The organism is Mesorhizobium sp. P2_F7 (assembly GCF_056403695.1).
On the sequence record NZ_JBFUFA010000007.1, the window covers coordinates 167,056 to 221,059 of the forward strand.

57 protein-coding genes and 1 pseudogene (2 of these 58 running past the window's edge) are annotated in these 54,004 nt (G+C 63.3%); 22 read left to right on the forward strand and 36 right to left on the reverse strand.

What is annotated here, in order from left to right; genetic code table 11:
* Nucleotides 1-668 carry the 5' end (the start) of a serine hydrolase domain-containing protein gene (locus AC1DZ8_RS22690; protein WP_477301171.1) on the reverse strand. It extends 712 nt beyond the left edge of the window, so 668 of the gene's 1,380 nt are visible here — the first part of the coding sequence; its start codon is at nt 666-668; the stop codon falls past the left edge of the window.
* Nucleotides 669-961: 293 nt separating this feature from the next.
* Between AC1DZ8_RS22690 and AC1DZ8_RS22695 the strand changes: the two genes are divergently transcribed.
* Nucleotides 962-1,759: a glycoside hydrolase family 25 protein gene (locus AC1DZ8_RS22695; protein ID WP_477301167.1), complete on the forward strand. Its 798-nt coding sequence runs from the start codon at nt 962-964 to the stop codon at nt 1,757-1,759.
* Nucleotides 1,760-1,893: 134 nt separating this feature from the next.
* Nucleotides 1,894-3,021, forward strand: coding sequence for a lytic murein transglycosylase (locus AC1DZ8_RS22700; protein ID WP_477301490.1), 1,128 nt, complete (start codon nt 1,894-1,896; stop codon nt 3,019-3,021).
* A 162-nt stretch (nt 3,022-3,183) separates the two neighbouring features.
* Here AC1DZ8_RS22700 and AC1DZ8_RS22705 read toward each other — a convergent pair whose 3' ends face one another.
* The gene (locus AC1DZ8_RS22705; protein ID WP_477301165.1) at nt 3,184-4,404 is read right to left on the reverse strand and encodes an alanine racemase; all 1,221 of its coding nucleotides are present in this window, start codon (nt 4,402-4,404) and stop codon (nt 3,184-3,186) included.
* Between the two features lie 210 nt (nt 4,405-4,614).
* Here AC1DZ8_RS22705 and AC1DZ8_RS22710 point away from each other — a divergent pair, with 210 nt between their 5' ends.
* Complete coding sequence (locus tag AC1DZ8_RS22710; protein ID WP_477301163.1) at nt 4,615-5,532, forward strand: DMT family transporter; 918 nt, start codon at nt 4,615-4,617, stop codon at nt 5,530-5,532.
* Nucleotides 5,533-6,024: 492 nt separating this feature from the next.
* On the opposite strand, the gene metF is transcribed toward AC1DZ8_RS22710, so the two are convergent.
* Together metF and AC1DZ8_RS22720 are read right to left on the reverse strand one after the other, a co-directional pair.
* Complete coding sequence (metF, locus tag AC1DZ8_RS22715) at nt 6,025-6,942, reverse strand: methylenetetrahydrofolate reductase [NAD(P)H] (RefSeq protein ID WP_477280447.1); 918 nt, start codon at nt 6,940-6,942, stop codon at nt 6,025-6,027.
* Nucleotides 6,942-7,964, reverse strand: coding sequence for an ArsR/SmtB family transcription factor (locus AC1DZ8_RS22720; RefSeq protein WP_477301161.1), 1,023 nt, complete (start codon nt 7,962-7,964; stop codon nt 6,942-6,944). Before AC1DZ8_RS22720 ends, metF begins: the two co-directional genes overlap by 1 nt.
* Nucleotides 7,965-8,131: 167 nt before the next feature.
* On the opposite strand from AC1DZ8_RS22720, the gene tsaA reads away from it, so the two are divergent.
* Together tsaA and AC1DZ8_RS22730 are read left to right on the forward strand one after the other, a co-directional pair.
* Nucleotides 8,132-8,638 (forward strand): tRNA (N6-threonylcarbamoyladenosine(37)-N6)-methyltransferase TrmO, encoded by a 507-nt coding sequence (tsaA, locus tag AC1DZ8_RS22725; protein ID WP_477301488.1) that lies wholly within the window; start codon nt 8,132-8,134, stop codon nt 8,636-8,638.
* Nucleotides 8,635-8,949 (forward strand): DUF2293 domain-containing protein, encoded by a 315-nt coding sequence (locus tag AC1DZ8_RS22730; RefSeq protein WP_477301159.1) that lies wholly within the window; start codon nt 8,635-8,637, stop codon nt 8,947-8,949. The genes tsaA and AC1DZ8_RS22730 overlap by 4 nt, the downstream gene beginning before the upstream one ends.
* A 53-nt stretch (nt 8,950-9,002) precedes the next feature.
* Here the strand turns inward: AC1DZ8_RS22730 and AC1DZ8_RS22735 are convergent, their stop codons facing one another.
* On the reverse strand, nt 9,003-9,509 hold the full coding sequence (locus AC1DZ8_RS22735) for a hypothetical protein (protein WP_477301157.1): 507 nt from the start codon (nt 9,507-9,509) through the stop codon (nt 9,003-9,005).
* A 155-nt stretch (nt 9,510-9,664) separates the two neighbouring features.
* Between AC1DZ8_RS22735 and AC1DZ8_RS22740 the strand changes: the two genes are divergently transcribed.
* Together AC1DZ8_RS22740 and AC1DZ8_RS22745 are read left to right on the forward strand one after the other, a co-directional pair.
* Nucleotides 9,665-10,627 (forward strand): D-amino acid aminotransferase, encoded by a 963-nt coding sequence (locus AC1DZ8_RS22740; RefSeq protein ID WP_477301155.1) that lies wholly within the window; start codon nt 9,665-9,667, stop codon nt 10,625-10,627.
* Nucleotides 10,628-10,776: 149 nt separating this feature from the next.
* Nucleotides 10,777-11,619, forward strand: coding sequence for an SDR family oxidoreductase (locus tag AC1DZ8_RS22745; RefSeq protein ID WP_477301153.1), 843 nt, complete (start codon nt 10,777-10,779; stop codon nt 11,617-11,619).
* A 48-nt stretch (nt 11,620-11,667) separates the two neighbouring features.
* Here the strand turns inward: AC1DZ8_RS22745 and AC1DZ8_RS22750 are convergent, their stop codons facing one another.
* Both AC1DZ8_RS22750 and AC1DZ8_RS22755 read right to left on the reverse strand, forming a co-directional pair.
* Nucleotides 11,668-12,306: an MOSC domain-containing protein gene (locus AC1DZ8_RS22750; RefSeq protein ID WP_477301151.1), complete on the reverse strand. Its 639-nt coding sequence runs from the start codon at nt 12,304-12,306 to the stop codon at nt 11,668-11,670.
* The gene (locus tag AC1DZ8_RS22755; RefSeq protein WP_477301149.1) at nt 12,303-12,932 is read right to left on the reverse strand and encodes a TetR/AcrR family transcriptional regulator; all 630 of its coding nucleotides are present in this window, start codon (nt 12,930-12,932) and stop codon (nt 12,303-12,305) included. The genes AC1DZ8_RS22750 and AC1DZ8_RS22755 overlap by 4 nt, the downstream gene beginning before the upstream one ends.
* Before the next feature lie 113 nt (nt 12,933-13,045).
* On the opposite strand from AC1DZ8_RS22755, the gene AC1DZ8_RS22760 reads away from it, so the two are divergent.
* The 3 genes from AC1DZ8_RS22760 (at nt 13,046) to AC1DZ8_RS22770 (ending at nt 14,568) form a co-directional block, all read left to right on the forward strand.
* Nucleotides 13,046-13,468 (forward strand): tautomerase family protein, encoded by a 423-nt coding sequence (locus AC1DZ8_RS22760; RefSeq protein WP_477301147.1) that lies wholly within the window; start codon nt 13,046-13,048, stop codon nt 13,466-13,468.
* Between the two features lie 32 nt (nt 13,469-13,500).
* A complete protein-coding gene (locus tag AC1DZ8_RS22765) occupies nt 13,501-13,893 on the forward strand; it encodes a VOC family protein (RefSeq protein WP_477301145.1) in 393 nt (130 codons plus the stop codon).
* A 108-nt stretch (nt 13,894-14,001) separates the two neighbouring features.
* Entirely contained in the window at nt 14,002-14,568 is a 567-nt protein-coding gene (locus AC1DZ8_RS22770; protein WP_477301143.1) for a methyltransferase family protein, read from the forward strand.
* Here AC1DZ8_RS22770 and AC1DZ8_RS22775 read toward each other — a convergent pair whose 3' ends face one another.
* From AC1DZ8_RS22775 to ettA, 3 genes are all read right to left on the reverse strand, one after another.
* Complete coding sequence (locus AC1DZ8_RS22775) at nt 14,569-15,690, reverse strand: beta-ketoacyl-ACP synthase III (protein ID WP_477301486.1); 1,122 nt, start codon at nt 15,688-15,690, stop codon at nt 14,569-14,571.
* Nucleotides 15,691-15,818: 128 nt separating this feature from the next.
* Complete coding sequence (gene tam, locus AC1DZ8_RS22780; RefSeq protein WP_477301141.1) at nt 15,819-16,589, reverse strand: trans-aconitate 2-methyltransferase; 771 nt, start codon at nt 16,587-16,589, stop codon at nt 15,819-15,821.
* A 47-nt stretch (nt 16,590-16,636) separates the two neighbouring features.
* Nucleotides 16,637-18,286: an energy-dependent translational throttle protein EttA gene (gene ettA, locus AC1DZ8_RS22785; protein WP_477301139.1), complete on the reverse strand. Its 1,650-nt coding sequence runs from the start codon at nt 18,284-18,286 to the stop codon at nt 16,637-16,639.
* Nucleotides 18,287-18,532: 246 nt separating this feature from the next.
* Here ettA and AC1DZ8_RS22790 point away from each other — a divergent pair.
* Nucleotides 18,533-19,815: pseudogene (locus AC1DZ8_RS22790) on the forward strand (GGDEF domain-containing protein).
* A gap of 10 nt (nt 19,816-19,825) precedes the next feature.
* Here AC1DZ8_RS22790 and AC1DZ8_RS22795 read toward each other — a convergent pair.
* From AC1DZ8_RS22795 to AC1DZ8_RS22810, 4 genes are all read right to left on the reverse strand, one after another.
* Nucleotides 19,826-20,443 (reverse strand): hypothetical protein, encoded by a 618-nt coding sequence (locus tag AC1DZ8_RS22795; RefSeq protein ID WP_477301137.1) that lies wholly within the window; start codon nt 20,441-20,443, stop codon nt 19,826-19,828.
* 70 nt (nt 20,444-20,513) lie between these two features.
* Nucleotides 20,514-21,521 carry a ribonuclease T2 family protein gene (locus AC1DZ8_RS22800; RefSeq protein WP_477301135.1) on the reverse strand — a complete coding sequence of 336 codons (1,008 nt, stop codon included), beginning with the start codon at nt 21,519-21,521 and terminating at the stop codon, nt 20,514-20,516.
* A gap of 98 nt (nt 21,522-21,619) precedes the next feature.
* A complete protein-coding gene (locus tag AC1DZ8_RS22805; protein ID WP_477301133.1) occupies nt 21,620-22,069 on the reverse strand; it encodes a MarR family winged helix-turn-helix transcriptional regulator in 450 nt (149 codons plus the stop codon).
* Nucleotides 22,066-22,956, reverse strand: a complete 891-nt coding sequence (locus AC1DZ8_RS22810) for an alpha/beta fold hydrolase (protein ID WP_477301131.1) — start codon at nt 22,954-22,956, stop codon at nt 22,066-22,068. Before AC1DZ8_RS22810 ends, AC1DZ8_RS22805 begins: the two co-directional genes overlap by 4 nt.
* Before the next feature lie 140 nt (nt 22,957-23,096).
* Between AC1DZ8_RS22810 and AC1DZ8_RS22815 the strand changes: the two genes are divergently transcribed.
* The 3 genes from AC1DZ8_RS22815 (at nt 23,097) to AC1DZ8_RS22825 (ending at nt 26,932) form a co-directional block, all read left to right on the forward strand.
* Nucleotides 23,097-24,029, forward strand: coding sequence for an alpha/beta fold hydrolase (locus tag AC1DZ8_RS22815; protein ID WP_477301129.1), 933 nt, complete (start codon nt 23,097-23,099; stop codon nt 24,027-24,029).
* Nucleotides 24,030-24,110: 81 nt separating this feature from the next.
* Nucleotides 24,111-25,286, forward strand: coding sequence for a CaiB/BaiF CoA transferase family protein (locus AC1DZ8_RS22820; RefSeq protein ID WP_477301127.1), 1,176 nt, complete (start codon nt 24,111-24,113; stop codon nt 25,284-25,286).
* Nucleotides 25,283-26,932, forward strand: a complete 1,650-nt coding sequence (locus AC1DZ8_RS22825) for a thiamine pyrophosphate-binding protein (protein WP_477301125.1) — start codon at nt 25,283-25,285, stop codon at nt 26,930-26,932. The genes AC1DZ8_RS22820 and AC1DZ8_RS22825 overlap by 4 nt, the downstream gene beginning before the upstream one ends.
* A 101-nt stretch (nt 26,933-27,033) precedes the next feature.
* Here AC1DZ8_RS22825 and AC1DZ8_RS22830 read toward each other — a convergent pair whose 3' ends face one another.
* Together AC1DZ8_RS22830 and AC1DZ8_RS22835 are read right to left on the reverse strand one after the other, a co-directional pair.
* A complete protein-coding gene (locus AC1DZ8_RS22830) occupies nt 27,034-27,477 on the reverse strand; it encodes a CHRD domain-containing protein (RefSeq protein WP_477301123.1) in 444 nt (147 codons plus the stop codon).
* 165 nt (nt 27,478-27,642) lie between these two features.
* Entirely contained in the window at nt 27,643-28,926 is a 1,284-nt protein-coding gene (locus tag AC1DZ8_RS22835) for a cystathionine gamma-synthase family protein (protein WP_477301121.1), read from the reverse strand.
* Between the two features lie 122 nt (nt 28,927-29,048).
* Here AC1DZ8_RS22835 and AC1DZ8_RS22840 point away from each other — a divergent pair, with 122 nt between their 5' ends.
* Nucleotides 29,049-29,507 (forward strand): Lrp/AsnC family transcriptional regulator, encoded by a 459-nt coding sequence (locus tag AC1DZ8_RS22840; RefSeq protein ID WP_477301119.1) that lies wholly within the window; start codon nt 29,049-29,051, stop codon nt 29,505-29,507.
* Nucleotides 29,508-29,640: 133 nt separating this feature from the next.
* Here AC1DZ8_RS22840 and AC1DZ8_RS22845 read toward each other — a convergent pair whose 3' ends face one another.
* The 4 genes from AC1DZ8_RS22845 to AC1DZ8_RS22860 are packed head-to-tail and all read right to left on the reverse strand — an operon-like array spanning nt 29,641 to nt 33,486.
* Nucleotides 29,641-30,612, reverse strand: coding sequence for an ABC transporter substrate-binding protein (locus tag AC1DZ8_RS22845; protein ID WP_477401674.1), 972 nt, complete (start codon nt 30,610-30,612; stop codon nt 29,641-29,643).
* Between the two features lie 39 nt (nt 30,613-30,651).
* On the reverse strand, nt 30,652-31,806 hold the full coding sequence (locus AC1DZ8_RS22850; protein WP_477301117.1) for an ABC transporter permease: 1,155 nt from the start codon (nt 31,804-31,806) through the stop codon (nt 30,652-30,654).
* Nucleotides 31,803-32,681, reverse strand: a complete 879-nt coding sequence (locus AC1DZ8_RS22855) for an ABC transporter permease (RefSeq protein ID WP_477301115.1) — start codon at nt 32,679-32,681, stop codon at nt 31,803-31,805. The genes AC1DZ8_RS22850 and AC1DZ8_RS22855 overlap by 4 nt, the downstream gene beginning before the upstream one ends.
* Before the next feature lie 13 nt (nt 32,682-32,694).
* Nucleotides 32,695-33,486, reverse strand: coding sequence for an ABC transporter ATP-binding protein (locus AC1DZ8_RS22860; RefSeq protein ID WP_352583828.1), 792 nt, complete (start codon nt 33,484-33,486; stop codon nt 32,695-32,697).
* 116 nt (nt 33,487-33,602) lie between these two features.
* On the opposite strand from AC1DZ8_RS22860, the gene AC1DZ8_RS22865 reads away from it, so the two are divergent.
* On the forward strand, nt 33,603-34,007 hold the full coding sequence (locus AC1DZ8_RS22865; RefSeq protein ID WP_477301113.1) for a cupin domain-containing protein: 405 nt from the start codon (nt 33,603-33,605) through the stop codon (nt 34,005-34,007).
* Nucleotides 34,008-34,024: 17 nt separating this feature from the next.
* On the opposite strand, the gene AC1DZ8_RS22870 is transcribed toward AC1DZ8_RS22865, so the two are convergent.
* The 5 genes from AC1DZ8_RS22870 to aptA all read right to left on the reverse strand — a co-directional run bounded on the left by AC1DZ8_RS22870 (nt 34,025) and on the right by aptA (nt 38,962).
* Nucleotides 34,025-34,408 (reverse strand): hypothetical protein, encoded by a 384-nt coding sequence (locus AC1DZ8_RS22870; RefSeq protein WP_477301111.1) that lies wholly within the window; start codon nt 34,406-34,408, stop codon nt 34,025-34,027.
* Between the two features lie 16 nt (nt 34,409-34,424).
* Nucleotides 34,425-34,802 carry a hypothetical protein gene (locus tag AC1DZ8_RS22875; protein ID WP_477301109.1) on the reverse strand — a complete coding sequence of 126 codons (378 nt, stop codon included), beginning with the start codon at nt 34,800-34,802 and terminating at the stop codon, nt 34,425-34,427.
* Nucleotides 34,799-36,250 (reverse strand): dihydropyrimidinase, encoded by a 1,452-nt coding sequence (gene hydA, locus AC1DZ8_RS22880; protein ID WP_477301107.1) that lies wholly within the window; start codon nt 36,248-36,250, stop codon nt 34,799-34,801. The genes AC1DZ8_RS22875 and hydA overlap by 4 nt, the downstream gene beginning before the upstream one ends.
* Before the next feature lie 63 nt (nt 36,251-36,313).
* On the reverse strand, nt 36,314-37,564 hold the full coding sequence (locus AC1DZ8_RS22885) for a Zn-dependent hydrolase (RefSeq protein ID WP_477301106.1): 1,251 nt from the start codon (nt 37,562-37,564) through the stop codon (nt 36,314-36,316).
* Nucleotides 37,565-37,633: 69 nt separating this feature from the next.
* Nucleotides 37,634-38,962, reverse strand: coding sequence for an omega-aminotransferase AptA (aptA, locus tag AC1DZ8_RS22890; protein WP_477280414.1), 1,329 nt, complete (start codon nt 38,960-38,962; stop codon nt 37,634-37,636).
* 242 nt (nt 38,963-39,204) lie between these two features.
* On the opposite strand from aptA, the gene AC1DZ8_RS22895 reads away from it, so the two are divergent.
* Nucleotides 39,205-39,846: a TetR family transcriptional regulator C-terminal domain-containing protein gene (locus tag AC1DZ8_RS22895; RefSeq protein WP_477301104.1), complete on the forward strand. Its 642-nt coding sequence runs from the start codon at nt 39,205-39,207 to the stop codon at nt 39,844-39,846.
* A gap of 313 nt (nt 39,847-40,159) precedes the next feature.
* On the opposite strand, the gene AC1DZ8_RS22900 is transcribed toward AC1DZ8_RS22895, so the two are convergent.
* Nucleotides 40,160-41,032, reverse strand: a complete 873-nt coding sequence (locus tag AC1DZ8_RS22900; RefSeq protein WP_477301484.1) for a helix-turn-helix transcriptional regulator — start codon at nt 41,030-41,032, stop codon at nt 40,160-40,162.
* 103 nt (nt 41,033-41,135) lie between these two features.
* On the opposite strand from AC1DZ8_RS22900, the gene AC1DZ8_RS22905 reads away from it, so the two are divergent.
* Both AC1DZ8_RS22905 and AC1DZ8_RS22910 read left to right on the forward strand, forming a co-directional pair.
* A complete protein-coding gene (locus AC1DZ8_RS22905) occupies nt 41,136-41,975 on the forward strand; it encodes an SDR family oxidoreductase (RefSeq protein ID WP_477301102.1) in 840 nt (279 codons plus the stop codon).
* Entirely contained in the window at nt 41,972-42,694 is a 723-nt protein-coding gene (locus tag AC1DZ8_RS22910) for an SDR family oxidoreductase (protein ID WP_477301100.1), read from the forward strand. Before AC1DZ8_RS22905 ends, AC1DZ8_RS22910 begins: the two co-directional genes overlap by 4 nt.
* 25 nt (nt 42,695-42,719) lie before the next feature.
* Here AC1DZ8_RS22910 and AC1DZ8_RS22915 read toward each other — a convergent pair whose 3' ends face one another.
* The 7 genes from AC1DZ8_RS22915 to AC1DZ8_RS22945 all read right to left on the reverse strand — a co-directional run bounded on the left by AC1DZ8_RS22915 (nt 42,720) and on the right by AC1DZ8_RS22945 (nt 48,327).
* Complete coding sequence (locus AC1DZ8_RS22915; RefSeq protein ID WP_477301098.1) at nt 42,720-43,097, reverse strand: DoxX family protein; 378 nt, start codon at nt 43,095-43,097, stop codon at nt 42,720-42,722.
* Nucleotides 43,098-43,181: 84 nt separating this feature from the next.
* Nucleotides 43,182-43,640, reverse strand: a complete 459-nt coding sequence (locus tag AC1DZ8_RS22920; RefSeq protein WP_477301096.1) for a carboxymuconolactone decarboxylase family protein — start codon at nt 43,638-43,640, stop codon at nt 43,182-43,184.
* A gap of 24 nt (nt 43,641-43,664) precedes the next feature.
* On the reverse strand, nt 43,665-44,183 hold the full coding sequence (locus tag AC1DZ8_RS22925; RefSeq protein ID WP_477301094.1) for an RrF2 family transcriptional regulator: 519 nt from the start codon (nt 44,181-44,183) through the stop codon (nt 43,665-43,667).
* A 107-nt stretch (nt 44,184-44,290) separates the two neighbouring features.
* The gene (gene preA, locus AC1DZ8_RS22930; protein ID WP_477301092.1) at nt 44,291-45,604 is read right to left on the reverse strand and encodes an NAD-dependent dihydropyrimidine dehydrogenase subunit PreA; all 1,314 of its coding nucleotides are present in this window, start codon (nt 45,602-45,604) and stop codon (nt 44,291-44,293) included.
* Nucleotides 45,605-45,660: 56 nt separating this feature from the next.
* Complete coding sequence (locus AC1DZ8_RS22935) at nt 45,661-46,014, reverse strand: hypothetical protein (protein WP_477301090.1); 354 nt, start codon at nt 46,012-46,014, stop codon at nt 45,661-45,663.
* A 109-nt stretch (nt 46,015-46,123) separates the two neighbouring features.
* Nucleotides 46,124-46,966 carry a class I SAM-dependent methyltransferase gene (locus tag AC1DZ8_RS22940; protein WP_477301088.1) on the reverse strand — a complete coding sequence of 281 codons (843 nt, stop codon included), beginning with the start codon at nt 46,964-46,966 and terminating at the stop codon, nt 46,124-46,126.
* A 5-nt stretch (nt 46,967-46,971) separates the two neighbouring features.
* A complete protein-coding gene (locus AC1DZ8_RS22945; protein WP_477301086.1) occupies nt 46,972-48,327 on the reverse strand; it encodes an NAD(P)-dependent oxidoreductase in 1,356 nt (451 codons plus the stop codon).
* A gap of 254 nt (nt 48,328-48,581) precedes the next feature.
* Between AC1DZ8_RS22945 and AC1DZ8_RS22950 the strand changes: the two genes are divergently transcribed.
* Nucleotides 48,582-48,992 carry a hypothetical protein gene (locus AC1DZ8_RS22950; RefSeq protein WP_477301084.1) on the forward strand — a complete coding sequence of 137 codons (411 nt, stop codon included), beginning with the start codon at nt 48,582-48,584 and terminating at the stop codon, nt 48,990-48,992.
* 43 nt (nt 48,993-49,035) lie between these two features.
* Here AC1DZ8_RS22950 and AC1DZ8_RS22955 read toward each other — a convergent pair whose 3' ends face one another.
* Complete coding sequence (locus tag AC1DZ8_RS22955) at nt 49,036-49,755, reverse strand: gamma-glutamylcyclotransferase (protein ID WP_477301082.1); 720 nt, start codon at nt 49,753-49,755, stop codon at nt 49,036-49,038.
* A gap of 195 nt (nt 49,756-49,950) precedes the next feature.
* Between AC1DZ8_RS22955 and AC1DZ8_RS22960 the strand changes: the two genes are divergently transcribed.
* Nucleotides 49,951-50,727, forward strand: coding sequence for a VOC family protein (locus AC1DZ8_RS22960; RefSeq protein ID WP_477301080.1), 777 nt, complete (start codon nt 49,951-49,953; stop codon nt 50,725-50,727).
* Between the two features lie 70 nt (nt 50,728-50,797).
* Here AC1DZ8_RS22960 and AC1DZ8_RS22965 read toward each other — a convergent pair whose 3' ends face one another.
* On the reverse strand, nt 50,798-51,286 hold the full coding sequence (locus AC1DZ8_RS22965; protein ID WP_477301078.1) for a hypothetical protein: 489 nt from the start codon (nt 51,284-51,286) through the stop codon (nt 50,798-50,800).
* A gap of 202 nt (nt 51,287-51,488) precedes the next feature.
* Between AC1DZ8_RS22965 and AC1DZ8_RS22970 the strand changes: the two genes are divergently transcribed.
* The gene (locus tag AC1DZ8_RS22970; RefSeq protein WP_477301076.1) at nt 51,489-51,884 is read left to right on the forward strand and encodes a DoxX family protein; all 396 of its coding nucleotides are present in this window, start codon (nt 51,489-51,491) and stop codon (nt 51,882-51,884) included.
* Between the two features lie 30 nt (nt 51,885-51,914).
* On the opposite strand, the gene AC1DZ8_RS22975 is transcribed toward AC1DZ8_RS22970, so the two are convergent.
* A protein-coding gene (locus tag AC1DZ8_RS22975; RefSeq protein WP_477301074.1) for a GcvT family protein crosses the window boundary here: on the reverse strand, nt 51,915-54,004 show its 3' portion. It continues 337 nt past the right edge of the window; the window shows 2,090 of its 2,427 coding nt (coding positions 338-2,427); its start codon lies off the right edge, out of view; the stop codon is at nt 51,915-51,917.

Below are 54,004 nucleotides of genomic sequence, written 5' to 3' on the forward strand. Positions count from 1 at the left end.
GGGGCGAACAGACCCTGATTGGTCACCGCCATCTTGCCATCCTTGACCAGCGTGCCGACGAGCGCGGCATTGACCGTCTTGGTCATCGACCAGCCGAGCAGCGGCGTCTTCGCCGAAAAGCCGTCGCCATAACGCTCGGCGACGATGCGGCCATTCTTCACCACCACCACCGCCCGCATGCCGGTTCCGGTCATCCCCGCATCGTCGAGAATCCTGCCGATCTCGGGATTCTGCGAGCCATCGACCCGATCTCCCTCAGGCCACAGATCGCCCTTGGCGGCCGCCGACGCTTCGGCAGGAATGGTCGTGCGCCGTACCTTGCCGACATCGCCATCGGGAACCGAGGCGCAACCCAAGCCGTCGCGCGCGACGGCGACGCTCTTGCCGAGGAAGCCAAGCAGCCCGGCCGAGACAGTCCCCCTGTTCTTGTCGACCGACACTTTCATCAGCCGGAGCAGAGGATGGCCCGGCGCCTGCACATCGATCGCCAGCACCTCCTCTGGGTCCCGCCCGGCGATAAAGACATTCGAGCAGACGATCTTGGCCGAATAGCCCGAACCGACGCGGATCAGTTCCGGCGGCGCGATGTAGAGCCAGGCAAACAATGCGGCGACCGCCAGCACGACCAGACTGAGCAGCCATTTGATGATCTTTACGACGATCCGCATCTTTTTCGTCCCCGCTTTTTGGCCGCCGAATGGTTTTCGGCTCGATTTATGTCATCGATTTGCCGCCATTGCTTCGGCAAAATCGGTGTTCTTGTCGAGCGCCGTCAACCTGTTATCAACCATGATCGGCGATCACTGGTGCATGTTGCCCAAAAGTGCACGGCGGTTTTGGGACAACGACATGCACGAGAATCGAGAATAAGAGAATCAGGCGATGCTGTGGGGCGATCGCCTGAGGGGCACCTGCAACAACAACCCAACAGCGACCGGCTGAATCCGGCTCGGGAAATGCGATGCGCCGTTTCGTGGCCCTCATCACGTTGACGCTGCTGGCCGCCTGCTCGACCGCTAGCGATCTGGTGCCGTCGATGTCGCCTTCGAGCAGCCCGACGGTTGCAGTGCGCGCACCGCGCTTCGAAGACTCCAAGCCGCATGAATGGGATAGCGGCGCACCCTGGAATTACGCTGTTCACGGCACCGATGTCTCAAAGTACCAGACGTCGGTCGACTGGCCGACAGCCAAGGCCAGTGGCATCTCCTTCGCCTTCATCAAGGCAACGGAGGGCGGCGACCGTTTCGACGAGTATTTCAACGAGCATTGGGCCCGCACCAAAGCCAATGGCATTCCGCGTGCGGCCTACCATTTCTTCTATTTCTGCACGCCGGCCGCCACCCAGGCGCGCTGGTTCATTGAGAACGTGCCCGTCGACCGTTCGGCCATGCCGCCGGTGCTCGACATGGAATGGAACCCGAAATCGCCGACCTGCCGGCTGCGCCCGGATCCGGCGACGGTGCGCGCGGAGATGACCACCTTTCTCGAAATCGTCGAACGGCACTACGGCAAGAAGCCGATCATCTACACCTCGGTCGACTTCTTCGACGACAATGAGCTCGCGACTTTCCGCGGCTATCCCTACTGGCTGCGCTCGGTCGCCGGCCACCCCCGCCAGAAATATGGCAGCCACCCCTTCACCTTCTGGCAATACACCGGCACCGGCATCGTTCCCGGCATGACCGGCAAGAGCGACATCAACGTTTTCAACGGCAGCGAAGCCGCCTGGAAAAAGTGGCTGCGGCAGAACACGCATTGACACCGGCGCTGCCGCCTGCTTTTCGACGGTCCATGCGCACTTGCTTGCAACCACTGGGATATCCACGCCGGAAACAGTCGAAGGGCCGACTGCGCTCCGGGCTGCTCGCGGCTCTGCTGCTCAGCGCCCCGGCCATGCCGGCGGCGGCGCAGGAATGCGGCGGTGACTTCGAAGCCTGGAAACAGGGCGTGGCGGCGGAAGCCAAGGCAGCCGGCGTCGGCGCCGTCGGCCTCGACGCGCTGGAAGCCGCCAACATCGACGACAAGGTGCTGGCGCGCGACCGCGCCCAGGGCGTCTTCGCCCAGACCTTCATCCAGTTCTCCAACCGCATGATCTCGGCCTACCGGCTGAAACAGGGCGCGGCCAATCTGAAGAAATACGCCGACGTCTTTGCCCGCGCCGACCAGCAGTTCGGTGTCCAGGCGCCGATCATCACCGCCTTCTGGGGGCTGGAGACCGATTTCGGCGCCGTGCAGGGCGATTTTCACACGCTGAGCGCCTTGGTGACGCTGTCGCATGACTGCCGCCGCCCGCAGCTGTTTCGGCCGCAACTGGTGCCGCTGTTGACGCTGATCGATCGCGGCGTCGTGCCGGCCGACGTCACCGGCGCCTGGGCCGGCGAGATCGGCCAGACGCAGATCCTGCCTTCCGACTATCTGGCGCGCGGCGTCGATGGCGACGGCGATGGCATCGTCGACCTCAGGCGCAGCGTGCCCGACGTGATCATGACCACGGCCAGCAAGGTCATGTCGCGCGGCTGGAAACGCGACCAGCCCTGGATCGAGGAAGTGCGCGTGCCCGAGGACATGCCGTGGGATCAGACCGGCCGCACCAACAAGCTGCCGCTGTCGCAATGGGCTCAATGGGGCGTTACCAATCCCGACGGCACGCCGCTGATCGACAACGGCCTGAAGGCCGGCCTGGCGCTGCCGATGGGCCGCAAGGGCCCGGCCTTTCTCGCCTACGACAATTTCGACGTCTATCTCGAATGGAACCAGTCCTTCACCTACGCGCTGACCGCCGCCAATCTCGCGGCACGGCTGGCAGGTGCAAAGCAGTTCGATCCGCGCAATCCCGAAACCGGGCTCAATGGCGACCAGATGAAGGAATTGCAGACCAAGCTCGAAGCCCGGGGCTATGACGTTGGGACCGTCGATGGCATTCTGGGCACCAACACCCGCGAAGCCATCCGCAAGGAACAGATGCGGCTCGGCTTGCCGGTTGATGGCTGGCCGACGCCGGAGCTGTTGGGGAAGCTTTAGCGCCTCTTCCCTTCTCCCCTTGTGGGAGAAGGTGGATCGGCGCGCAGCGCCGAGACGGATGAGGGTGCGTGACGGAATGAGGCGTTGGCGTTCCCTGGAACACCCCTCATCCGACCTCGCTTCGCGAGGCCACCTTCTCCCACAAGGGGAGAAGGAAGAACCTCAATCCGCCATCGTCTCCAAACTCGCAAAGCCCTGCGGTGCGTCGCCTTCGTCGAAGGGCGTCGTCACCTCGACGAAGGTGTCGGGATAAAAGCCGTTGAAGCGGGTCCTGAGCGACAGCGAATAGGCGCCGATATGGCCGATCTCGATCCAGTCGCCGGTATCGACCGTTTCCGGCAGCCAGAACGGCCGGGACAGGATGTCGACGGAATCGCAGGTCGCGCCGCAGACCTTGAACGGCACGATGTTCTTCTCCTCGCCATTGCGCGAGCGGATCGCCGGATCGGGGATGAAACGCGCCGGCAGCGTGATCTTGCCGGTCCATGAATCCGACAGCGACGCCCAGATGCCGTCATTGATGTAGAGCCGCTTGCCCTTGCGCAGCAGCACGCGCACGATCAGCGACAGGCAGCGCGCCACGATCACCCGGCCGGGCTCGGCCACCAGCGGCATCTGGTCGAACTGGTATTCCTTGAGGTCGCCGGACAGCCGCGACATGATCTGGCCGAGCGACGGCATCTCGACCTGCTTGCGGTTGGGGTCATGGCCATATTCGGCCGGAAAACCGCCGCCGACATCGAGACCGGCAACGTCGAAAGTCAGCCGGTTGCGCACCCAGTCGGCCGAGGCCAATGCCCGTTCATAGGTGTCGGGATCCTCGATCTGGCTGCCGACATGGAAGCACAGGCCGACCTTGTAGCCGGTGCGGTTGAGCCGCTCGGCAAGCTCCACCGCATAGGCTGGTCCGGCGCCGAATTTCTTCGACAGTTCATAAGCCGCCGAGCCCTTGGTCTGGATGCGCACGAAGACGCCGATGGCGCCCGGATCGATGTCGAGCGCCCGTACCACCCGCGTCAGCTTGGTGATCTCGTCCTCATGGTCGAGCGAAATGACGCGGATGGCGTATTTCTCCAGCGCCAGCTTGATGTCCGACTGCGCCTTCACCGGATGCATGTAAAGCATCTCGGCATCGGGTGAGACCGCGCGCACGGCAGCGAATTCGCCCGGCGAAGCCACATCGAAGGCAGTGACGCCGGCTTCGACCAGCGCCTTCAGCACGATCTGCTCGCCATTGGTCTTGACCGCATAGGCGGTCTTGCCAGGAAACATGCCCATGAATTGTTTGGCATCCGCCTTCAGCACCTGCGGGCGAAAGCAGTAGACCGGGTCGTCCGGACGAAGCGCCAGCGCCGCCTCGCGGGCATTCTCGAATCGCTGCATGGACGAATCCCCTAACTTCTCGGCTGCGCACAATTAATCCAAGCTAGCGGCTAAAGAAAACAATTCTGTGTCTCGCGGCGCTGACGCTTCGGCTGGCGTCGGATCGAGCCTTTGCCATCAATCAGGTTTCGGGTGGCCCTTGTCGCCAAACCCGATATGCCCTTTGCCTGACCGACTGGCATTCACGCCGTCTTGGGGAGGACGAATCACATGGCGATAGCCACGACTTCCGTGCCACGCGGGCCGATGACGCTTCGGGATTGGGGCCAGCTCCTGCTGCTCGGCGCCATCTGGGGCGGCTCGTTCTTCTTTGCCCGCATCGCGGTTGCCGAGATGCACCCGCTGGTGCTGGTGCTGTTTCGCGTCGCCATCGCGGCAATCGCGCTGCAGCTCTATCTCGCCATTCGCGGTCCCTCCTTCCGCCTCGCCTTCCCGCATGCCGGCCTGTTCTTCCTGCTGGCGCTCGCCAACAATGTCGTACCGTTCTCGCTGATCTTCGCCGGCCAGACCGCGCTCGGCGCCGGCGTCGCCTCGGTGCTCAACGCAACGACGCCGTTCTGGACGCTGATCCTCGCCAACGCGCTGACATCGGACGAAAAACTGTCGTGGAACAAGCTTGCCGGGATCGGGCTCGGCATCGCCGGCACCGCCGTCATGATCGGCCCCGGCCTGCTGGCCGGGCTTGGCGGCCCGGTCTGGGCGAAGTTCGCGCTGATCGGCGCCTCGCTGTCCTACGCCGTTGCGCTGATGATTGCCCGCCGCTTCAAGGGCGTGCCCTCGCCGGTCATCGCCACCGGACAATTGACGGCGTCGACCATCATCATGATCCCGGTGGTGCTGTTCACCTATGGCCCGGCCGGCCTGTTCTCGGCCTCGCCGCCGGTCTGGGCGGCGGTGCTGGCGCTGGCGCTGCTCTCCACCGCCTTCGCCTACATCCTCTATTTCAACCTTGTCGCCTCGGCCGGCGCCACCAACGCTTCGCTGGTCACGCTTATCGTCCCGGCCAGCGCCATCCTGCTCGGCTTACTGTTCCTGGGCGAGCGGCTCGCTCTCTTCGAGTTCTGCGGCATGGCGCTGATCGCCTTCGGCCTGGTGACGATCGACGGGCGGTTGTTTGGTCGGCGCTAGTGCACGTCGCTCAAAAGTGGACTCGGTTTTGAGAGAACGACATGCACAAAAACAAAGACCTAAAGCGCGTCGCGTGAATCCGCTCAAACGCGACGCGCTCCAGGATGGTAGCGCTGCCATGCCACGCTTCCGCCACAGACCCGTCACAATTTATTCACAGCCCGGCAGCGGGCATTTGCCGAAGAGTTTCAATGCCTAACGCCAGGCGGCAGGTCGCAAATTCCACAATCGCGTCGCATTGCAGCATATTTTCCGCTTGCCTGTGGCACAAATGACCCTAGACTCCGTCCATAGCTCTTTCATAGAGGAGGCTATGACATGGGACTCACGAGGCCAATCAACGCATTGATGATCTGTGCTGCATTCGCATTCATTGGCGCCCTTATCATAGGCGTTCTTCCGTAACCGCCAGAGCGGAAGAAGACAGCACCAAAATAGTCTAAGCTATTCGAGAGGCCGGGTTTTTACCCGGCCTTTTGCATTTCCAACCACTCAGGCCGCCGCCGATCCTGCCGCCTCCGCCTCATGCGAGCGGATGCCGATCATGTGGCAGATGGCGAACACCAGATCGGCCCGGTTCATGGTGTAGAAGTGGAAATCGCTGACGCCGCGCTCGACAAGGTCGAGCACCTGCTCGGCCGCCACGGCCGACGCCACCAGCGCATGCGTCTGCGGGTCGTTGTGCAGCCCTTCGAAACGCTCGGCCAGCCATGCCGGCACAAGCGCGCCGCAGCGTGCGGAGAAATTGGCGACCTGGGTGAAATTGTGCACCGGCAGGATGCCGGGCACGATCGGAATGTAGATGCCGGCGCGGCGCGCCTTTTCGACGTAACGCTCATAGAGATCGTTGTCGAAGAAGAACTGGGTGATTGCCCGCGTCGCGCCATTGTCGGCCTTGCGCTTCAGCATATCGAAGTCGGTGGCGAAGTCGGGGCTTTCCGGATGCTTTTCAGGATAGGCCGAGACCGAAATGTCGAAATCGCCGGCGCCCTTCAGCGCCCCGACCAGTTCGGCGCCATTGGCATAGCCATCGGGATGCGGCCGGTAGGCGGTGCCGACGCCCGCCGCCGGATCGCCGCGCAAGGCGACGAAGCGCTTCACACCCATCTCGGCGAATTCGCGGACCACGGCGTCGACCTCATGGCGCGCAGCGTCGACGCAGGTCATGTGCGCGGCCGGCGTCAGCGTCGTCTCGTTGAGGATGCGCTTCACCGTGCGAGCGGTGCGCTCGCGCGTCGAGCCACCGGCGCCATAGGTCACCGAAACGAATTTCGGCTTCAGCGGCTCCAGCCTGGTGACGGTGTCCCAAAGCCTTGCCTCCATTTCGTCCGTCTTCGGCGGGAAGAACTCGAAGGAGACGCGGACCTTGTCGCCAATGTCGGGACGGCGGGAAAAGCGGAACTGGTTCATCAGGCGGTTTCCCCAATCTGGTATGCTTTGGCCGGTAGAGTGTCATTTGAGGGTTCGGCGATCAGCAGGCGGCGGTCGCGGCCGAGCCAGAGCTTGACGGTGAGCCTGGCTTCGTTGCCGCCGCGCGGTTCGAATTCCTGGGCATCCTCGAGATCGAGCCCGGCCTCGGCAAACCATTCCGATATCTGCCGATCGGAGAAACCAAGCCGGACATGCGCATGCTGATCGCGCAGGAACTCCAGCGTGTGCGGCGCAAAGTCGACAATCACCAGCCGGCCCGAAGGCCGCAGCAGCCTTGCCGCCTCTCGGATGGCGCGCGCCGGGTCGTCGAGATAGTGCAGCACCTGATGGATGGTGACGAGGTCGAAGGCATCGCGCTCGACCGGCGGCGCAAAGATGTCGCCCTGGCGGACCTGCGCATTGGCAATGCCGGCCTTGTCGAGATTGGCGCGCGCCACGGTCAGCATCTCGCGCGACATGTCGATGCCGACGCCGCGCCGGTAGAGCGGCGAGAAGATTTCGAGCAGCCGCCCGGTGCCGGTGCCGAGATCGAGCATCGACTGGAACGGCCGCTTGCCGACCAGCTTGAGCAGCGCTGCCTCCACCGCCCGGTCCGGCACATGCAGCGAGCGTATGTGGTCCCAGCTGGCGGCGTTTTCGGAGAAATATTCGGCCGCACGGTCCTGGCGCTTGCGCTTGACGGCAGCCAGCCGTTCGAGGTCGCGCTCGACCTGCGGATCGGCGCCGCGAATGCCTGACACCAGCCCCATGACGAAGTCGCGCGCGGAATCCGTATCCGACAGCCGGAAGAATGCCCAGGAACCCTCCTGGTAGCGGCCGATCAGCCCTGCTTCCATCAGCAGCTTCAGATGGCGCGACACGCGCGGCTGCGACTGGCTGAGGATCTCGGTGAGATCGGACACCGTAAGGTCGCCGCGCGACAGCAGCGTCAGGATGCGCAGGCGGCTGGATTCGGCCGCCGCCTTCAACGTATCCACCATCGTATCGAGCGAGACATGCATGGGCGTATTCTCGTTGAAAAGATATAAACATATGTTTATGTCAGCTTTGGCGACATGGCAAGGCCTATGTCGCTTCCTGACAAGAAAATGCCGCACGCGTGGTCCTCGCGCCCGGCAAGCGCTTTTCGGTCACGATCGACTGGAAACCTGTGCTAGAGGCGAAAGCCATGTTCGAGATGCGCGACGGCGAAAAGCTCCTGCAGGCCGACCCGGCCAATATGCCGCCGGATGGCCACATCGTGTTCATCGGCCGCATCGCTTCGCCATGGACATCCAGGGAAAGCTGCCCGAAGAATATGCGAGCCGCCCGCGAGACCGGACAGGCGGCGACGGTTCTTATCGACCCCGCCTATCGCGACGGCCTGCTCGCCCTGGAGCGCGCCAGCCACATCGTCATCCTGTCCTGGCTGCATCACGCGCCGCGGACTCTTATCGTGCAAAAGCCGCGCCATGCGGCTGAACCGAAAGGGGTTTTCTCACTGCGCTCGCCTGCCCGGCCGAATCCGGTCGGGCTGCATGTCGCCGGCCTGATCGCCGTCGACATCCGCAGCGGGCGCATCGATATCGATGCCATCGATGTGCTCGACGGCACGCCGGTCATCGATATCAAACCCTACTTCGCCTCGACCGACGCCTTCCCAGAGGCGACAATCGCCGGGCGCGACGACAAATGAGCGCGCCGACCGGCCGCCGCCGCGCCATCGCCAAGGCGCTGACCGCGCTCTTACCGCTGGCGCCCTATGCCGACATGGAGAAAATCCGTGCCGAGGCCGGCGCCGTGCATATGAAGACATTGCCGCCGGGCATTGCCGTGTGGCTGGCGACGATTGCCCATATCAGGCACGGCCACACCGACTATGAAAAGCTGCTGGCCGAGGGGTACGACCGCGACTCGGCGCGGTTCTTCGTCATCGAGCAGACCAACATGGTGCTGACGCGCTGGCGCGCCACGCGCCTTCTCGACGCGAATGACGACGAGGAATGACTGTTTTTGTGCATGTCGTTGTCTCAAAACCGGGACCACTTTTGAGCGACATGCTATTGCCGGGTCAGCACGGCGACCGCGTTGTAGGGCTGGCCGTCCGCCTGCCCAACCCAGGTCCAGGACAGGTTCCCTTTGAAAAACCGGACGGTGATGCCGCCGCCATCGATGCACTTGTCCTGGCCGTAGGTGATGTTTTCGCGGTATTCCGCTGAGCCGTCGTCCCGCGAAATCTGGGTCAGCGATCCGCCGCAGCCGAGCGACGGATAGTCGATCGACGCGCTGCCATCGCCAATGGTCATGGCGATCGCCCAGTCGGCGCCGGCAGCCCCGGCCGGGCTTTGATGACCACTGCCGGTCCAGATGCCGTTGAGCCCCGTCGCGTTGACCACGCAAGGCACGGTCTGGAAGATCGGCGTCAGCTCGCTGCCCGTCTTCTCGCAGCGATAGGTCTGGCCACTCTGGCACAGTTCCTCGCCCTCGCGCGCGCACTGCGCAAAGGCCTCGCCGGTGACGAAGACGAGGAAAATTGCAAAGATGATGGCCTGAAAAAATCTGCCCATGTTGCCCCCCTCCCGGCCGGATATTTTCAAGGCTGACCATAGGGCAAATCGAATGTGCTACCTAGGACAAACAGCGCTGCTCGGGTGGCCCTATGCCGTCGACTGAAGGCCGCTAGCCTGATCATCCCCGCATTGAGCCGAAGGGACCAATCGCCATGAACCGAAGCGCCGCAGCCGGTAGTATTGCGCCATTGCCGGCCCTGTCCGACCGCCACGTCGACCCGCATTCCTACCCCGACGGCATTGCCTTCCTCGACGGTCAGTATCTGCCGATGTCGCAGGCGAAGATCTCGGTGCTGGACTGGGGATTTCTGCATTCCGACGCCACCTACGACACCGTCCATGTCTGGGACGGCAGCTTCTTCCGGCTCGACCTGCATCTCGATCGCTTCTTCGGCGGGCTGGAGAAGCTGCGAATGACGATCCCGTTCGACCGCGACGGTGTGAGCGAAATCCTGCACAATTGCGTGGCGTTGTCGGGCCACCGCGCCGCCTATGTCGAGATGCTGTGCACCCGTGGCGCCTCGCCGACCTTCAGCCGCGATCCGCGCCAGGCGATCAACCGCTTCATGGCGTTTGCGGTGCCGTTCGGTTCGGTCGCCAATGCCGAGCAGTTGCGGCGCGGTCTGCATGTCGCCATCAGCGACAAGGTGCGCATTCCGCCGGCCTCGATCGACCCTGCAATCAAGAACTACCACTGGCTCGATCTGGTGCGCGGCCTCTACGACGCCTATGACCGCGGCGCCGAGACGGCACTGATCCTCGACTTCAACGGCAATGTCGCCGAAGGCCCCGGCTTCAATGTGTTCTGCGTCAAGGCGGGCCAACTGTCGACGCCGGCCATTGGCGTGCTGCCCGGCATCACCAGGCGCACCGTCTTCGATCTCTGCACCCAAGAAGGGCTTGCCGCCTCCCCTGCCGATGTCAGCGTAGCAGCATTGAAAGCGGCCGACGAAGTCTTCATTACCTCCACCGCCGGCGGCATCATGCCGGTGACGGTGATCGACGGCATACCAATCGCCGACGGCAAGGTTGGGCCGGTGACCGGCCGGCTGATGGCGCTCTATTGGCAAAAGCATGACGACCCGACCTGGTCGAGCCCGGTGCGCTATCCCTGACCGGGCGAGCGTCCTGCTCAACACGACGTCGTGACCAAAAAGATTCCCCCTCGCCTCTGGAAACTCGGCGAAAGCGCAGTATATGCCCGAAAGCGGAGAAGCCTCCGCTTTCCCAGAAATCACGCCCGCATGGGCAAGGATTCCACATCATGACATCAAAGGTTTGGTTTATCACCGGATCGTCGAAAGGTTTTGGCCGCGTCTGGGCCGAGGCAGCGCTCGCGCGTGGCGACCGGGTCGCCGCAACCGCACGCGATGCCGGCACGCTTGCTGATCTCGTCGCCAAATATGGTGACAACATCGCTGCCATAAAGCTCGACGTCACCGACAAGAAGGCCGTCGATGCCGCTATCGTCGAGGCGCACAAGCGCTTTGGGCGGCTCGACGTCGTCATCAACAATGCCGGCTATGGCCATTTCGGCGCCATCGAGGAAGTCAGCGAGCAGGAAGCCCGCGACCAGATCGAAACCAATGTCTTCGGCGCGCTCTGGGTCACCCAGGCGGCACTGCCGATCATGCGGGCGCAGCGGTCCGGCCACATCATCCAGATCTCGTCGATCGGCGGCGTCAACGCCTTTGCCTCGCTCGGCCTCTACCACGCCTCGAAATGGGCGCTGGAAGCCTTCAGCCAGTCGCTTAATATCGAGGTCGCCGAATTCGGCATCCATGTCACGCTGGTCGAACCGGGTGGCTTCTCCACCGACTGGTCCGGCGCCTCGGCTAAGGTCTCCAAGCCGATCGAGGCTTACGCCCCTGCCCGCGCCAAGATGGCCGAGCGCCGCGCCAACTCGGTCGCCGGCGACCCCGAGGCCACCGGACCGGCAATGCTCGAACTCGTCGACGCGGCCGAGCCGCCGCTGCGCGTGTTCTTCGGCGATGGCGGCCTGCCGATGATCAAGCAGGAATACGCCAGCCGCATCGCGCTGTGGGAAAAGTGGGACCACGTTTCCGTCGAGGCGCAGGGCGCGAAGAAGAACCGCAAGGCGGCTTGATAGCGTCTTGAGATCGGGCTGCGTCGCCTTGGCGGCGCAGCCCCTGCCTTAGGCCCGATAAATCCACTGCTCCGGCACGCGCACCGAGATCTCTTCACCTGTCGTAATACAACCCGGTTTCTCGACCCAGGCAACCAGGCCGCGCAGCCGCTTCGCCGCCTTCGGGAAGGCCAGCGCGCCGGCGTCGTGATCGGCCATCCCGGCATTTTCGGCGACCGAACGCCCGGCGAGGCGGCACGGCCCGTTCTGCGCATCGACCTTGATGGTCACGCCACCCCTAAAGAACAGCAGCGAGCCTGACGGCAGCATCGACAGATGCGGCACGCCTTCGATCAGCAGATTGGCGCCGATCCATTCCGGCTTGATTTCCTTAAGGCCCATTCGTTCAGCAACGATCGCCAGTTCGTCCGCCGCCACGATCGACAACTGCCGCTCGTTGCGCATTTCGGTGCCGCGCGGGTACCAGGGCTCGCGCCCGCCGGAGCGCCGCGTAGCGCCGGCGTGGAAGTCGCCTGATATGCCGCCGAAGCCGAGCTGCAATTCTTCCACCGGACGCGTCTGGAAGTGATCGAACGGCGCGACGTAGAGCGCCGTCGCGCGCGCGGAAAGCTTCCTGGCCGGGATGATTTCGACCGGCTTCTCGGGCTCCGGGAAGAAGTCCGGTGTGGCGTTCTGTTTTTGAATCATGCCCTTGATTTTTGCCCCTCGACCGGCAGAGCCGCAAGAGCGGTTTCGGCCAAGGCCCGCAGCTCTTCCACCGAAGCGCCGTCACGCGCCTGGATCGACATGCCATTCATGGTCCCGGCCAGATATTTGGCGAAGCCCTCGACCGAAATACCTTCCGGCAAGTCGCCATTTGCCTTGCCCTGCGCCAGCCGTTCGGCGATCGCCGCTTCGCTCGCCTTGCGATAGGTCTTGAGTTCATCGGCAACGGCTTGCGCCTGCGGCGACGTCGCCAGCGCGCCGCTGACGAACAGGCAGCCGCCGGGTTTGCCGGGCCTGGAATAGGCCTCCGCCGCCCCCAGCAGCAGCCGCCGGATCGCCTCCCCCGTCGACACCGGTGCGCTAAGCGCTTCCAGCGCAAAGCCGATCTCCGTCTGGTGGTAGCGCTCAAGCGCCTTGCGGAACAAAGTCTCCTTGTCGGTGAAGGCGTTGTAGATCTGCGGCGGCGTCAGCCCCATCGCTTCGCGCAGCATGGCGAGCGACGTCGCCTCATAGCCATGCTCCCAGAACAGATGCATCGCCGCATCCAGCGCCCGGTCAGGGTCGAAGGCACGCGGACGGCCGCCGCGCGGCTTTTCCAAATTATCCATAGCGATCGATACGAAACCTGTTGACTCATCCTCTCCGCGTAACGTAACAATCGATACGAAACATGGCAAGCAGCAACTGCAAGGCCATGCGATCGCCAGGAGAGGATAGAAAAATGCCCATCACCGTGACTGCACCGCAAGGCGTACTGACCCCGGCGGGAGAGCGCGAGATCCTGCCGCGTCTCAGCGCCGCCCTGATCGAAGCCTCCGGCGCCACCGGCAATTCGTTCTTTACCGCCATCGTCGGCGGTACTGTCCACATCCTGCCGCCGCACCATATCTATGCCGGCGGCGCCAATCGGCCGGTCGTCATGGTCGAGCTGAAACTGCCCAACATCGGCCTCGGCTCGCTCGAAGCCCGCAGCGCCTTCATCTCCGCTGCCGCCAGCATTGTCGCCGAACTCTGCGTGCCTGGTCACAGGCCCGAAAACACCTGGATCAACATCGTCAACGCACCCGACGGCGGCTGGGGCATCGGCGACAGGCAATATACTGGAGAGGCCCTCATCGCTGCCGCTACTGCGGCGGCGCAGTGATACGGCAAGCGGCACCGAGCAGGAACAACCCGATGCGGCTCTCCCCCTCGCTGTTCTTCACCACCAATTGCGAACCGGCACTGGCCTTCTACGAGAAGTGCGGGCTTGGCCGGGGAACGGTCCTGCTGCGCTGGGGCGACAACGGCATGCCGGTGCGGACCGAAAGCATGCGGGGAAAAATCCTGCATGCCCGGTTCGAAGGCCCGGGAGTGCTGTTTCATGCCTCCGACAATGACGATGCGGAGCCGATGAAAGGCTCCGCTTTGATGCTGGAGTTCGACGACCAGGCCAAAATGCGCGAGCTTTTCGACCGCATGGCCTCGGGCGGCCGGATCACTGTGCCGCTGGCGCAGCAGTATTGGGGAACCAGCTTCGGCATGCTGGTGGATGCCTTCGGCGTGCAGTGGATGTTCTCCGGCCCATGAGCGCGGATCACGATCTTCTTACCTGAAAGCGACGCCGGTTCCGTATTGCGCCGCATTGCCGCCGTGCTGCGCCGGCTTCATGGTGAGACAGTCTCTGGGAGATCTTCCATGCGTCCCGGTACGGCAATCGCATCGCTCTGGCTGATCTGGGTGGTGTCCTGGATTCTGGCCGCCTTCTGGTCCGACCCGGCGCAAAAGCGCGCCGGCATCCAGGCGGAGTTTCGCTATCGCTCCCTGTGGTTGATCGGCGCGGTGCTGCTGTTCATTCCCGCGCATGGCTATGCCGGCCGGCTGCGGTTCTGGTTTCCGACGCTTGCCGAAGCCTGGATCTGCGCAGGGCTGATCGCCATTGGCCTGTTGTTCGCGTGGTGGGCACGGCTGCATCTCGGCCGTCTCTGGTCGGCTTCGGTGACGGCCAAGGCCGAACATCGTGTCGTCGACACCGGCCCCTACGGGCTGGTCCGCCACCCGATCTACACCGGGCTGCTTTTAGCGATCCTGGCCACCATGGCGGCCAAAGGCACGGTCTGGGGCATCGCCGGCGCGGTTTTCCTCACCATCGGCATCGTCGTGAAGGCAAGGCTGGAAGAACGTTTTCTGCGCGGCGAACTCGGCAGCGCCTATGACGACTACGCCCGCCGCGTGCCGATGCTGGTGCCGTTCACGCCGGCCTGACTACAGCATCCTGAGCAGCGCGCCACCGATCGAATAGCCGGCACCGAAGGCGCACAGCACGCCGAAATCGCCGGGCTTCATGTCGGCATGGTTTTCCGACAGCGCGATGATGGCGCCGGCGCCGGCTGTGTTGCCGAGCCGCTCCAGCACCATCGGCGCGCGGTCATGGTCGACCTCGTGGCCGAAGGCCAGCTTCAGGATCATGGCATTCATCCGCGCATTGGCCTGGTGCAGCCAGAAGCGCCGGACGGCTTGCGGCGTCAGCCCGTGTTCGGCCAGGAACTCGACGATGAATTTGTGGCCGGCGACGGTGACTTCCTTGAACACCTTGTTGCCGACCTGTTTGATCAGATTGCCCTCGAGGCTGATCATATAGGGATCGTCCTGGGCGGTGCGAGTGTGGTAGCCCAGATTGGTGCGGATGTTGTTCGACATCTGCGTCCAGGTGCGCGTGTCCAGCACCTCGAAGCGTCCCGGCCGCTTCTCGCCCTTGGCCAAACCCTCGACCACCATGGCCACGGACGCGTCGCCGAAGATGAAATGCGTCTGCCGGTCGCGGAAATTGAGATGGCCGGTGATGATCTCCGGCGTAACCACCAGCACGCGTTTGTGCGCGCCCGTCCGCACCAGATTGACCGCTATGTGCAAGGCGGCCGCGGCGGACGAACAGCCGAGGCCCATGTCGAAGCCGGCGCCCTTGGTGCCCAGCGCCTCCTGCATTTCGATGGCGATCGCCGGATAGGGCCGCTGCTGGTGCGAGGCCGAGCAGATCACCAGATCGATGTCGGACGGTTGCAGGCCGGCATGGTCGATCGCCTTTTTTGCCGCCGCTACGCCGAACTCGGCCTGCAGCGACAGCGCATCGTCGGGCCGCGCCGGAATGCGCGGCGCCATCCGGGTCGGGTCGAGAATGCCTTCGCGCTCGATCACATGCCGGGTCTGGACGCCCGAGGCGTGGACGATGAAGGCGCTGTCCGATTTCTGCAGCAGCGTCTCGCCGGAGACCTCGCGGCGCGCGTTCTCGGTGTCGACCCAGGCATTGAAGCTGGTGACCAGTTCTTCATTGGTGATCTTGGCTTCAGGGATTTCAACGCCGATGCCGCTGATGATGACGCGATGCATATCCAGTCCGTCCATGCGCAGGCGTTGTCGTTCTCATGTGGGCGCCGAAGCGGCGCGACGCAACACTTTTCTCACCCCGCCGGTTTACGCCGGCTTAAGCCTCAAACACTGGCCGGCGTTCAGCCGTGCTAGCCGGCCCGCTTGGCGACGATGAAGATGCGCGGAAAGCGCAGCAACACCTTGCCATTTGCGGTCCTCGGATAGGCCTTGGCAATCTTGGCCGTGTAGCTGTCGAGGAACATCTCGCGCTCGCCGGCGTCGAGCGGATCGAGGAAAGGCTTCAGCCCCGTCGACTTCACCCACTCGACGATCGCCTCGGCGTCGGCCAGCGGATGATTGTAGGCGGTATGCCAGATATCCACCCGGTCGGAGAGCGGCGACAACAGATCATAGTAGAACGACACCAGCGGCAACGGTCCGCGCGCAGCCCCCGCCATCTTGGCGGTGAACGGCATTTCGGCCGCGGTCTCACGCATCAGCTGATGCGACGGCTCAAGCAGATTGTCGGGCATCTGGACAGCGAGCGCGCCGCCCGGCGCGAGAAAGCCCATCAGCCGTTGGAAGACAGCCGGATGGGTCGGCAGCCACTGGAACACCGCATTGGCGAAGATGACGTTGACCGGCTCGGCCGGCTGCCATGTCGAGGCATCGGCGAGGTCGAAATTGACGCTGGGCAGGCGCGCCCTCGCCTTCTCGATCATGTCGGGCGAGGTGTCGAAACCGCTGACCTGCGCATCCGGCCAGCGCTCGACCAAAAGCTCGGTCGAGTTGCCCGGCCCGCAGCCGATATCGACGACTCGGCGCGGAAAATCGACCGGGACCTGCGCGGCGAGATCGCGCGCGGGCCGCGTGCGCTCATCCTCGAATTTCAGATACTGGGCGGCGGACCAATCAGCCATTTGAGCTCCTCATATCGTCTTGAGAATTCGCCGCCCCGGTTGTCCCCCTACCGCGTCAGCCTCTTGTAGGTCATGCGGTGCGGGTTGACTGCTTCGGGTCCGAGCCGGCGGATCTTGTCCTGCTCGTAATCCTCGAAATTGCCCTCGAACCATTCGACATGGCTGTCGCCCTCGAAGGCGAGAATGTGCGTCGCCAGACGATCGAGGAACATACGATCGTGCGAGATGATAACGGCGCAGCCACCGAAGTTTTCCAGCGCGTCTTCGAGCGCGGCCAGCGTTTCGGTATCGAGATCGTTGGTCGGTTCGTCGAGCAGCAGCACATTGCCGCCGGTCTTCAGCATCTTGGCCAAGTGGACACGGTTGCGCTGGCCGCCGGAGAGATTGCCGACCTTCTGCTGCTGGTCGCCGCCACGGAAGTTGAACGACGCGCAATAGGCGCGCGTGTTGGCCTCGAACTTGCCGAGCTTGACCACTTCGGCGCCGCCCGAGATTTCTTCCCAGACGGTCTTTGACGGATCGAGTGCGTCGCGGCTCTGGTCGACATAGCCGAGTTTGACCGTCTCGCCGACGCGGACCGTGCCGGCATCCGGCTTTTCCTGGCCGGTGATCATGCGAAACAGCGTCGTCTTGCCGGCGCCGTTGGGGCCGATGACGCCGACGATGCCGCCCGGCGGCAGCTTGAATTCCAGACCTTCGATCAAAAGCGTGTCGCCAAAGCCCTTCGACAGGCCATCGACCTCGATCACCACATTGCCGAGGCGCTCGCCATGCGGGATGACGATCTGCGTATCCGTCGGACGCCGCTTGTCGGCTGCATCCAGGAGGTCCTGGAAGGCCTGGATACGCGCCTTGGACTTGGTCTGGCGGGCCTTGGGGCTCGACTGGATCCACTCGCGCTCCCGGCCGATGGCGCGCTGGCGGGCGTCGTCCTCGCGGCCTTCCTGCCTGAGGCGCTTGGCCTTGGCTTCGAGGTACTTGGTGTAGTTGCCCTCATAGGGAATGCCGCGGCCGCGATCGAGTTCGAGGATCCAGCCGGTGACATTGTCGAGGAAGTAGCGATCGTGGGTGATGATCATCACAGCACCCGGATAGGCGCGCAGATGCTTTTCCAGCCAGGCCGTGGTCTCGGCGTCGAGATGGTTGGTCGGTTCGTCGAGCAGCAGAAGATCCGGCTGGCGCAGCAGCAGCTGGCAGAGCGCGACGCGGCGGCGCTCACCGCCCGAAAGCTTGGTGACGTCGGCATCCTTGGGCGGGCAGCCCAGCGCTTCCATCGCCATTTCGACCTGCTGTTCGAGATCCCACAGGTTCAGCCGGTCCATATCGTCCTGGAGCTTGGCGGATTCGTCCGCCGTCTCGTCGGAATAGTTCATCATCAATTCGTTGTAGCGTTCGATGATGGCGGTCTTGGCGGCGACGCCTTCCATGATGTTCTCGAACACCGTCTTGGTCGCATCGAGCGCCGGCTCCTGCGCCAGATAGCCGACGGTGGCGCCTTCGGCGAGCCAGGCTTCGCCGTTCCACTCCTTGTCGAGCCCAGCCATGATCTTGAGGATCGTCGACTTGCCCGAACCGTTGGGGCCGAGAATGCCGATCTTGGCGTCCGGGTAGAAGGACAGATGAATGTTTTCGAGCACCTTCTTGGTGCCATAGGCCTTGTTGAGGCCGGCCATATGATAGATGAACTGGCGTGCCACGCGCGCTTTCCCTGACAGTTGACCGAAAATGTCGGATTGAATGGAGGTTGGGCGCTATGTAGGCGATGCCGGGCCGAACGGCAATCGCTTTTGCCATTTCAAGCCGGGCGTACACCGCACGTTAAGTTTCCCGCCGGTCGCAGGGCTCGCTGAAATCTCCTTTTAACCCTTCCGCGTCAAAACAGGATCGCGTGGGATCGCTGGCCTTTCGGCGATTTCGAGAAAATAGAGATCGGGCCTACGGCGTTGCTGAACAGTTTCCTGCTCCTTGCCGAAGCTGTGGTCTACTTCAGCGTCATGGTCACGCTGTTCCGCTTCAGGGATCGCATCGGCCTCGGCGTCTTCGTCTGCGCGCTGGGCGCCATGCATTTCCTGGAAACCTATCTCGCCAGCGTTTTCTACGTCGCGTTGCCGTTCGGCATGGTCTCGCCGGGCTCGGCGGTGCTGTTTTCCGGCAAGCTGGTGATGCTGCTTCTGCTCTACATGAAGGAAGACGCGGCCACGGTGCGGCAGCCCATTTATGGCCTGCTGCTTGGCAATGCCCTGATGATCGGGCTTGTGCTGATCCTGCGCCTGCATGACATTTCGGCGCTTTCCGGCGGCAAGCTTCCGATATCGGTTTCATCGACCAGATGGGCTGGCTGATGGTGTGGGGCACGACACTGCTCTTCATCGACGCCATCCTGATCATCCTGCTTTACGAAAAGCTCGGACGTTATCTGCGCAAGGCGCCGTTCACCCGCATCCTGATTTGCGTCGCCTGCGTGCTGACCTTCGACCAGGCCGGATTTTTCACCGCCCTGCATTTTGTCGCCGGCGCGCCGATCGCAGTCTTTTTCGGCGGCTGGTTCGCCAAGATGGGCGCGGCCCTTACCTATAGCGCCATGCTGGTCGCCTATCTCAGATGGTTCGAGACGCGGCACATTGTGGCGCCGCGTGGATTGTCCGACGTCTTCGATACCTTGACCAACCGCGAGCGCTACGAAGCCCTGGTCGAATATGTAGGCCGCGACGGCCTCACCGGCCTTTTGCACAGGGGACGTTTTGACAGCGATGGCGAAAATTCGGTCGCCGTCAGCCTGCGCACGGCCCAGCCGCTCAGCCTGCTGATCGTCGACGTCGACCATTTCAAATCGATCAACGATCGCTTCGGCCACGCCGAGGGCGACAGGGTGCTGAGATCGATCGCCCAGGTGTTGACCCAGGCGGCCGGCGCGCACGACCAGGTTTTCAGGATCGGCGGCGAGGAATTCGCCATCCTTTGCGCGCAACCGCATCCGGTCGCCAGATTGCTCGGCGAAAACATCCGCCATGCCGTCAAGGGATGTGCAAACCGCTTCGACATCAGCGTCAGCGCCGGCATTGCCACCGTCAACGAGACGGTCGGCTCGCTTGCCGACCTCTTCGCCCTTGCCGATGAACGCCTCTACAGGGCCAAGTCCACCGGCCGCGACCGCGTCATCGGCGAAGCGCGGGACGATGCCGAAGATTTCGGCGCGCGGACACTCACACGCGGCATTGGCGGCTGAAGTACTGGCGCTATTGGCTCCGCTTGCGCTGCTGCAACGCGCCGACCGCAACTGAGACGCCCATCAGCACGACCGCCAGCCATTTCAGCGTGGTGATGATCGGACCGGCATCGATGTCATAGGCGATGAACAGCAGGATGCCCGGAACCAGCAGGCCGCACATGATGAGCATGATGCGGTTGATCTGCCAGGACACTTTTGCTGCCAGTGCGTCGTCGCCGGCTTCAGGGACGAGCCCGGCGCGCATTTCCCTGGAGGCCACGAGCGCACTGGACAGGCGCAGCGAGATCGGCAGGCCGAGCCCAATGATGAGGAAGGCGCAGGCCGCCAGCAGAGCCGAGAATTTGAGCGCACTGGTCTCGGCCGGCACCGGAAACAACAGGGTTGCCAGCGGCAGGAAGACACAGACGATGCCGAGCGCGGCGATGGCAATGAAGATCACGGCATTGACCATCGTGAACAGCTGGTAGCGGCCGGCTCCGATCGGCGCGGCGAGCACGCGCATGCGCGCCCATTCGGCTTCGGTATAGGAAAAGCCCGGCCACTCCATGCGGCCGTCCCTGATTGCGATCATTCCCCTGGCCCAGAAAGCCAGCCGCGCCAGCGCGCCCGATGTCATGCCACTCATCGCCATCCCCGCCGAATGAAATGCATCCAAACCGTATCACCGCGTCGCCACGAGGCGACAGACGGATATCCTACTGGAACCCGGCCGCATCGACCGAGCCCTTCGGGCAGCCGGCCTTGGTCGTCGGTGCGGAGGCCAGCATCAGACTGCCCAGCGAACTGTCCGGGCCGATCGGGCCGGTCAGGCCGAGCGTCAGCTCGCCGATCAGCCGCCTGCCGCTCGACGGATCGACCAGGCAAGAGACGCGCACCCGCGCGCCGGCTCCATTGCCGAAGGCGCTGTCGAAGGCGCTGCGGATCTGGTCCGAGGTCAGCTGCTTGCCGACATTCTTGGTGAAGAGCTCGCGCACCGGCGAGGCGTTCACCGCCCGCATCAGGTTCAACGCCTCGGCAAAATACTCCTGCTGGCTCTTGCCGTAGCAGGTGCCATGCTTGATCCACTCATGCCGTTCGAGCTTGGACGCCGTGCCCGGCATGACCTGGTCGAGTTCGGCGCGCGTGTTGGCATCGAGATCGACCGGCGGCAGGTCGCCCCAGTGGGCCGGATTGTCATTGGCCTTGGCGCTCGCCGGCACCTGGCAATAAAAGTTGCCGTTCGGCTGCGGCCACAGGCCGTGCAAGGTGAAATGCGACGCGTCGAAACCGCCCGCAGTCTGCGCCTGGCATTCGGGCTTGCTCGACTTGGTTTCGCAGAAGGCCGGTTGCCAGCTCAGCGCAAAGACATATTCGGGCTTTCCCGAAGCCGCAGGCTTGCCCTGATCTGCAGGTGCTGCCGGCTGAGCGGCCGCGTTGCCGCCAGTGACATGGCCACAGCTGATCTTGACCCAGCGGCGTTCCGGATCGGCGCCGGGCACGCGGATGAGATAATGCGTCGGCGCATCCTTGTTGCCAGCCAGGAGGTCGTAGCTCTGTCCGGCCGCAGTCGCGATATTGCCCGGATTCTTGCCGCTTTTGATCGCCTGCGTTGCCGGACATGCGGCATCGGCCACGAAGGAGCCGCTCATCTTCACGTCGGCTCGCGCCGCGCCCGCGCCGGCCAGCGCAAAAAACACCGCAGCCACTATTGCCGATATCCGCATTCCAGCACTCCTAGCGTGTCATAGCGCAAGCTAGAAACGTACGACATGTCAGAATTACGATTTCTTTCGTCCGCCGCAAAAAACAATCGATCCGCCGATCAGGCCTCGCCCTCCTCGACCCGCTTCGCCAGTGTACGCAGCAGGTCCAGCGCAGTCTGAAGCGAGCGAGTCTCGATGCCGTCGGAGACGCGGTTGGCCCAGACATGTTGGCGCGTGCCGATATCGCGTATCGCTGTCCAGCCGGCATCGGTGATTGCCAACAGCTTGGCGCGGCGGTGCGCCGGGTTGTCGGCATAGGCGGCAAGCCCTTCGGCGGCCAATATGTCGGCCAGCCGCTGCACGCTCTGGCGGGCAAGCCCCATGTCGCGGGCAATATCGGCAACCGATTTCGGCTCCTTCAGCACCGCGCCCAGGACCTGCCAGCGCGCCGCCGTCAGACCGGCGGGCTCCGCCAGCCGGTCGGCCGCGTCGAGAAACCCGCCATTCAGCCGAAACACCGCAAGTACCAGTTCGGTGAGTGCGTCGGCGGCTTCGGTCCTCTCAGTCATTTCTGGCCGGCCTCGATGGTGGAAACGAAGATATTGACGGCTTCAGCCACCGCCTCCGGCTTGTCAAGCATCACCCAATGGCCGGAACCAGCAACGATTTGATGGCCGATTCCGCTGCGAAGCCGGAAAAGCGCTGCCGCATTGTCGTTGGCCTCTGTGGCCAGCACGAAGATCGGCCCGTGATAGGCGTCGAGCGTCGGTTCCGGATCCCATTCGGCCAGCGCCTTGCCGACGCCTGCCCGTGCCGCCGGATCGACGAGAGCCGCATCGGCGAGGACCTGTTTACGGACATCCGCATTGGAGCCGGCGATCGAGGTGTAATAAGCGCTCAGCACATCGCCGCCGCTCGGCCCCGCCAGATCGCGCACGAACCCGTCGCGGATCTCCTTCGGCAGTGCGCGCGGATCGGTCGCCGGGTCGACCAGCAAGATGCCGGCGACCCGGTCGGCATGGCCGGCGGCATAGGCAAGGGCCGCGCCACTGCCGCCGCTGTGCGCGACAAGGACAAACCGCTTCAGGCCGAACGCATCGGCCACGGCGCCGATATCGGCCGCACGGCCATCATAACCGTAGTCGGCATCAGCTGCAGGCGCCGATGCGCCATGGCCGCGAAAGTCGAAGGCGACCACTTCGCGGCCGTCAACAGTGAGCTGCATGACCCTGTTCCACGTCGAAGCACGGCTGCAATCGCCATGCGCGAACAGGATCGGCAGGCCGTTGCCGGCCTTGAGGTCGTAAGTGGCGAGCCGTCCCTGCGGACCGGCAATGGTTGACGTCTTCATGGTCATCTCCCTGGTTTGGCTGGATGCGACGCCGGGCAACAGCATCGCGGAGGCGAAGCTCACCAGCAGGACGGCGCGGCGCGAAACGATCGAATTGGCTTTCATGCTCCTCTCCCGATCTATTTTGACAGCATGCTGTCATATAGCCAAATTGACAGCACACTGTCAATAGCGATGCCAGGTGATTTCGCCCTCCCCTTGACGTCGCTCCTGCGGTCGCCCAACAGTCACTGAGGGAGCGACATATGGCATTTGACAAGCAGACGACGCTGGCCTCACCGACCGGGGCCACGCTCAACCTTTTTATGAAGCACGCCAGCGGCTCTCCGCGCGCCGTTATCCAGATCAACCACGGCCTGGCCGAGCACGCGGCGCGCTATGCCCGCTTCGCCGATTACCTCAGCACCCGCGGCATCCAAGTCTACGTCCACGACCATCGCGGCCACGGCGCGACCAAGGCGCCCGATGCCCCGCTCGGCAGGTTCGCCGGCAGTGACGGCGCCGCCAAGGTGATCGCCGATGTCGACGCCGTTCACGACCTGATCGCAAAGGAGCAGCCCGGCCTGCCGGTCATCCTGTTCGGCCATTCATTTGGTGCGTCGGTGGCGCTGAACTACCTGCTGGCGCACTCGCCACGCGTCCACGCCGCTGCGATCTGGAATGGCAACTTCTCGCAAGGCCTGCTTGGACAGCTTGCGCTTGCCATCCTGGCTTATGAGCGGTTCCGGCTCGGCTCCGACGTCCCCTCACGCATCTTGCCCAGGCTGACCTTCCAGGCCTGGGGCAAGGCGGTGCCCAACCACAAGACGCTGTTCGACTGGCTGTCGCGCGACGAGGCGGAAGTGGCCAAATACATCGCCGATCCGCTCTGCGGCTGGGATGCCTCGATCTCGATGTGGCGCGATGTCGTCCAGATGGCGCAGAATGGCGGCAAGGATGCGGGCTTTGCCGGCATAAGGCGCGATCTTCCCGTCAGCATCGTCGGCGGCGAAAAAGATCCGGCTTCCGACTACGGCAAGGGCATCGATCATCTCGCCAAACGCATGCGCGCGATGGGTTTTTCGAATCTGCTTTCAAAGGTTTACGCCGACACCCGCCACGAAAGTCTGAACGAGGTGAACCGTGACACCGTCATGGACGATTTCGCCGCCTGGGCCGATGGTGTGTTGAAACGCTGACATCGCTGGCCCAGCGCAAGGCCCGTGACAGCGGCATCCCGGATTGATAGAGGCTGCGGTTCCGACCCGCTCTGGTGTTTTATGGCTGAACCTCCCCTGAAAGGCGTCCGCGTCATCGAACTGGCCCGCATCCTTGCCGGGCCATGGGCCGGGCAGTTGCTGGCCGATCTCGGCGCCGATGTCATCAAGGTCGAAAGCCCCGATGGCGGCGATGACACCCGCAAATGGGGCCCGCCCTTCGTCATGAGCCACGACGGCGAAAACCTGTCGGCTGCCTATTACCATTCCTGCAATCGCGGCAAGCGATCCATCGCTGTCGATTTCTCGACTGCCGAAGGCGCCGAGACGGTTCGCCGGCTGGTCGCCACGGCCGACGTGCTGATCGAGAACTTCAAGCTCGGCGGGCTCAAGAAATACGGGCTCGATTTTGATAGCCTGAAAGCAATCAATCCTCGCCTCGTCTATTGCTCGATCACCGGCTTCGGCCAGGACGGACCTTACGCGCCCCGCGCCGGCTATGATTTCATCATCCAGGCCATGGCCGGGATGATGTCGATCACCGGCGAGGTCGGGCGCGAGCCGCAAAAGGCCGGCGTCGCCATCTCCGATATCTTCACCGGCCTCTACTCCGTCATCGCCATTCAGGCGGCACTTCGCCACGCCGAGAAGACCGGCGAAGGCCAGCACATCGACATGGCGCTGTTCGACACCCAGATCTCCGCGCTCGGCAACCAGAACCTCAACTACCTCGTCTCCGGCAAGTCGCCGGTGCAGATGGGCAATGCGCATATGAACATTGCCCCCTACGAGGTCGTGCCGGTGCGGGACGGCCACATCATCCTCGCGGTCGGCAATGACGGCCAGTTCGGCAAATTCTGCGCCGCCGTCGGGCTCGACCATCTCACAGCGAATCCTGATTTCGCCACCAATCCGGCCCGCGTCGCCAACCGGGTCAAACTGCGCGAGCACATGATCGAGACGCTGAAGAACTGGGATCGCGACCCGCTGCTGGCGAAACTCGAAGCGGCCAGCGTGCCGGCGAGCCCGATCAACACCATCGGCCAGATGTTTGCCGATCCGCAGACCATTGCGCGCGGCATGCGCCTCGACCTCGACGATGGCCATGGCAATCGTCTGCCCTCGGTGCGCGCGCCGATGGTGATGTCCGGCACACCGCTGGTCTATGAACGCCCCTCGCCACGCCTTGGCGAACACACTGACGAAATCCTTGCCGAACTGGAGAAATCTGGAAAATGAAGACCGGCGGACAACTGATTGTCGACGCGCTCGAGGCCAACGGCACTGATCGCATCTTCTGCGTGCCGGGCGAATCCTATCTCGCCGTGCTCGACGCGCTGCATGACTCGCCGATCCGCACCATTGTCTGCCGCCAGGAAGGCGGCGCTGCCATGATGGCCGACTGCCAGGGGCGGCTGACCGGCAAGCCCGGCATCTGCTTCGTCACCCGCGGCCCCGGCGCCACCAATGCGTCCGCCGGCATTCACATCGCCATGCAGGATTCGGTGCCCGTCATCCTGTTCATCGGCCAGGTCGCCAGCCATGCCAAGGAGCGCGAGGCCTTTCAGGAAGTCGACTACAAGCGCTTCTTCGGCGACATCGCCAAATGGGTGGTCGAAATCGACGATGCCGCGCGCATCCCCGAATTCGTTACCCGAGCCTTTGCCGTCGCAACGTCGGGTCGCCCCGGTCCCGTCGTCATCTCGTTGCCCGAAGACATGTTGACCAGCCTGGTCGAGGCGCCCGTCGCCTTGCCGCACACACCAGTCGAAACGCGCCCCGGCGAGGCAGAACTCGACGCACTGGAGAAACTGCTCGGCAAAGCCAAGCGTCCGTTCGTCATCCTCGGCGGCACACGCTGGGACGAGGGAGCGGTGGTACAGATGCGCACCATCGCCGAGGCTTGGTCACTGCCCGTCGGCTGTTCCTTCCGCCGCCAGATGCTGTTCGACCATCTTCATGCGAACTACGCTGGTGACGTCGGCATCGGCATCAACCCCAAGCTGGCAACGGCGATCAAGCAGGCCGACCTAGTGTTGCTGATCGGCGGCCGCATGGGCGAGATGCCGTCTTCCGATTACACGCTGCTGAAAAGCCCCTACCCCGACCAGACGCTGGTCCATGTCCATGCCGATGCCGGCGAGCTTGGCCGCGTCTACCGGCCGACGCTGGCAATCAACGCTTCGCCCTCGGCTTTCGTCGAGGCGTTCGCCAAGCGCAAGCCGGCTGGCACGCCGTCCTGGGCGGATGAGACAGCGAAAGCACATGCTGCCTATCTCGACTGGTCGACGCCGCCTGAAAGCGGCCCCGGCTCGGTCCAGATGGGACCGATCATGAATTACCTGGAAAAGGTGCTGCCCGACGACGCCATTCTCACCAACGGCGCCGGCAATTACGCCACCTGGGTGCATCGCTTCCACCGCTTCCGCCGCTTCGCCACGCAAGGCGCGCCCACCTCCGGCTCGATGGGCTACGGCACGCCGGCGGCGGTCGCCGCCAAGGCGCTCCATCCGGAGCGCACTGTGATCGCCTTTGCCGGCGACGGCTGCTTCCTGATGAACGGCCAGGAATTCGCTACCGCTGTGCAATACGACCTGCCGATCATCGTCATCGTCGTCAACAACGGCATCTACGGCACCATCCGCATGCATCAGGAGCGTGACTATCCCGGCCGCGTCGTCGCCACCGACCTGAAAAACCCCGACTTCGCAGCCCTCGCCCGCGCCTATGGCGGCCATGGCGAGACGGTGGAGAAGACCGCCGATTTCGCCGCGGCCTTCGAGCGTGCCCGCGCCAGCGGCAAGCCGGCGATCGTTGAGATCAGGCTCGATCCCGAAGCGATCACGCCGACCCGGACGATGACGCAGATCCGCGACAAGAGCTGAGTGCTTTAAGAGCGAAAGCCGAGTTCCTTCGCGCCCCCCTCTGTCCTGCCGGACAGGGGGGCGCTGCCCCACCGACTTCCAAAGGTAGTCGCAATCCTTCCCTATTTCGCCGCCTCGATCTGCCCGCGGATCTCGCCATCCTTGTTCGCGGCAGTGTGGACATTGACGTAGTAGTTCCCACCCGCCAGGTCGGCGGCCTGCGCGTCGGTCAGCTCGGCCGAACCTTTGATCGGGCTCTTGAGTTTGCCGTTGAACGGGATGACGGGCGCTGCATTCGCACCCATCGCCGCCGGACCGTGAATATGCGCTGCCGTCGCAGGCCCGCTGAGGCCGGAATATTTGACGTTCCAGCTGAGCTTCTTCTTGGTGGTATCGAAGGTAAAGGTAGCGGTGCCTTTGCCCTTGGTGGTGACTGCCGGATTCTGCTGGCTGCCGTCGAGCGTCGCCTTGTACTTCACCACCTCGGCCATGGCCGGGGACGCGAACAGGAAAGCGGTCGAAATGGCCAGCGCCGAAAGCACTGGCAGGAAGGATTGTGTGCGCATGAAGAACCTCCGATTGGATGTCGCATGCGTCACGCCCCAGCGCGCGCATGCCTCAACCGGAACGGCTGGGCGGCGCAATGTTTCCCTGCACACGGTTTTGTGACTGGGGAAGCACCAAAGGGGGTGATCGATCGCCCCCTTCCGGTCGCCAAAAAAGGACGGTCGTCAGGCGCCGGCCAGCGCCTGTGTCAGGTCGGCGATCAGATCGTCCGGGTGTTCGACGCCGATCGACAGCCTGACCGTCGTCTCGAGCACGCCGATGCGCTGGCGCACGTCGAAGGGGATGCCGGAATGGGTCATGGCCGCCGGATGGCTGGCCAGCGACTCCGTGCCGCCGAGGCTCACCGCCAGCTTGAAGATCTGCAGCCCGTTGAGAAAGGCGAAAGCCGCCTTCTCTCCGCCTTTGATGTCGAAGGAAAAGGTCGAGCCGGCGCCAGTGCTTTGCCTCAAATAGGCGCGGCCCGCCGGGGTGTCCTCGCCGAGGAACGGCAGGTAATGCACCTTCTCGACCTTGGCATGGTCGCGCAGGAATTCGGCGACGACGCGCGCATTGTCATTGGCCCGCTCCATGCGGATCGACAGCGTTTCCAGCGAGCGGCCGAGCATCCAGCAGGAATGCGGATCGAGCTGCGTGCCTATGGCACCGCGCAGCGCCTTGATTGGCTTGGTGACCGCCTTGCTGCCCATGGCCGCACCGGCGATCAGGTCGGAATGGCCGCCGACATATTTGGTCAACGAATAGACGGAGACGTCGGCGCCGTGCTCGATCGGCCGCTGGAACACCGGGCCGAGCAGCGTGTTGTCGCAGACGACGATCGGCGTCGATCCTTGCTTGCTGCCGATTTCGTCGGCGATCTTTCTGATCAACGCGATATCGACGAGGCTGTTGGTCGGATTTGACGGCGTCTCGATCAAGATAACGGAGACACGCCCCTTCGCCACGGCAGCGTCCGCAGCCGAGCGTACCGCCTTCTCGTCGACGCCATCCGCAAAACCGACTGCGCCGATGCCGAAGCCGGACAGCGTGCGGGTCAGCAGCGTCTCGGTGCCGCCATAAAGCGGCTGCGAATGCAGGATGACATCGCCGGGACGGGCATAGGCAAGCAGCGTGGTGGCGATCGCTGACATGCCCGACGAGAACAGGATGCAGGCGTCGGTCTCCTCGTAGACCGCCAGCCGGTCCTCGACGATCTCTGAGTTGGGATGGTTGAAGCGCGAATAGACCAGGCCGGAGGCCGTGCCGCTCGGCGGCTCCTTGCGGCCGGACGTGTAGTCGAAGAAGTCGCGTCCCTCTTCCGCCGACTTGAACACGAAGGTCGAGGTCAAAAACACCGGCGGCTTGACGGCGCCTTCCGAAAGCTGCGGATCGAAGCCATAGCTCAGCATCAGCGTCTCGGGATGGAGCTTGTGGTTGCCGATATGGGTTTTCGACGGGCGCGGCGCGGTCATGGTTTTTCCTGCCTTTTGAGGGATGTTGCGCGGCAATTTATGCGATCCTGACCCGCCAGTCCTTGCTATTTTCGGCCTCGCATGGCTGCATCTCGGCAATAAACTGCCGGGAGCGAGCAAAATTGCAGCAGAAGATAGCCGACGATTTCGACCTTAAAATCCTGCGTGAATTGCGGGCGGACGCACGCATCACCAACAATGAGCTCGCCGAGCGCATCGGCCTGTCGCCGTCGCCTTGCCTGCGGCGCGTGCGCAGGCTGGAGGAAGCCGGCATCATCCGGGGCTACACCACACTGGTTGATCCCTCAGCCTTCGGCTGGAGCATGGTCGCCATCGCCACCGTCAGGCTCAGCCGCCAGAACGAGGACGAGATCGTCATGTTCGAAGACGCCATCCGCGGCTGGGAAGAGGTGCTGGAATGCCACCTCGTCACCGGGTCGCGCGACTATGTGCTGAAGGTGGTGACCGGCAGCCTCGACCAATACGAGCGCTTCATCAAGGAAAAGATCGCAAGGCTGAAATGCGTCGCCTCGATCGAAACCAGCTTCGTTATGAACACCATAAAGGAACGGCGCCTCTGACAAATGCATGTCGCCCAAAAGTGTGCAGCGGTTTGGGGGCAACGACATGCATCAAACAAAGAAAGAGAGCGGTTCTTTCGAACCGCTCTCTCGGAGGCGCCGTTTTGAAGATCAGACTGCAGCCGGTTAGGGCTTATTTGATCGCCTTGTCGGTGATCGCCGTGGTGTAGGCGCCGGTCGGCGCCTTGGTGATGATCTTCTGGTCGARCAGCGCCTTGGCGGTCCGCTCATAAGTCGCCGGGTCGAGCTTGCCGTCGGCATTGTCGATCAGCTTGGCAACTTCGCTCATCATCCGCTTCTGGTGGTTTTCGTCCTGGCCGCCACCGTCCATGACGATGCCTGCGGCTTCGTCATTGTTGTCGATGGCGTATTTCCAGCCCTTCATCGAAGCGCGCACGAAACGCACCATCTTGTCTTCGAAGGCCGGATCCTTGAGCTTGTCTTCCGAGGCGTAGAGCCCGTCCTCGAGCAGGTCGTTGCCCATCGCCGAGTAGTTGAACACGGTCAGCTGTTCCGGCTTGTAGCCGGCGTCGATCAGCTGCCAGTACTCGTTGTAGGTCATGACCGAGATGCAATCCGCCTGCTTCTGGATCAGCGGCTGCACGTCAAAGCTCTGCTTCAAGACAGTGACACCGTCCGGGCCGCCTTCGGTCTTGAGACCGAGCTTGTTCATCCAGGCGTAGAACGGATATTCGTTGCCGAAGAACCAGACGCCGAGCGTATGGCCCTTGAAATCGGCTTCGGTCTTGATCGGGCCGTCCTTCGGGCAGACCAGTTCCATGCCGGCCTTCTTGAACGGCTGGGCGATGTTGACCAGCGGCACGCCCTTTTCGCGCGCGGCCAGCGCCCCACCCATCCAGTCGACGATGACGTCGGCGCCGCCGCCGGCAATCACCTGCTCGGGCGCGATATCGGGACCGCCCGGCTTGATGTCGACGTCGAGGCCTTCGGCCTCATAGAAACCCTTGGCCTTGGCGACGTAGTAGCCGGCAAACTGGGCCTGCGTGACCCATTTCAGCTGCAAGGTCACCTTGTCGGCGGCCATGGCCTGGAACGCGGCCAGCGACATTGCGCCGGCCAACAACGGAATGATCAGTCTTTTCATGTTTTTACCCTCTGAAGTTAACACCCAAAACCCACCGCCCTATCCACCACGGACAGAGGGATGCCAAAACGTGACGGCTCTCTCGATAAGAGCGACCACGCCATAAAAGACCGAACCCGCAAGGGCTGCAACTGCGATTTCGGCCCAGACCATGTCGATGTTCATCCGCCCGACCTCGGTCGAGATGCGAAAGCCCATGCCGACGACGGGCGTGCCGAAGAACTCGGCGACGATGGCGCCGATCAGCGCCAGCGTCGAGTTGATCTTCAGCGCGTTGAAAATGAAGGGCGCCGCAGCCGGCAACCGAAGCTTCAAGAGCGTCGGCCAGTAGCCCGAGGCATAGGTGCGCATCAGGTCCCGCTCCATATGGCCGGAGGCGGCAAGGCCGGCGACCGTGTTCACCAGCATCGGAAAGAAGGTCATGATGATGACCACCGCCGCCTTGGACGGCCAGTCGAAACCGAACCACATCACCATGATCGGCGCCACGCCGATGATCGGCAGCGCCGAGACCATGTTGCCGATCGGCAAGAGGCCGCGGCGCAGGAACGGCACGCGGTCGGCCGCAATCGCCACGAGAAAGCCGGCGCCGCTGCCGACGACATAGCCGAAGATCACCGCCTTGAATATGGTCTGCCGGACATCGGCGCCGAGCACCGGCAGGGAACTCGCGATGCGCGCGCCGATGGCGCTCGGCGGCGGCAAAAGGATGAAGGGGATGCCGGCGCCACGTGTCACCGCTTCCCAGATGATCAGAATCCAGGCGCCGAAGATCGCCGGGATGATCAGGCGCAGCGCCATGCGGACACCTTTGGCCATCGGGCGAAGCCCCGACAGCACCGCCACGCAGCGCCAGGCCAGCAGCCAGGCAGCGGCGAGCAGCAGGAAATACGGCGCCAATGCTGCGCCTTCGAAACCGGTAATGCCGGAGATCAGCATCCAGGCGACGAGGTGGGCGCCGATAAACAGCACCACGGCCTCCGCCAGCGGCGGAATCCTGAGCATCGAGATCAGCCCCGCCAGCACCGCCAAGCCGATCATCGGCGTCTTTATTCCGAAATAGGGATAGTCGAAGCTGGCTGCGGGGTTTGCCAGTGCAGCCGCTTCCGGCTTCGACATTGCGCCGAGCCCCAGAGCGACAAGACACAGGAGAATGGCCAGCACCGCTTGCCAGGATGGCTTCAGCCAGTTCATGCCGGCCTCCCGCCCATGGCGCGGTCGACGAGGCGCCCGGCAATGCCGACCACCATGACCAGAAGGGCGGCCACCACCGAGCCGGCGACCAGTGCCGACCAGATGTCGATGGACTGACTGTAATAGGCGCCGGCGAGCAGCTTGGCGCCGATGCCGGCGACAGCACCCGTCGGTAGTTCGCCGACAATGGCGCCGACCAGGCTTGCCGCCACCGCCACCTTCATCGAGGTGAACAGGAACGGCACCGAGGCCGGCACGCGGAGCTTCCAGAAGGTCTGCGAGACACTGGCATTGTAGGTGTGCATCAGGTCAAGATGCATGAGTTCGGGCGACCGCAGGCCTTTCACCATGCCCACCGTCACCGGGAAGAACGACAGATAGGTCGAGATCATCGCCTTCGGGATCAGGCCGCTGATGCCGATTGCCCCCAGCACGACGATGATCATCGGCGCCACTGCCAGGATGGGGATGGTCTGCGACGCGATGATCCACGGCATCAGGCTGCGGTCGAGCGTCGCCACATGCACGATGCCGACTGCGATGATGATGCCGAGCGCCGTGCCGAAGGCAAAGCCGAGCAGCGTCGACGACAGCGTCACCCAGGCATTATAGACGAGGCTGCGGGTCGAGGTGATCGGCCGCAGAAACGTATTCTCGAAGAAATTTACCGCCACCTGATGCGGCGCCGGCAGTGTCGGCTTCGGCTGCGACAACGTCTTGCCGATGAATTCGCTCAAGGTAGGCGTTTCACCGGCTCGCCGGTCAAGATCGCGCTGGAACGGCGCGTTGAGGATGACGGCAAAGACGTACCAGAGCACGACCACGCCAGCGAGAATCGAAGTCACCGGAACGATCTTGTCGCGGAAGCTGTCCATCTAGCGCACCGCCTCAATCTTCATAGCTGTGCCCCGCGTGCAGACCATCGCGGACGCGCGCGGCGATCGCCAGGAATTCCGGCGTCTCGCGGATGTGGAGCGGCCGCTCTCTGGGCAGCGTCGATTCGATGACATCGGTGACGCGGCCCGGGCGTGGCGACATGACGACGATGCGCGTCGAAAGATACACGGCCTCAGGAATGGAGTGGGTGACGAAGCAGATGGTCTTGTTGGTGCGTCCCCACAATTCCAGCAATTGCTTATTGAGGTGATCGCGCACGATCTCGTCCAGCGCGCCGAACGGCTCGTCCATCAGCAGCAGATCGGCGTCGAAGGCGAGCGCGCGGGCGATCGAGGCGCGCTGCTGCATGCCGCCGGAAAGCTGCCAAGGATATTTCTTCTCGAAACCCGAGAGGTTGACGAGGTCGAGCGTGCGGTTGATCCGCTCCCTCTGTTCTGCCTTTGACAGGCCCATGATCTCCAGCGGCAGCCCGACATTGCGCTCGATGGTGCGCCACGGAAACAGCGCCGCGGCCTGGAAAACATAGCCATAGGCGCGTTTCTCGCGCGCCTGTTCGGCCGTCATGCCGTTGATCGAAATCGTCCCCGAGGTCGGTTTCTCCAGATCCGCGATGACGCGCAGCAAGGTGGTCTTGCCGCAGCCCGATGGGCCGATGAAGGAGACGAACTCGCCCTTGCCGATGGTCAGATCGACATTGGAGAGCGCCTGGACCGGACCGTCATTGGTCTGAAAGGTAAGGTCAAGTTTGCTTGCCGAAACGACGGCTGGCGAGGTTCCCGTCATTGGCCGCACGCCGCATCTCGTAGCCGCCGCTGCGCAGGATGAAATGCCGTTGCATTTGCGTTGATGTTGTTTTCCACTCGTCCAATCCCACTCAACCGACGCCCGGAGCCTTGCCGATGTCGCCGAAACCCACCTGTCACCTTATCCGTCCTCAAAGCACTTATGAAGGCAAGCAGGGATTGACCTATCTCGCCGGCATTGCGGCTGAGTCGGTCGGTTCCTCCGGCATCTGCATGCATGTGCTCACCATGCCTCCCGGCGCCCGCGCCAAGGCGCATCTGCATGAAAGCCATGAAACCGCGATCTATGTGCTCTCCGGCGAAGTTCACACCTGGTATGGCGACCGGCTCGAGCACCACATCGTCGTCAAGGCCGGCGACCTCTTCTACATCCCTGCCGGGGTGCCGCACCTGCCGGCCAATCTGAGCAACGCTCCATCCTCGGCCGTCATCGCACGCACCGACCCGAACGAACAGGAAAGCGTCGTACTGCTGCCGGAACTGGATGCGCTGGTGGCCTGACGCTGACGGGATCGCCATCATTTGCACCGCGCAACCTCGCCCATGACGTTGCCGTCTTCGTCGGCGATCGTCAGTTTCTTGGCGTTTTTGGCGCTGCGCTTGATGGTGAACTTGGTCGGCTCCGAGCCCTCTTCGCCTTCCGCTTCACAGGTTGCCGTCACCACCAGTGATCCATCGGCCTGCGCCTGCTTGTCCGTGAAGGTGCAGGCGCTGGCGGCGGTGACCAATGCCTCGTCGGTCAACAGCAGCATCCGATCGGCGGCGACCTCCTGGCCGTTGCGGTTGATGCAGCCATATTTGTCGCCATAGGGTTTCGACAGATCGATGCTGACCGCGAAAGCCTGGCCAGCGGCCAGAACGGCAAGCACCGCTACAGAGAGACCAAAACCACGCACGCTCATTCCCCCAAATCCAAAATCACGAGCACGGCTGCAGCGGCCCCATCTCGTCAAGGCCGGGAATGGTCACGAAGAAACCACCCTCGCCCTTGTTGGTGACCACAACGGTTTCAGCCGTCGTCCCCGCCTCGCCTTCGGCCGAACAGGTTGCATCAAGCGATTGCGTACCCGGCGCCGACGTCAATTGCTGCGCGAACCGGCAGCCGCTGCCATAGGTCTCGATGCCCTCCGCGGTCAGCACGATATAGTCGTCGCGATCCTGAAAACCGGCCTTTGCAAAGACACAGCCGGCATCGTTGCCCCAAGAGCCGAGCAGCCTGTCGGCCGCGGTCGCCGGACCAACGATGACGCACGCCACGACAAATGAGATGAGCGCCGCCGGGCTTCGCAACCTCAAACCCCGGTCGCCGGAATGCCGGTGCGTTCCACCTTGCGCGGCGCGGTAATGTCCTTCCAGGCCGACAGCGCCCGGTTGACCGCCGCGTTCGGCTCGCGGGCGACGAACTCGCCATGGCCGGGCTTGGCCTTGATCTCGGCTTCCTCGATCGACAGTTCACCGCGAGAAAACACGAAGCGCGGCAGGCCGGTCACCTCGAAGCCCTCGAAGACGTTGTAGTCGATCACCGACTGCTGCTTCTTCGAGGTGATCTTCTTCTTGCGCTTCGGGTCCCACACCACGATGTCGGCATCGGCGCCTTCGACGATGGCGCCCTTCTTCGGATACATGTTGAGGATCTTGGCGATGTTGGTCGAGGTCACGGCGACGAACTCGTTCATCGTCAGCCGCCCGGTGTTGACGCCGGTCGTCCACAGCACCGGCAAGCGGTCTTCGAGCCCGCCAGTGCCGTTCGGGATCTTGGTGAAATCGCCGACGCCGTTGCGCTTCTGCTTGGTGGTGAAGGCGCAGTGGTCGGTCGCCACCACTTGCAGCGATCCGGCCTGCAGGCCGGCCCACAGCGAATCCTGGTGCAGCTTGTTGCGGAAGGGCGGGCTCATGACGCGACGCGCCGCGTGGTCCCAGTCCTTGTCGAAATACTCGCTTTCATCCAGCGTCAAATGCTGGATCAGCGGCTCGCCGAACACCCGCATGCCCTTCTGCCGCGCCCGGCGGATCGCCTCGTGCGCCTGCTCGCAGGAGACATGCACGATATAGAGCGGCACGCCGGCCATGTCGGCGATCATGATGGCACGGTTGGCCGCCTCGCCCTCCACCTCCGGCGGCCGCGAATAGGCATGTGCCTCCGGCCCGTTATTGCCGGCGGCCAAGAGCTTTTGCGACAGAGCGGCGACCACGTCGCCATTTTCGGCATGCACCAGCGGCAGCGCGCCGAGATCGGCGCAGCGCTGGAACGACGCATACATCTCGTCGTCGTCGACCATCAGCGCGCCCTTGTAGGCCATGAAATGCTTGAACGAGGTAATGCCCTTGTCGACGACGGTCGCCATCTCGTCGAACACCTGCTTGCCCCACCAGGTGATCGCCATGTGGAAGGAGTAGTCGCAGGACGCCTTCGAGGTCTTGTTGTCCCACATCTGCAAGGCTTCCAGCAGCGACTGCTGCGGCGCCGGCAAGCAGAAATCGACCACCATCGTCGTGCCGCCGGAGAGCGCCGCGCGGGTGCCGGATTCGAAATCGTCGGCCGAATAGGTCCCCATGAACGGCATTTCGAGATGGGTGTGCGGGTCGATGCCGCCCGGCATGATGTAGCAGCCGGTGGCGTCGAACTCATGGTCGCCATGCAGGTTCGAGCCGATGGCGACGATCTTGCCGTGCTGCATCAGCACATCGGCCTTCCACGTGCGGTCGGCGGTGACGATGGTGCCGTTTCGGATGACTTTGGTCATTTTCGTGTTCCCTTGTTCTTGCCGCGCTTCTTTGTGAGCGTCGTTTGAATCCAGATTTTTAGTTCACGCCACGATCCCCGCCGTCTCCACCACCGCATGGAACAGCACGTCAGCGCCGGCGCCTGCCCATTCCTTGGTGATTTCCTCGGCCTCGTTGTGTGACAACCCGTCAACGCAGGGGCACATCACCATGGCGGTCGGTGCAACGCGGTTGATCCAGCAGGCATCGTGGCCGGCGCCGGAAACGATGTTGCGGTGGGTATAGCCGAGGCGATCGGTGGCGTCGCGGATCGCCTTGACGCAACCGGCATCGAAGGTCACCGGGTCGAAGGCGCCGACCTGCTCGACCTTGTACTGGATGTCGAGCGCCTCGCAGATCGTGTCGATGCCTTCGCGGATGCGGCCGTCCATGGCGTCCAGCACTTCCTTCTCGGGCGAGCGGATGTCGATGGTGAAGACGGTGCGCCCGGCAATGATGTTGCGCGAGTTCGGAAACACTTCCATGTGGCCGACCGCACCGACGGCATCCGGCTGGTAGTCCATGGCGATCTCGTGCACCAGTTCGATGACGCGCGCCATGCCGAGCCCGGCATTGCGGCGCTTGGGCATCGGCGTCGAGCCGGTATGCGCCTCCTTGCCGGTCAGCGTCACCTGCAGCCATTTCAGACCCTGGCCGTGGGTAACGACGCCGATATCGATGCCTTCGTCCTCGAGGATCGGCCCCTGCTCGATATGCAGTTCGAAGAAGGCGTGGATCTTGCGATCGCCGACCTTCTCGGTGCCTTTCCAGCCGATGCGCTCCAGCTCCTCGCCGAACTTTTTTCCCTGCTTGTCGGTGTGCTGATACACATCCGCCTGCTCCAGCACGCCGGCGAACACGCCGGACGCCATCATCGCCGGGGCAAAGCGCGAGCCCTCTTCGTTAGTCCAGTTGGTGACGACGATCGGATGCCTGGTGGTGATGCCGAGATCGTTGAGCGAGCGGATGATCTCCAGCCCGCCGAGCACGCCAAGCACGCCGTCATATTTGCCGCCGGTCGGCTGCGTATCGAGGTGGCTGCCGACATAGACCGGCGGCAGGCTGGGATCGGCGCCTTCCCGGCGGGCAAACATGGTGCCCATCTCGTCGAGGCCCATTTCAAGCCCGGCGGCCTCGCACCAGCGCTTGAATAGATGCCGGCCCTCGCCGTCCTCGTCGGTCACGGTCTGGCGATTGTTGCCACCGGCAATGCCGGGGCCGATCTTCGCCATCTCCATGATGGAATCCCACAAACGGTCTGAATTGATTCGCAGATTCTCGCCTGGGGCGGCCATTCAAAGTCCTCTCATTTCATATAACCGATCCGGCGGCGGTTCCCGCCACCGCCGGATTGGCTCAATAGATTAGTCTATCGCCCTCAGCACTTCACGCACATGGTCGATCAGTTCGTTGATCTGGCCCTTGGTGATGATCAGCGGCGGCGAGAGCGCGATGATGTCGCCGGTGGTGCGGATCAGCGCGCCTCGCTCGAACGCCTTGACGAAGGCCGAGAAGGCCCGCTTGGTCGGCTGGCCGGCAATCGGCGCCAGTTCGATCGCGCCGATCAGGCCGATGTTCCTGATGTCGATGACATGCGGCTCGCCCTTCAGCGAATGCAGCGCGTCTTCCCAGTACGGCGCCAGCTCCTCGCCACGGGTGAGCAGGCCCTCTTCCTTGTAGGTGTCGAGCGTGCCGAGTGCGGCGGCGCAGGCGATCGGATTGCCCGAATAGGTGTAGCCGTGGAAGAACTCGATCATGTGCTCCGGGCCGGTCATGAAGGCGTCGTGGATCTCCTTCTTCACGAACACCGCGCCCATCGGGATGACGCCGTTGGAAACGCCCTTGGCGGTGGTCATGATGTCGGGCGTGACGCCGAAATAGTCGGCGGCGAACGGCGCGCCGAGACGGCCGAACCCAGTGATGACCTCGTCGAAGATCAACAGGATGCCGTGCTTGGTGCAGATTTCGCGCAGCTTCTGCAAATAGCCCTTCGGCGGCAGGATGACGCCGGTGGAGCCGGCGACCGGCTCGACGATGACGGCCGCGATGGTCGAGGCGTCATGCAGGGTGACGATGCGCTCCAGCTCGTTGGCAAGCTCCGCGCCATATTCCGGCACGCCCTTGGAGAAGGCGTTCTTCTCCGGCAGATGCGTATGCGGCATATGGTCGACGCCGCCGAGCAGCGTGCCGAACATCTTGCGGTTGCTGACGATGCCGCCGACCGAGATGCCGCCGAAGTTGACGCCGTGATAGCCGCGCTCGCGACCGATCAGGCGGGTGCGCGCGCCCTCGCCCTTCACGCGGTGATAGGCGATCGCCATCTTCAGCGCCGTGTCGACCGATTCCGACCCGGAATTGGTGAAGAAGACATGGTCCATGCCCTTGGGCGCAATGTCGACCAGGCGGTTGGCCAATTCGAACACGATCGGGTGGCCCATCTGGAAAGCCGGCGCATAGTCGAGTTCGGCCGCCTGATGCTGGATCGCCTCGGTGATCTTGGGACGGCAATGGCCGGCATTAACGCACCACAAGCCCGCGGTGCCGTCGAGCACCTTGCGGCCATCGCTGGTGGTGTAGTGCATGTCCTTGGCGGACACAAACATGCGTGGCGCCTGTTTGAACTGCCGGTTTGCCGTGAACGGCATCCAGAATGCGCTGAGATCGTTCGGCGTGACTTTCAGCCGGTTGGACATGACCAAGACTTCCCCTTGTAACCTGTTTCGGTGCGGCTAACGCTTGGTCGTTCCAACACTTGGTCTTTGCGACGTTTTCATGCTACGCAAATTTTGACCGATTGGACAAACGTTAGCACCGCCCTGTCGGCGGTCAAGGGATTACTAGCGGAAATGCGGCCTTCGAAGTGCGCTCCACGGCTCAGGGAAAAACTGGTCCAGAGAATTGGTCCAGATGACCCGCGCGACCAAGGCTTGGCCTTATGACCGACGCCATCGAAGGCTCCGCCCCTCGCCGCACCCGCATCCAGCAGGAAAAGCGCGAACTGATCCTGGAAGCGGCGCTCGAAGTCTTCTCCACCAACGGCTTTCGCGGCTCGACCATCGACCAGATCGCCGAAGCTGCGGGAATGTCGAAGCCGAACCTGCTCTATTATTTCCGCCGCAAGGAAGACATCCACGAGACGCTGATGGAGCGGCTGCTGGCGACCTGGCTGGCGCCACTCAGGGAACTCGACGATATCGGCGATCCGCTGACAGAACTGCGGAGCTACATCAGGCGCAAGCTTGAAATGGCGCGCGATTTTCCCAGGGAGAGTCGGCTGTTTGCCAACGAGATCCTGCAAGGCGCGCCGCGCATCATGCCGCTTTTGGAAGGCGAGCTGAAAACGCTGGTCGATGAAAAGGCCAGCGTCATCAAGGGCTGGATGCGCGCCGGCAAGATTGCCCGCACCGATCCCTGGCACCTGATATTTTCGATCTGGGCAACGACGCAGCATTACGCCGATTTCGACGTCCAGGTCCGCGCCGTGCTCGGCCCCGACCGCGGCGGCGACGGTCGCTTCGAGGATGCGGCGCGGTTTCTCGAACAGCTGTTTATCGATGGGCTGAAGCCGGAGGGCTAAGGCAAGGTAGCGTCTAGGGCAACTTGTCAGTCGTTGGGGCTGCTACGGTGAAGATTGGCCGAAGCGCACATTGATTTCGTCATTCTAGGGCGAAGCAAGGAGCGAAGCGACGCGGCGCAGACCCTAGAATGCATTCCGTGACGGTCGCCAAAGAGCACAGCGATTCAGAATGATCGTCGCGCCCAGCCAGAGCTAATTCTGCACCGAAGCAGCGCCTTGGAGTCGCGGCATGGATCCTCGGGTCTACGCCGCGTCGCTTCGCTCCTTGCTCCGCCCGTGGATGACGAAGTCGAGGGCTTGCCGCCAACCAACCTTATGCGCTGCGCCGCTCGACAGGCATCGCCTCCAGCAATTTCTGCAGCTTCGCAACTGAATTCTGCTCGGCGAGCGGCGTGTAGACGATCAGCTTCATGTCCGAGCCGTCGTCGATCGACAGGCTCATATGCTCGAACGCCATGGAGCCCGCGATCGGATGGCGCAGATACTTCTTGCCGGACAGACGATGCACCACGTCGCGCCGCGGCCACCACTCACGGAATTCCGGGCTTGATCGCATCATCAGCGCGATCAGCCGTTCGAAATCCGGATCGCCGGTGTATTTCGCGCTCTCGGCGCGAAACGCCGCAAGGGTTGCGCGCGCCAACTGTTCCCAGTCGACCAGCAAATGGCGCCGGTGCGGATCGGTGAACACGCCATGGAGGATGTTGCGGGCATCACCTTCCAGCAGGCCGTAATCGCCGAAAATGGCAACGGCTCCGGCGTTCCAGGCCAGCACATCCCAGCGCGGCCCGACAATATAGGCCGGTTGCAGGACGAGACTCTGCAGCATGTGCAGGAGGGGACCTTCGACCTTGACCGGGGTGATGCGCCGCCGCTCAGGCTGCTGGCGGCCGGCGAGCGTGAACAAATGCCGCTTCTCGGCGGCGTCGAGGCGCAAGGCCTCGCAGAGCGCCGTCAGCACCTCCACGGAGGGCCGTACGTCCCTGCCCTGCTCCAGCCAGGTGTACCAGGTGGTGCCGACGCCGGCGATCATCGCCACCTCTTCGCGGCGCAGACCGGGCGTACGCCGCCTCGCGCCGGCCGCAATGCCGGTGGCTGACGGCGAAAGCCGTTCGCGGCGCGAACGCAGGAAGGCGCCGAGCTCGCGCCGGCGGCTGTCTTCGGGGGATGGTGCGGAAGCATCCATGCGGCTCAGTATAGCAGTATCGATACCAGGATAAAGTTTGAACTGTTTGGCGAGCGCAAAGCGCCCCATCTTGGCATCCAGAGCGAATATGGAGGCTCCCGACATGGACCTGAAAGACAAGACAATCCTCATCACCGGCTCGACTGACGGCGTCGGCCGCGTCGTCGCGCAAAGGCTGGGTGCGGCCGGCGCGCGCGTGCTGGTGCATGGCCGCGACGCCGCACGCGGCAAGGCAACCGTCGCCGAAATCGAAGCCGCCGGCGGCAAGGCCGAGTTTCTCGCCGCCGACCTCGCTTCATTGGCCGAGGTTCGCCGCCTTGCTGAGGCCGTGCGGGCAAGAACCGGCCGGCTCGACATCCTCATCAACAATGCCGGCATCGGCACCGCCGGCGCCAAGCGCCAGCTCAGCGCCGACGGCTACGAACTGCGCTTTGCCGTCAACTATCTCGCCGGTTTCCTGCTGACGTCGGAGCTACTGCCGCTGCTCAAGGCGAGTTCGCCTTCTCGCGTCGTCAATGTCGCCTCGGCCGGCCAGCAGGCGATCGATTTCGGCGATGTCATGCTGACCCGTTCCTATGACGGCGTGCGCGCCTACTGCCAGAGCAAGCTGGCGCAGATCCTGTTCACCATCGATCTCGCCGGAGAGCTGAAGGGCAGCGGCGTCACTATCAACGCGCTGCATCCGGCAAGCTACATGAACACCACCATGGTCCGCCAGGCCGGCGCGACGCCATGGAGCTCAGTGGAAACCGGCGCCGACGCCATCCTCAACCTCGCGACCTCGCCTGATCTCGAGGGCCGCAGCGGCCTCTATTTCGACGGCCAAAGGGAATCCCGCGCCGATGCGCAGGCCTATGACGCCAAGGCGCGGCAGCAATTGCGAACCCTGAGCCTGGACCTCGTTGGCCAGGCCTCCGCAAAATCGAAGGAACAGCATTCATGACCGGCAACATCCAACACACAGTCATCATCGGCGGCTCGTCAGGCATCGGACTGGCGACCGCACGCAAACTGCTTGGCCCAAGCATGAAGGTGACCATCACCGGCCGCAACCAGGACAAGCTGAACAGCGCTTGGAAGAGCCTCGGCGGTGCCGCCGACAAGGCAGCCTTCGATGCGTCGAAGCCGGACGAAGTCCGCCAGTTCTTTGCGGACGTCGGACCCTTCGATCACCTCGTTCTGGCCGCCAGCGGCGGCAAGGGGCTTGGCCCGTTCGCGAGCCTTGACCTCACCGACATCGCCGGTGGCGTCGACGAAAAGGTGCGGCCGCAATTGTCCTGCCTGCAGGCAGCCTTGCCGACGCTCAACAAATCGGGATCGGTGACCTTCATCTCGGCTGTATCGGCGCAGCTGACCGCGCCTGGCGTTGCCGGCATCGCCGCCGTCAATGGCATGCTGCTGACGGTGGTGCCGATCCTCGCCGTCGAACTGAAGCCGCTGCGCGTCAATGTCGTCGCGCCCGGCGTCATCGACACGCCGTGGTGGGACTTTTTGCCCGACGAGCAGCGGCAGGCGGTCTTTGCCGACTATGCCGGCAAGACCCCTGTCGGCAGGATTGGCCACGCCGAAGACGTTGCCGGCGCAATCGCCTTCCTCGTCTCCAACGGCTTTATGACCGGCCAGGTGCTGACCTGCGATGGCGGTTTGCGCTACGCGGCGTGAGCCGTCGAGCTTTGCGACGTAGTCGCTAAAGCGACTGCGCAATCAACGTCAGGAATCCACCGGCGATCGCGACATTGCCGACAAAGCCGTTGATGCGGGATGCCCGGTCCGGGCCCTGATGGTCCCAGAAATTGTGGAACATCGGCGTGGCGGCGATGAGAAACAGCAACAGCATAGCACTGGCGATCGCGGTCCACAGGCCGGCCATCACCAGCGCGCCGGCAATGGTCTGCAGGACGATGCCGGCCCACAGCGCCAGCTTGGCCTGCGGCACGCCGCGCGCGGCCATCAGCCCCGTCAGAAAGGTCTCGTTCTGGACGTTGCGCAGGCCGGCGACGACGAAGGCGCCGCCGAGCAACAGGCGGCCGAGAAACAACAAGGTCGAAGGAAAATCGACAGGCATAAAACTCTCCCCTTAAAAACAGCCGGTCTTGAAAACAGTTGGAGCGCCGCCCTCTGGACGGCGCTCCATGGCTAAACCGGACGGTCAGGCTGCTTTGGCAGCCGGCATCGGGTGAATGGCGTGGAACGGGATGCAGAGCCGGTTCCAGGTGTTGATCATCCCGATCGCAACCGACAGCTTGACCAGTTCCTCTTCCGAGAAATGCGCGAGCGTGCGGGCATAGAGCTCATCCGAGACACCGTTATTGGCGATCAGGGTCGTCGCCTCGGTCCAGGCAAGCGCCGCACGTTCGCGCTCGGAAAACAGCGGCGATTCCTTCCAGGCCGAAACCAGATAGAGCCGCGTCTCGGTCTCGCCGTCGCGCCGCGCCTCGCGGCTGTGCATCTCGACGCAGTAGGAGCAGCCATTGATCTGCGATGCCCTGAGCTTGATCAAATGCAGCAGGCTCACTTCCAGCCCGCATTCGTCGACCGCCTTGTTGAGCGACGACACCGCCTTCATGATTTCCGGCGCCTTGGCGAAGAATTGCAATCTCTGTTTCATCGTCTTTCCTTTCTGTCTGGCAGGTTAGCTTTGTTTGGTCGAAGTGGGTTTCTGCGGCCGCTGATGGCGCGCCACAAAGGCACAACTGGCGGCGATCGATCTCGGATCGCCTTCTGCTTGGTAGTCAGCCACGATGTCGGACAACCGGGTTTCCGCGAGAGCGGCCCGATAGGCGCGTTCCGCCTTCAGCATCGCGGCGTTGATGCCGCACAGTTTCACATAGGCGGACGCGTCGAGCTTGACCGGCCCGTTGCGGCGGATCTCACTGCAACGAAAAGCGGGCTCACGCCCCTCGATGGCCAGCACGATGTCGAGCAGCGTGATGCGCACGGCCGGCCGCGCCAGCCGGTAGCCGCCGGCCGGCCCCGGCACCGATTCCAGAATGCGCTCTGCGGTCAGCATGTTGAGATGCTTCAGCAGATAACTCGGCGACAGCCCAAAGGACTCCGCCAAAGCAGCGCCCGGCATGGTGCTGTTGCCCTCGACGCTGGCCAGCGTGGCCGCGCAATGGATAGCCGCTTCAACGCCCTCGCCCAACTTCATGGTGCTTCTCTCCAATTCATGGATACAGTTTATCGTGGATAGGTTTTATCTGCAATAGGAAAATGAAAACGGCGCCCGAAGGCGCCGCTTTTTTCCGTAGTCCGTCCCTACTCCGCCGCCACCTTGGCCATTGGGTTGTTCGGGTGCGTCGTCCAGTTGGCATAAATCGGCGAGACCGGCTTGCCGGTGCGCTGGTCCATGACGCCGGCGGCAAGCGGCTCCATGGTGATGCAGTTTTCCACCGGGCAGACATTGACGCACAGATTGCAGCCGACGCATTCGGCTTCGATCACCTCAAAATGCCTCTTGCCGTCGACCATGTTGGTGATCGCCTGGTGCGAAGTGTCCTCGCACGCGATGTGGCAGCGGCCGCATTTGATGCAGGCGTCCTGGTCGATATGCGCCTTGGCGATGTAGTTGAGGTTGAGATACTGCCAGTCGGTGACGTTGGGCGTGGCGCGGCCGATAATGTCATCGAGCGAGACGTGACCCTTCTCGTCCATCCAGTTTTCGAGACCGGCGATCATTTCCTGCACGATCTTGAAACCGTAGGTCATCGCCGCCGTGCAGACCTGCACATTGCCGGCGCCGAGCGCCATGAATTCGGCGGCGTCGCGCCAAGTGGTGATGCCGCCAATGCCGGAGATCGGCAGGCCATGGGTTTCGGGGTCGCGCGCAATCTCGGCCACCATGTTCATGGCGATCGGCTTCACCGCCGGGCCGCAATAGCCGCCATGCGAGCCCTTGCCGTCGATGGTCGGCTCTGGCGCAAAGCTGTCGAGATTGACGCCGGTGATCGAGTTGATGGTGTTGATCAGCGAGACCGCGTCGGTGCCGCCGGAGAGTGCTGCGCGCGCGGGCTTGCGCACATCGGTGATGTTGGGCGTCAGCTTGGTGATGACCGGCATGCGGGTGTTGGCCTTGCACCAGCGCACCACCATTTCGATGTATTCCGGCACTTGGCCGACAGCCGCACCCATGCCGCGCTCCGACATGCCGTGCGGGCAGCCGAAATTCAGCTCGATGCCGTCGGCTTCGGTCTCCTCGACCACCGGCAGGATCGCCTTCCAGCTTTCCTCGACGCACGGCACCATCAGCGAGACGACGATGGCGCGGTCGGGCCAGTCCTTCTTGACCTGCTTGATCTCGCGCAGATTGACCTGCAGGTCACGGTCGGTGATCAGCTCGATGTTGTTGAGGCCGAGCAGGCGCCGGTCCGCACCCCAGATCGCGCCGTAGCGCGGGCCGTTGACGTTGACCACCGGCGGGCCTTCTTCGCCCAGCGTCTTCCAGACCACGCCGCCCCAGCCCGCCTTGAAGGCGCGGATGACGTTGTAGGCCTTGTCGGTCGGCGGCGCAGAGGCCAGCCAGAACGGATTGGGCGATTTGATGCCGACGAAATTGTTTCTGATGTCTGCCATGGATCTTTCTCCTCTGGCCGCGGCGGGCTTACCCAGCGTTGCCTATCGTACCCCGATCATTCCTCACATCGAAGAAAAACCGTCGACGGTTCGCCTTCGACCGTTACCGTGATCTTGTCCGGATCGCCTTTGCGCGCGTCCAGTCCGACCATTCCTTCGTCCATGCGCACCGTCTCGTCTCCGTTAAGATAGACGTTCGCGCATGAGATCTTCGTTGCAACCTGATCGCCGGCTGGCGGCCCGGATGTCCATTTGCAGATCGTGTGCTCGTTGAAACCGACGCCGGTCGCTTCGACATACATCCGCTCCTCGCCCTTCTCGTCACACCACTCCGCGTAGAGCCAATAGTCCGCAGAAGCCGCAGGCATTGCCGCGGTGCCGATGACGGCAGCGAGGATCGGCGCGATCATCGCAGTGCCCGGTTGATCAAGCGGGTCGGCGGCGCCGAAGCCAGCCAGGACGGATTGGGTGACTTGATGCCAACGAAATTGTTGCGGATGTCTGCCATGACAGGTCCTTTCAACCGAGACGAAGAAGCAGTTCGACGGGTGCGAGAATGCCGCCTTCAAGCGCGGCGGTGAGATTGGCGATCTTGGTGCGGGCGTTCTCGCCCATGATAAGATTGACGCCGGGCGGCGGTTTTTTGCCTTCCGCCTGCGCCGCAGCCATGCGCGCCCGTATGGTGGCGAAGAATTCGATGGCGAAGGCGCCGCGGGGCCGCTCGGCGGTTACAGAGAATCCTGCAGCCGCAGCAGCCGAGCGATAGTCGTCGGGTGTGGCGACGAAGGACATGCTCTCGTCGGATGCCCATGGCAGCGGATAGGTCAGCGCGCCAGCCTTGAGCCGCATCACATCGTAGACGGCAAAGACGCCGCCCGGCTTGAGCACACGCGCCGCCTCGCTCATCAGCTTTTTCTTGTCGGGAAGATTCATGCCGACATGCAGGATCATGGCCGTATCAAAGCTTTTGTTGCTGAACGGCATGTCCAGCGCGCTGCCCTGCACGAACCGGACTTTGTCGGCCATTCCCACCCGCTTCGACAGGCTGGTCGCGATGTCGACATAGCTTTGCGTCAGATCGATGCCGGTGACGTCGGCGCCGGCATTGTTGGCGGCAAAGCGGGCTGGACCACCCACGCCGGAGCCAATGTCGAGCAGCCTGGCCCCCGGCTTCAAACCCATCTGCCCGATGAGTTCCCTGGTGGCGGCGATACCGCCAATGTGGAATTCGTCGACCGCTTCGAGATCGCCGGCGCGCAGATGGGCAATGTCCACGCCGGTATCGGCAAGCACGGCAAGAATGTGCTGCTCAAGACCCGATACGTCGTAGTGACGGGCGATGCCCGATTCCACCGAGGCCATGATCTCTATCCCTGCGTCAGACTCCTGTTGATGCTCTCTGCCGCGTCGCGCCCTTGCGCCACGGCCGAGACGGTCAGGTCGTCGCCGCCAAAGATACAGTCGCCGCCGGCCCAGACATTGGCAAGCGAGGTGCGCCCTTCGGCATCGACCTTGATGCGGCCGGCTTCGAGTTCGATCGATGCACCGCTGCCGTTGAGTGCGGCCGGCACAAAACTCTGGCCGATCGCCTTGAACACCTGGTCGGCGGTGAGCGTCAGCCGCTCGCCGGTGCCGGCAAGCTTGTCGCCGTTCATGGCGGTGTATTCGAGCTCGATGCCCGACACTTTGCCATTTTCCGCAAGCACCCGCTTCGGCTGCAGCCAGTGGCGGATGGTGACGCCGTTGGCGGCGGCCAGATCCTGCTCGAACTCGGAGGCGTTCATATGCTCCTGGCCGCGCCGGTAGCAGATCGTCACCTCCTCGGCGCCGAGCAGTTTTGATTGCACGGCCGCGTCGATCGCTGTCATGCCGCCGCCGATGACGACGACGCGCCGGCCGACCGGCAGGCTGGCGAGATCGCTGGCCTGGCGCAGTTCCGCGATAAACTCTACCGCATTGGTGACGCCGTCGGCATCTTCGCCATCGGCGCGCAGCGCATTGACGCCGCCAAGCCCCATGCCGAGGAAGACGGCATCGTAATTCCTCATCAGGTCCGACAGCTGATAGTCGCGGCCGAGCGCCTTGCCGTTCTGGATGTCGATGCCGCCGATCGCCGTGACATAGGCGACCTCGGCCTGGGCGAAATTGTCGATGCTCTTGTAGGCGGCGATGCCATACTCGTTGAGACCGCCGGCTTTCGGGCGGGCTTCCAGAATGGTCACCTCATGGCCATGGCGGGCGAGCCGGTGCGCAGCCGCAAGGCCGGCCGGCCCGGCGCCGACCACGGCGACCGACTTGCCGGTTGTTTCAGCGCGCGGATAAAACTGTTTTTGCTCGGCCATGGCGACGTCGGTGGCATAGCGCTGCAGGCGGCCGATCTGCACCGGCTTGCCTTCCGCCACTTCGCGCACGCAGACCTCTTCGCACAGCGTCTCGGTCGGGCAGACGCGGGCGCACATGCCGCCCAGAATGTTCTGGTCGAAAATCGTCTTGGCCGAACCGATCGGGTTGCCGGTCGAGATCTGGCGGATGAACAGCGGAATGTCGATCGAGGTCGGACACGCGTTCATGCACGGCGCGTCGTAGCAGAAATAGCAGCGGTCGGATTCGACCAGCGCCTCATGATGATCGAGCGGCGGATGCAGGTCGGAAAAATTCTCGGCGTACTGGTCGGCGGCAAGCCGTCCGCCGGCGATTCCGTCCTTGAACTGGCCTTCTGGCATCGTCAGTTCCCCATGTTTTCGTTTTGGGGAAGGCTAGCACGTTTTATTTTTTTATCAATTGGTCAATTTTCGCCGCAAGCCGCTGAAAAGGCTCGATAATAATATGATTTTTTTACTCATGTTATGGTCAATCCGTTGCGCCTCAAAGAAGACCCGCTCGACATAGCCCCAAGTCGCGACAAGCTGGTCGAAGCCCGCGCGGGATGATAGGCGCTTGAGCACAACCCGCGGCTTTCACTCGAATGGAGATGGCGATGACCGACGATCAGGAGACGGTGCAGCGCTGGGAGCCTGTGGAGGATTTACCTCAGGCTGCCTGTCAGGTTTGGCGTCTGCGATCCGACAATTCCTTTGAACTGACCGTTGAAGGCGACTTTTTCGTGGGCCCCTCCAACAGAACCCTCAAGATAGACTTTCAAGGAGTACTAGCCCTCGCAGCTCATGATGACATGCTGGGGCTGACTAAAATCCGCGCTGGCACGTCGATCCCATTGATTGGATCTGGCAGCCAGGCCTCCTACAGGTGGCCCATCCTCCAAGTGGAGAACTCGCACTGGTTGCGATCGATACTCGGCCCCGCAAACGACCGCTCGCATTTTCTATTGCTCAGTCTCGAATGCACGGTTGAGGTGATTGCTAGTGAAGCCACAGCTTCTTGGATCTGAGCACCGCTGAGCGCAACTCAGGCCTCAGATTGGCGGCAGCCCGCTACTGGGGTGCCATCTGGAAGCTGGCATCAGAGGGACGGCCATGGATCGACCTGATCTCATCCGCGACCAGTTGCTGCAGCCGCCACAGATTGCGGTCACGGATTCCGAATTCCTCGAGGTGGCCGACGGTGTTGTAGAGATATTCCGCACCCGATCCGACATGCCCGCAGGCCCGGGCCAGCACCTGCGCCACCCGATCGAGCGGCTGCCCGAGCGACGTCCCCCTGCCCGTCACCCCGACCCAGAAGCCGAGCGCCCGCACCACCCCTTGCGCCGTGCGCACCGGAACCCAACGGACCGAGCTGAAACTTTCATGGTCGTCGATCTCGCGCCGCAACAGTCTCTCGATCTGTTGTGGCTTGTCGCCGTCGGGAAGCCGGTAGATGACGCCGTCGCATCGGCCGCCGCGTTCGAGCGCCATCATCAGCCCCGGCTGTGCCGCGGTGCCGCGCCAGCGCACCATGTCGAGACAGAACGAGCGATGCCAGCCGAAAGCCGTGGCGCGCAGTTGCTCGACGGATTCGAAGGCCGGCTTCCAGATCAGCGAGCCATAGGCGAACACCCACAACGGCCCCGCATCCGCTTCGTCGGACAGCTGTGCGGCAAGGGACCGGAAGTCCTCGTCGTTCAGCTGCGTCCAGCTGCCGTCAGGCCCAGGATCGACTTCTTCGCGATGGCACAGTGACACAAGCTCAGGCGTGAGCGACATCCGGCGCATGAAACGACTACCCCCGTTCGCCCAAGGAAAGTCGAAAACCGCCGCGCGTGCAAGTCGCCGGGCGCGACGAAGTGCGGAACGATGTGTTCACCCAGCCGTTGAATTTTCTCATGCGCGCTGTCGGATTCGCGTCGCTGAAATCGTCCTTTGATGGATCGGACGACGATCGATGCATGAAGGTGAGGAGACCGAAAAATGCCGAAAACCCCAATGCCTTTCTTCTGGTACGAGCTGATGACCAACGACCTCGATGCGGCGGAAGCGTTCTACACCACCGTGGTCGGCTGGCGGCCCGAGCCCTTCGACAAGGCGCCCGGCATGCCGCGCTACATCGTGGTGAACTCCGCCGAGCGTGGCGTCGGCGGGCTGATGACCATGCCCGAGGACGCCGCCAAAATGGGCATGAAGCCGGCCTGGCTCGGCTATATCCACACCAGGGATACGGACGCCTCGACCAAGGCGCTGAAGGCCGCCGGCGGGACCGTCCACCGCGAACCCGACGACATCCCCGGCGTCGGCCGCTTTTCCGTGGTTGCCGATCCGCAGGGCGCCACCTTCATGTTCCTGCAGCCCAATGGCCCCGACCAGCCCGTCCTTCCCGCCACCACGCCCGGCCATGTCGGCTGGCACGAGCTCTATGCAGCCGACCGGCAGAAGGCTTTCGATTTCTATTCAAGCCAATTCGGCTGGACCGATGCCGGTAGCATGGACATTGGCGAGATGGGCATTTACCAGACCTTCGGGGCCGGCCCTGAATCCGGCGGCGGCATCATGAACAAGCCGCAACAGCTGCCGGTGCCGGTGTGGCTGTTCTACTTCAATGTCGATGCCATCGACGCCGCCGCCAAACGCGTCACCGACAATGGCGGCAAGATCGTCATGGGTCCGATGCCGGTGCCGACCGGCCAATGGATCGCCCAGTTCACCGATCCGCAAGGCGCCTATTTCGCGCTCATCGCGCCAGGGCGCTGATCCGGCCGACCCATCAACACTGGACAGTTCTCATCGCGCCGCCGGTGCGATGAGTAACATCAGGTGCGAGCTATTCCGGCGCCAAAACCGCGACCTTTAGATCCTCTTTCTTGGCGCCGCTGAGCTGGATCGTGGCCGCGCCAGGCGTCAGTTTGAAGCGCACGCTCTTGCGGATGCCGGGGCAGGTCTTCACGCCGCTGAAACCCGCTGATTTCACCGCCTGGCCATCCTGAATGACATCGATCCAGGCTTCATCCGACAGACTGATCTGGAGCTCTCCTTCCGGTGGCACGGCCACGCTTGCCGTCGCGCCGAAGGTGCCGGCTGCCGGCGCCCGTTCCGGCGGCACGGCAAAGCTGATCGTGTCGACCGCAGCGAGCGTGAAATCCACCGCTTGCCCGACTGCCACGGCACCGCCGGACTGTCCGGCTGGCGCTGCCGGAAACAGCGCCTGCTCGCGCGTCACCGGCCATTTGAAGGCATCGCAGCCGGCGTCGGCGGCCATGGTGACGCTGGTGCCGGCAAGGAAGACGAACAGGCTGATCGCGACTTTTTTCATGGGAATCCACATGGTTTGGAGTGTCTACGCATCAATACAACCATAGCGATACAAATGCAACCCTAGAGAGAATAATATCAGGGTCCGGCTCGGGAACAATTTGCAATCACCGATTGTTGATGGCAGGCCACGGGAAGTGAATGGTCCACTGTCGGGCGATAATCTATGGCCGGACGGAAGGGTTGGAAAAATGGAGTTTTAGATGAAGCTTTTTGACGGTCTCGCCAGATTTCAACCGCAGGCCCTTGGCGTTCTGCGCATCATGACGGCGCTGCAGTTCATCGAGCATGGCTCGCAGAAACTGTTCAATTTCCCGGTGAGCAGCGGTGAGCCGCACGCCCTCACCGGTCTGACGCTGACGGCAGGCATTCTCGAATTCGCCGGCGGCATCCTGCTGGCGCTCGGCCTGCTCACGCGCCCCGTCGCCTTCCTGCTGGCCGGCGAGATGGCCATCGCCTATTTCATGGCGCATTACCCGCGCGACTTCTTCCCGATCAACAACAATGGCGACGCTGCCATCTCCTTCTGCTTCATCTTCCTCTATCTGGTGTTTGCCGGCGCGGGCGCCTTCGCGCTCGACAACCGCCGCAACGGCTGACCCGCTTAAGGCGAGACAGGGGGTGAACCCTCACCCCCGCATGCGCTCGAAATTGGCATCGAACAGCGGCACCGCCTGCATGCGTGCGGCATGGCGTTTGCCCAACAGTTCGATCTCGAAGCCGTCGCTCTCGTCGGCGATCTCCTTTGGCACATAACCGAGGGCGACGGATTTTTTCGGATGGTGCGCATAGCCGCCTGACGTCACCCAGCCGCGCACCGCGCCGCCGAACCAGATCGGCTCGTCGCCGATGACATCGGCGTCGACCGCATCGAGGATGAAGGTGCGCAGCCTGAGCTTACCGCCCTGCTTGCGCTCGGCCAGAGCGCCGGCCTTGCCGATAAAATCGGCCTCCTTGCCATAGGCGACGAAACGGTCGAGCCCGGCTTCCAGCGGCCCGTAGATCGGCCGGTATTCACGCGCCCATGAGCCGTAATTTTTCTCCAGCCGCAGCGCATTGAGCGCGCGCGAGCCGAACAGGCCAATGCCGAACTCCGCGCCCGCCGCCATCAGCGCCTGGAAGGCGGCGCGCTGGTATTCCGGCGCCACCCAGATTTCGTAGCCGAGATCGCCGGTGTAGCTGACGCGGCCGACCAGGCACGGCGCCATGCCGATGTCTATCTTGGCGACTGCCATGAACGGAAACGCCGCATTGGAGACATCGGCTCGGCTGACCTTCGCCAGAACGTCCCGCGCCTTCGGTCCGGCGATAGCGAGACCGCAGAGCTTCTGCCCCAGCGCCTCGATGCGCACCGTGCCATCCCCAGGCAAATGCGCCTCGAACCAGCGCATATGATACTGCTCGGCAATGCCGGAGCCGGCGATGAACCACGCGCCGTCACCAATGTTGGCCAGCGTAAAGTCGCCGATCAATTTGCCGTCGACCTTCAGCATCGGCGCCAGCGTCATGCGGCCGGGCTTCGGCAGCTTGCAGGCAAAAATCCGGTCGAGCCAAGCGGCAGCCTCCTCGCCCGTCACCTTGTATTTGGCGAAGTTCGAAATCTCCGCCAGGCCGACGCCTTCGCGGACGGTCGCGACCTCTTTCGCGACATGGATGAAGTCACTGGACCGCCGCCACGAAAACTCGTCCTTGACGCCCTCCGGCGCATACCAGAGCGGCACCTCCAGCCCATAGGACACGCCCCACTGCGCGCCCTTGGCCGCCAACAAATCGTAGATTGGCGTCGTCTTCAGTTGCCGTCCGGCGGGCAGTTCCTCATTGGGGAAGCGGATCGAGAAGCGGCGCGAATAATTCTCGCGCACCTTGGCGTTGGTGTAGGCCATCGTCGCCCAGTCGCCGTAGCGCGCGACATCCATGGCCCAGATATCGGCGCCGGGATCGCCTTCAATCATCCAGTTGGACAGCGCCAGACCGACGCCGCCGCCCTGGCTGAATCCGGCCATCACGCCGCAGGCAACCCAGAAGCCCGGCAGCCCACGCACCGGCCCGACCAGCGGGTTGCCGTCCGGCGCGAAGGTGAAGGGGCCGTTGATGATCTGCTTGATGCCGGTCCTCTCAAAGGCTGGGAAATGGCGGAAGCCGACCTCGAGCGATGGCGCGATGCGGTCGATGTCGGGCTCCAGCAATTCGTGGCCGAAATTCCACGGTGTTGAGAATTCAGACCAGACCTTGTTGGCCTTCTCATACGTGCCCATCAACATGCCGCCGCGCTCCTGGCGCAGGTACAACTCGCCGTCGAAATCGACAGCATGGATGATCTCCGTGCCTGTCTTCGCGTTCCACACCGCGACCTCCGGCATATCCTCGGTGATCAGGTACATGTGCTCCATGGCCAGCACCGGCAGTTCCAGCCCGACCATGCGGCCGACCTCGCGCGCCCACAGGCCGCCGGCATTGACGACATGCTCGGCCACCACCTCGCCCTTGTTGGTGATGACCCGCCACATCCCGTCGGGCCGGCGCACGATGTCCTCCACCTTGGTGAAGCGTTCGACCTCGGCGCCAAGCTTGCGCGCGGCCTTGGCATAGGCGTGCGTCACACCGGAGGGATCGAGATGGCCGTCCTCCTTGTTGCGGACAGCACCGACGAATTGTTTGGGGTCGAGCAGCGGCATCAGTTCGGCAGCTTCGTTGGCCGAGATTTCCTCGAGGTCGATGC

What these genes read in the sequence shown, in the direction of transcription:
- AC1DZ8_RS22945 (WP_477301086.1), bottom strand. Translation starts at nt 48,327, where the DNA reads ATGCCAGAAGGCCAGTTCAAGGACGGAATCGCCGGCGGACGGCTTGCC.
- tsaA (WP_477301488.1), top strand. Translation starts at nt 8,132, where the DNA reads ATGTTCGAGATGCGCGACGGCGAAAAGCTCCTGCAGGCCGACCCGGCC.
- preA (WP_477301092.1), bottom strand. Translation starts at nt 45,604, where the DNA reads ATGGCAGACATCAGAAACAATTTCGTCGGCATCAAATCGCCCAATCCG.
- aptA (WP_477280414.1), bottom strand. Translation starts at nt 38,962, where the DNA reads ATGTCCAACCGGCTGAAAGTCACGCCGAACGATCTCAGCGCATTCTGG.
- AC1DZ8_RS22805 (WP_477301133.1), bottom strand. Translation starts at nt 22,069, where the DNA reads ATGACTGAGAGGACCGAAGCCGCCGACGCACTCACCGAACTGGTACTT.
- AC1DZ8_RS22970 (WP_477301076.1), top strand. Translation starts at nt 51,489, where the DNA reads ATGAAGCTTTTTGACGGTCTCGCCAGATTTCAACCGCAGGCCCTTGGC.
- AC1DZ8_RS22895 (WP_477301104.1), top strand. Translation starts at nt 39,205, where the DNA reads ATGACCGACGCCATCGAAGGCTCCGCCCCTCGCCGCACCCGCATCCAG.
- AC1DZ8_RS22965 (WP_477301078.1), bottom strand. Translation starts at nt 51,286, where the DNA reads ATGAAAAAAGTCGCGATCAGCCTGTTCGTCTTCCTTGCCGGCACCAGC.
- AC1DZ8_RS22870 (WP_477301111.1), bottom strand. Translation starts at nt 34,408, where the DNA reads ATGAGCGTGCGTGGTTTTGGTCTCTCTGTAGCGGTGCTTGCCGTTCTG.
- AC1DZ8_RS22815 (WP_477301129.1), top strand. Translation starts at nt 23,097, where the DNA reads ATGGCATTTGACAAGCAGACGACGCTGGCCTCACCGACCGGGGCCACG.
- AC1DZ8_RS22795 (WP_477301137.1), bottom strand. Translation starts at nt 20,443, where the DNA reads ATGAGTGGCATGACATCGGGCGCGCTGGCGCGGCTGGCTTTCTGGGCC.
- AC1DZ8_RS22810 (WP_477301131.1), bottom strand. Translation starts at nt 22,956, where the DNA reads ATGAAAGCCAATTCGATCGTTTCGCGCCGCGCCGTCCTGCTGGTGAGC.
- AC1DZ8_RS22710 (WP_477301163.1), top strand. Translation starts at nt 4,615, where the DNA reads ATGGCGATAGCCACGACTTCCGTGCCACGCGGGCCGATGACGCTTCGG.
- AC1DZ8_RS22770 (WP_477301143.1), top strand. Translation starts at nt 14,002, where the DNA reads ATGCGTCCCGGTACGGCAATCGCATCGCTCTGGCTGATCTGGGTGGTG.
- hydA (WP_477301107.1), bottom strand. Translation starts at nt 36,250, where the DNA reads ATGACCAAAGTCATCCGAAACGGCACCATCGTCACCGCCGACCGCACG.
- AC1DZ8_RS22830 (WP_477301123.1), bottom strand. Translation starts at nt 27,477, where the DNA reads ATGCGCACACAATCCTTCCTGCCAGTGCTTTCGGCGCTGGCCATTTCG.
- AC1DZ8_RS22855 (WP_477301115.1), bottom strand. Translation starts at nt 32,681, where the DNA reads ATGGACAGCTTCCGCGACAAGATCGTTCCGGTGACTTCGATTCTCGCT.
- AC1DZ8_RS22960 (WP_477301080.1), top strand. Translation starts at nt 49,951, where the DNA reads ATGCCGAAAACCCCAATGCCTTTCTTCTGGTACGAGCTGATGACCAAC.
- AC1DZ8_RS22915 (WP_477301098.1), bottom strand. Translation starts at nt 43,097, where the DNA reads ATGCCTGTCGATTTTCCTTCGACCTTGTTGTTTCTCGGCCGCCTGTTG.
- AC1DZ8_RS22910 (WP_477301100.1), top strand. Translation starts at nt 41,972, where the DNA reads ATGACCGGCAACATCCAACACACAGTCATCATCGGCGGCTCGTCAGGC.
- AC1DZ8_RS22835 (WP_477301121.1), bottom strand. Translation starts at nt 28,926, where the DNA reads ATGACCGCGCCGCGCCCGTCGAAAACCCATATCGGCAACCACAAGCTC.
- AC1DZ8_RS22860 (WP_352583828.1), bottom strand. Translation starts at nt 33,486, where the DNA reads ATGACGGGAACCTCGCCAGCCGTCGTTTCGGCAAGCAAACTTGACCTT.
- AC1DZ8_RS22735 (WP_477301157.1), bottom strand. Translation starts at nt 9,509, where the DNA reads ATGGGCAGATTTTTTCAGGCCATCATCTTTGCAATTTTCCTCGTCTTC.
- AC1DZ8_RS22700 (WP_477301490.1), top strand. Translation starts at nt 1,894, where the DNA reads ATGCCGGCGGCGGCGCAGGAATGCGGCGGTGACTTCGAAGCCTGGAAA.
- AC1DZ8_RS22920 (WP_477301096.1), bottom strand. Translation starts at nt 43,640, where the DNA reads ATGAAACAGAGATTGCAATTCTTCGCCAAGGCGCCGGAAATCATGAAG.
- AC1DZ8_RS22750 (WP_477301151.1), bottom strand. Translation starts at nt 12,306, where the DNA reads ATGATTCAAAAACAGAACGCCACACCGGACTTCTTCCCGGAGCCCGAG.
- AC1DZ8_RS22850 (WP_477301117.1), bottom strand. Translation starts at nt 31,806, where the DNA reads ATGAACTGGCTGAAGCCATCCTGGCAAGCGGTGCTGGCCATTCTCCTG.
- AC1DZ8_RS22755 (WP_477301149.1), bottom strand. Translation starts at nt 12,932, where the DNA reads ATGGATAATTTGGAAAAGCCGCGCGGCGGCCGTCCGCGTGCCTTCGAC.
- AC1DZ8_RS22955 (WP_477301082.1), bottom strand. Translation starts at nt 49,755, where the DNA reads ATGCGCCGGATGTCGCTCACGCCTGAGCTTGTGTCACTGTGCCATCGC.
- AC1DZ8_RS22740 (WP_477301155.1), top strand. Translation starts at nt 9,665, where the DNA reads ATGAACCGAAGCGCCGCAGCCGGTAGTATTGCGCCATTGCCGGCCCTG.
- AC1DZ8_RS22825 (WP_477301125.1), top strand. Translation starts at nt 25,283, where the DNA reads ATGAAGACCGGCGGACAACTGATTGTCGACGCGCTCGAGGCCAACGGC.
- AC1DZ8_RS22865 (WP_477301113.1), top strand. Translation starts at nt 33,603, where the DNA reads ATGTCGCCGAAACCCACCTGTCACCTTATCCGTCCTCAAAGCACTTAT.
- AC1DZ8_RS22775 (WP_477301486.1), bottom strand. Translation starts at nt 15,690, where the DNA reads ATGCATCGCGTCATCATCAGCGGCATCGGCGTTGAAATCCCTGAAGCC.
- AC1DZ8_RS22935 (WP_477301090.1), bottom strand. Translation starts at nt 46,014, where the DNA reads ATGATCGCGCCGATCCTCGCTGCCGTCATCGGCACCGCGGCAATGCCT.
- AC1DZ8_RS22765 (WP_477301145.1), top strand. Translation starts at nt 13,501, where the DNA reads ATGCGGCTCTCCCCCTCGCTGTTCTTCACCACCAATTGCGAACCGGCA.
- AC1DZ8_RS22695 (WP_477301167.1), top strand. Translation starts at nt 962, where the DNA reads ATGCGCCGTTTCGTGGCCCTCATCACGTTGACGCTGCTGGCCGCCTGC.
- AC1DZ8_RS22730 (WP_477301159.1), top strand. Translation starts at nt 8,635, where the DNA reads ATGAGCGCGCCGACCGGCCGCCGCCGCGCCATCGCCAAGGCGCTGACC.
- AC1DZ8_RS22905 (WP_477301102.1), top strand. Translation starts at nt 41,136, where the DNA reads ATGGACCTGAAAGACAAGACAATCCTCATCACCGGCTCGACTGACGGC.
- AC1DZ8_RS22800 (WP_477301135.1), bottom strand. Translation starts at nt 21,521, where the DNA reads ATGCGGATATCGGCAATAGTGGCTGCGGTGTTTTTTGCGCTGGCCGGC.
- AC1DZ8_RS22760 (WP_477301147.1), top strand. Translation starts at nt 13,046, where the DNA reads ATGCCCATCACCGTGACTGCACCGCAAGGCGTACTGACCCCGGCGGGA.
- AC1DZ8_RS22925 (WP_477301094.1), bottom strand. Translation starts at nt 44,183, where the DNA reads ATGAAGTTGGGCGAGGGCGTTGAAGCGGCTATCCATTGCGCGGCCACG.
- AC1DZ8_RS22900 (WP_477301484.1), bottom strand. Translation starts at nt 41,032, where the DNA reads ATGGATGCTTCCGCACCATCCCCCGAAGACAGCCGCCGGCGCGAGCTC.
- AC1DZ8_RS22885 (WP_477301106.1), bottom strand. Translation starts at nt 37,564, where the DNA reads ATGGCCGCCCCAGGCGAGAATCTGCGAATCAATTCAGACCGTTTGTGG.
- AC1DZ8_RS22950 (WP_477301084.1), top strand. Translation starts at nt 48,582, where the DNA reads ATGACCGACGATCAGGAGACGGTGCAGCGCTGGGAGCCTGTGGAGGAT.
- AC1DZ8_RS22940 (WP_477301088.1), bottom strand. Translation starts at nt 46,966, where the DNA reads ATGGCCTCGGTGGAATCGGGCATCGCCCGTCACTACGACGTATCGGGT.
- AC1DZ8_RS22720 (WP_477301161.1), bottom strand. Translation starts at nt 7,964, where the DNA reads ATGCATGTCTCGCTCGATACGATGGTGGATACGTTGAAGGCGGCGGCC.
- AC1DZ8_RS22705 (WP_477301165.1), bottom strand. Translation starts at nt 4,404, where the DNA reads ATGCAGCGATTCGAGAATGCCCGCGAGGCGGCGCTGGCGCTTCGTCCG.
- tam (WP_477301141.1), bottom strand. Translation starts at nt 16,589, where the DNA reads ATGGCTGATTGGTCCGCCGCCCAGTATCTGAAATTCGAGGATGAGCGC.
- AC1DZ8_RS22820 (WP_477301127.1), top strand. Translation starts at nt 24,111, where the DNA reads ATGGCTGAACCTCCCCTGAAAGGCGTCCGCGTCATCGAACTGGCCCGC.
- AC1DZ8_RS22745 (WP_477301153.1), top strand. Translation starts at nt 10,777, where the DNA reads ATGACATCAAAGGTTTGGTTTATCACCGGATCGTCGAAAGGTTTTGGC.
- metF (WP_477280447.1), bottom strand. Translation starts at nt 6,942, where the DNA reads ATGAACCAGTTCCGCTTTTCCCGCCGTCCCGACATTGGCGACAAGGTC.